General features: G+C 47.0%; 53 protein-coding genes and 2 tRNA genes (1 of these 55 running past the window's edge). 39 read left to right on the forward strand and 16 right to left on the reverse strand.

The features are described from left to right. Window positions 1-779 precede the first annotated feature (779 nt). From K5Q92_RS12400 to K5Q92_RS12480, 17 genes are all read left to right on the forward strand, one after another. Window positions 780-2810 carry a cytochrome c3 family protein gene (locus K5Q92_RS12400; RefSeq protein ID WP_220769364.1) on the forward strand — a complete coding sequence of 677 codons (2031 nt, stop codon included), beginning with the start codon at window positions 780-782 and terminating at the stop codon, window positions 2808-2810. A gap of 72 nt (window positions 2811-2882) precedes the next feature. Then, window positions 2883-3311, forward strand: coding sequence for a rhodanese-like domain-containing protein (locus K5Q92_RS12405; RefSeq protein WP_220769314.1), 429 nt, complete (start codon window positions 2883-2885; stop codon window positions 3309-3311). Window positions 3312-3371: 60 nt separating this feature from the next. Continuing rightward, window positions 3372-4157 (forward strand): FKBP-type peptidyl-prolyl cis-trans isomerase, encoded by a 786-nt coding sequence (locus K5Q92_RS12410; RefSeq protein WP_220769315.1) that lies wholly within the window; start codon window positions 3372-3374, stop codon window positions 4155-4157. Window positions 4158-4214: 57 nt separating this feature from the next. Then, the gene (locus tag K5Q92_RS12415; protein WP_220769316.1) at window positions 4215-4928 is read left to right on the forward strand and encodes a nitrite reductase; all 714 of its coding nucleotides are present in this window, start codon (window positions 4215-4217) and stop codon (window positions 4926-4928) included. A gap of 62 nt (window positions 4929-4990) precedes the next feature. Continuing rightward, a complete protein-coding gene (locus K5Q92_RS12420; protein WP_220769317.1) occupies window positions 4991-5701 on the forward strand; it encodes a 4Fe-4S dicluster domain-containing protein in 711 nt (236 codons plus the stop codon). Window positions 5702-5703: 2 nt separating this feature from the next. Continuing rightward, a complete protein-coding gene (gene nrfD, locus K5Q92_RS12425; RefSeq protein WP_220769318.1) occupies window positions 5704-6651 on the forward strand; it encodes an NrfD/PsrC family molybdoenzyme membrane anchor subunit in 948 nt (315 codons plus the stop codon). Between the two features lie 172 nt (window positions 6652-6823). Beyond that, a complete protein-coding gene (locus K5Q92_RS12430; RefSeq protein ID WP_220769319.1) occupies window positions 6824-7312 on the forward strand; it encodes a nitrous oxide reductase accessory protein NosL in 489 nt (162 codons plus the stop codon). Window positions 7313-7374: 62 nt separating this feature from the next. Further along, window positions 7375-8715 carry a nitrous oxide reductase family maturation protein NosD gene (gene nosD, locus K5Q92_RS12435; RefSeq protein ID WP_220769320.1) on the forward strand — a complete coding sequence of 447 codons (1341 nt, stop codon included), beginning with the start codon at window positions 7375-7377 and terminating at the stop codon, window positions 8713-8715. A gap of 67 nt (window positions 8716-8782) precedes the next feature. Beyond that, on the forward strand, window positions 8783-9691 hold the full coding sequence (locus K5Q92_RS12440; protein WP_220769321.1) for an ABC transporter ATP-binding protein: 909 nt from the start codon (window positions 8783-8785) through the stop codon (window positions 9689-9691). 1 nt (window position 9692) lies between these two features. Beyond that, window positions 9693-10520, forward strand: a complete 828-nt coding sequence (locus K5Q92_RS12445; protein WP_220769322.1) for an ABC transporter permease — start codon at window positions 9693-9695, stop codon at window positions 10518-10520. 275 nt (window positions 10521-10795) lie between these two features. Further along, window positions 10796-12079 (forward strand): winged helix-turn-helix domain-containing protein, encoded by a 1284-nt coding sequence (locus tag K5Q92_RS12450; protein ID WP_220769323.1) that lies wholly within the window; start codon window positions 10796-10798, stop codon window positions 12077-12079. A gap of 805 nt (window positions 12080-12884) precedes the next feature. Beyond that, entirely contained in the window at window positions 12885-13304 is a 420-nt protein-coding gene (gene rbsD / locus K5Q92_RS12455; RefSeq protein WP_220769324.1) for a D-ribose pyranase, read from the forward strand. A gap of 17 nt (window positions 13305-13321) precedes the next feature. Then, window positions 13322-14827: a ribose ABC transporter ATP-binding protein RbsA gene (gene rbsA / locus K5Q92_RS12460; RefSeq protein WP_220769325.1), complete on the forward strand. Its 1506-nt coding sequence runs from the start codon at window positions 13322-13324 to the stop codon at window positions 14825-14827. Then, window positions 14824-15798, forward strand: a complete 975-nt coding sequence (gene rbsC, locus K5Q92_RS12465) for a ribose ABC transporter permease (protein WP_220769326.1) — start codon at window positions 14824-14826, stop codon at window positions 15796-15798. Before rbsA ends, rbsC begins: the two co-directional genes overlap by 4 nt. Before the next feature lie 130 nt (window positions 15799-15928). Further along, the gene (rbsB, locus tag K5Q92_RS12470; protein ID WP_374758451.1) at window positions 15929-16798 is read left to right on the forward strand and encodes a ribose ABC transporter substrate-binding protein RbsB; all 870 of its coding nucleotides are present in this window, start codon (window positions 15929-15931) and stop codon (window positions 16796-16798) included. 149 nt (window positions 16799-16947) lie between these two features. Then, window positions 16948-17865 (forward strand): ribokinase, encoded by a 918-nt coding sequence (gene rbsK, locus K5Q92_RS12475; protein ID WP_220769328.1) that lies wholly within the window; start codon window positions 16948-16950, stop codon window positions 17863-17865. Between the two features lie 43 nt (window positions 17866-17908). Then, window positions 17909-18913: a substrate-binding domain-containing protein gene (locus K5Q92_RS12480; RefSeq protein WP_220769329.1), complete on the forward strand. Its 1005-nt coding sequence runs from the start codon at window positions 17909-17911 to the stop codon at window positions 18911-18913. A 77-nt stretch (window positions 18914-18990) separates the two neighbouring features. Here K5Q92_RS12480 and fre read toward each other — a convergent pair whose 3' ends face one another. Next, window positions 18991-19701, reverse strand: coding sequence for an NAD(P)H-flavin reductase (gene fre, locus K5Q92_RS12485; protein ID WP_220769330.1), 711 nt, complete (start codon window positions 19699-19701; stop codon window positions 18991-18993). 105 nt (window positions 19702-19806) lie between these two features. Then, on the reverse strand, window positions 19807-21288 hold the full coding sequence (gene ubiD / locus K5Q92_RS12490) for a 4-hydroxy-3-polyprenylbenzoate decarboxylase (protein WP_220769331.1): 1482 nt from the start codon (window positions 21286-21288) through the stop codon (window positions 19807-19809). A 222-nt stretch (window positions 21289-21510) separates the two neighbouring features. On the opposite strand from ubiD, the gene K5Q92_RS12495 reads away from it, so the two are divergent. Both K5Q92_RS12495 and K5Q92_RS12500 read left to right on the forward strand, forming a co-directional pair. Beyond that, window positions 21511-22050 carry a hypothetical protein gene (locus tag K5Q92_RS12495; protein WP_220769332.1) on the forward strand — a complete coding sequence of 180 codons (540 nt, stop codon included), beginning with the start codon at window positions 21511-21513 and terminating at the stop codon, window positions 22048-22050. A gap of 86 nt (window positions 22051-22136) precedes the next feature. Further along, on the forward strand, window positions 22137-22727 hold the full coding sequence (locus K5Q92_RS12500) for a hypothetical protein (RefSeq protein ID WP_220769333.1): 591 nt from the start codon (window positions 22137-22139) through the stop codon (window positions 22725-22727). 64 nt (window positions 22728-22791) lie between these two features. Here the strand turns inward: K5Q92_RS12500 and K5Q92_RS12505 are convergent, their stop codons facing one another. Together K5Q92_RS12505 and K5Q92_RS12510 are read right to left on the reverse strand one after the other, a co-directional pair. Then, window positions 22792-23316, reverse strand: coding sequence for a GNAT family N-acetyltransferase (locus K5Q92_RS12505; protein ID WP_220769334.1), 525 nt, complete (start codon window positions 23314-23316; stop codon window positions 22792-22794). 10 nt (window positions 23317-23326) lie between these two features. Beyond that, window positions 23327-23863 carry a TlpA disulfide reductase family protein gene (locus tag K5Q92_RS12510; RefSeq protein ID WP_220769335.1) on the reverse strand — a complete coding sequence of 179 codons (537 nt, stop codon included), beginning with the start codon at window positions 23861-23863 and terminating at the stop codon, window positions 23327-23329. 430 nt (window positions 23864-24293) lie between these two features. On the opposite strand from K5Q92_RS12510, the gene tyrP reads away from it, so the two are divergent. From tyrP to K5Q92_RS12535, 5 genes are all read left to right on the forward strand, one after another. Further along, a complete protein-coding gene (tyrP, locus tag K5Q92_RS12515) occupies window positions 24294-25496 on the forward strand; it encodes a tyrosine transporter TyrP (protein WP_220769336.1) in 1203 nt (400 codons plus the stop codon). Window positions 25497-25672: 176 nt separating this feature from the next. After that, window positions 25673-25763: transfer RNA gene (locus tag K5Q92_RS12520), tRNA-Ser, on the forward strand. 383 nt (window positions 25764-26146) lie between these two features. Beyond that, window positions 26147-26237: transfer RNA gene (locus K5Q92_RS12525), tRNA-Ser, on the forward strand. 674 nt (window positions 26238-26911) lie between these two features. Then, window positions 26912-28255: an NADP-specific glutamate dehydrogenase gene (gene gdhA / locus K5Q92_RS12530; RefSeq protein WP_220769337.1), complete on the forward strand. Its 1344-nt coding sequence runs from the start codon at window positions 26912-26914 to the stop codon at window positions 28253-28255. A 277-nt stretch (window positions 28256-28532) separates the two neighbouring features. Next, on the forward strand, window positions 28533-29624 hold the full coding sequence (locus K5Q92_RS12535; RefSeq protein ID WP_220769338.1) for a linear amide C-N hydrolase: 1092 nt from the start codon (window positions 28533-28535) through the stop codon (window positions 29622-29624). Between the two features lie 122 nt (window positions 29625-29746). Here the strand turns inward: K5Q92_RS12535 and K5Q92_RS12540 are convergent, their stop codons facing one another. Then, entirely contained in the window at window positions 29747-30181 is a 435-nt protein-coding gene (locus K5Q92_RS12540) for a DUF3859 domain-containing protein (RefSeq protein ID WP_220769339.1), read from the reverse strand. Between the two features lie 265 nt (window positions 30182-30446). Here K5Q92_RS12540 and K5Q92_RS12545 point away from each other — a divergent pair, with 265 nt between their 5' ends. After that, window positions 30447-31073 carry a DsbA family protein gene (locus tag K5Q92_RS12545; RefSeq protein ID WP_220769340.1) on the forward strand — a complete coding sequence of 209 codons (627 nt, stop codon included), beginning with the start codon at window positions 30447-30449 and terminating at the stop codon, window positions 31071-31073. 7 nt (window positions 31074-31080) lie between these two features. Here K5Q92_RS12545 and K5Q92_RS12550 read toward each other — a convergent pair whose 3' ends face one another. The 5 genes from K5Q92_RS12550 to arfB form a co-directional block, all read right to left on the reverse strand. Further along, window positions 31081-31434 carry a hypothetical protein gene (locus K5Q92_RS12550; RefSeq protein WP_220769341.1) on the reverse strand — a complete coding sequence of 118 codons (354 nt, stop codon included), beginning with the start codon at window positions 31432-31434 and terminating at the stop codon, window positions 31081-31083. Between the two features lie 170 nt (window positions 31435-31604). Then, complete coding sequence (locus K5Q92_RS12555) at window positions 31605-32267, reverse strand: SDR family NAD(P)-dependent oxidoreductase (protein WP_220769342.1); 663 nt, start codon at window positions 32265-32267, stop codon at window positions 31605-31607. Between the two features lie 56 nt (window positions 32268-32323). Beyond that, window positions 32324-32785 (reverse strand): acetyl-CoA carboxylase biotin carboxyl carrier protein, encoded by a 462-nt coding sequence (accB, locus tag K5Q92_RS12560; RefSeq protein ID WP_220769343.1) that lies wholly within the window; start codon window positions 32783-32785, stop codon window positions 32324-32326. Between the two features lie 9 nt (window positions 32786-32794). After that, complete coding sequence (aroQ, locus tag K5Q92_RS12565; RefSeq protein WP_220769344.1) at window positions 32795-33250, reverse strand: type II 3-dehydroquinate dehydratase; 456 nt, start codon at window positions 33248-33250, stop codon at window positions 32795-32797. Window positions 33251-33400: 150 nt separating this feature from the next. Continuing rightward, window positions 33401-33823, reverse strand: coding sequence for an alternative ribosome rescue aminoacyl-tRNA hydrolase ArfB (gene arfB / locus K5Q92_RS12570; RefSeq protein ID WP_220769345.1), 423 nt, complete (start codon window positions 33821-33823; stop codon window positions 33401-33403). Window positions 33824-34017: 194 nt separating this feature from the next. Between arfB and K5Q92_RS12575 the strand changes: the two genes are divergently transcribed. The 7 genes from K5Q92_RS12575 (at window position 34018) to mepA (ending at window position 42744) form a co-directional block, all read left to right on the forward strand. Next, window positions 34018-34389 (forward strand): STAS/SEC14 domain-containing protein, encoded by a 372-nt coding sequence (locus K5Q92_RS12575; RefSeq protein WP_220769346.1) that lies wholly within the window; start codon window positions 34018-34020, stop codon window positions 34387-34389. Window positions 34390-34462: 73 nt separating this feature from the next. Further along, window positions 34463-34639, forward strand: a complete 177-nt coding sequence (locus K5Q92_RS12580; RefSeq protein ID WP_012275728.1) for a DUF3012 domain-containing protein — start codon at window positions 34463-34465, stop codon at window positions 34637-34639. Between the two features lie 184 nt (window positions 34640-34823). Further along, on the forward strand, window positions 34824-35228 hold the full coding sequence (locus K5Q92_RS12585; protein WP_220769365.1) for a hypothetical protein: 405 nt from the start codon (window positions 34824-34826) through the stop codon (window positions 35226-35228). A 281-nt stretch (window positions 35229-35509) separates the two neighbouring features. Further along, complete coding sequence (locus K5Q92_RS12590; RefSeq protein WP_220769347.1) at window positions 35510-36832, forward strand: TolC family protein; 1323 nt, start codon at window positions 35510-35512, stop codon at window positions 36830-36832. A 10-nt stretch (window positions 36833-36842) separates the two neighbouring features. Continuing rightward, window positions 36843-38219 carry an efflux RND transporter periplasmic adaptor subunit gene (locus tag K5Q92_RS12595; protein WP_220769348.1) on the forward strand — a complete coding sequence of 459 codons (1377 nt, stop codon included), beginning with the start codon at window positions 36843-36845 and terminating at the stop codon, window positions 38217-38219. Window positions 38220-38231: 12 nt separating this feature from the next. After that, window positions 38232-41456 carry an efflux RND transporter permease subunit gene (locus tag K5Q92_RS12600; RefSeq protein WP_220769349.1) on the forward strand — a complete coding sequence of 1075 codons (3225 nt, stop codon included), beginning with the start codon at window positions 38232-38234 and terminating at the stop codon, window positions 41454-41456. Window positions 41457-41868: 412 nt separating this feature from the next. Beyond that, window positions 41869-42744: a penicillin-insensitive murein endopeptidase gene (gene mepA / locus K5Q92_RS12605; RefSeq protein WP_220769350.1), complete on the forward strand. Its 876-nt coding sequence runs from the start codon at window positions 41869-41871 to the stop codon at window positions 42742-42744. 62 nt (window positions 42745-42806) lie between these two features. Here mepA and K5Q92_RS12610 read toward each other — a convergent pair whose 3' ends face one another. From K5Q92_RS12610 to K5Q92_RS12620, 3 genes are all read right to left on the reverse strand, one after another. Then, entirely contained in the window at window positions 42807-45092 is a 2286-nt protein-coding gene (locus K5Q92_RS12610; protein ID WP_220769351.1) for an aminotransferase class V-fold PLP-dependent enzyme, read from the reverse strand. Window positions 45093-45465: 373 nt separating this feature from the next. Next, window positions 45466-46002 (reverse strand): protein tyrosine phosphatase family protein, encoded by a 537-nt coding sequence (locus K5Q92_RS12615; RefSeq protein ID WP_220769352.1) that lies wholly within the window; start codon window positions 46000-46002, stop codon window positions 45466-45468. Between the two features lie 107 nt (window positions 46003-46109). Then, the gene (locus K5Q92_RS12620) at window positions 46110-46571 is read right to left on the reverse strand and encodes a YhcH/YjgK/YiaL family protein (RefSeq protein ID WP_220769353.1); all 462 of its coding nucleotides are present in this window, start codon (window positions 46569-46571) and stop codon (window positions 46110-46112) included. A 275-nt stretch (window positions 46572-46846) separates the two neighbouring features. Here K5Q92_RS12620 and K5Q92_RS12625 point away from each other — a divergent pair, with 275 nt between their 5' ends. The 3 genes from K5Q92_RS12625 to K5Q92_RS12635 all read left to right on the forward strand — a co-directional run bounded on the left by K5Q92_RS12625 (window position 46847) and on the right by K5Q92_RS12635 (window position 49656). After that, window positions 46847-47902, forward strand: a complete 1056-nt coding sequence (locus K5Q92_RS12625) for an alpha/beta hydrolase (RefSeq protein ID WP_220769354.1) — start codon at window positions 46847-46849, stop codon at window positions 47900-47902. Between the two features lie 163 nt (window positions 47903-48065). Beyond that, window positions 48066-48659, forward strand: a complete 594-nt coding sequence (locus K5Q92_RS12630) for an LON peptidase substrate-binding domain-containing protein (RefSeq protein WP_220769355.1) — start codon at window positions 48066-48068, stop codon at window positions 48657-48659. 58 nt (window positions 48660-48717) lie between these two features. Beyond that, entirely contained in the window at window positions 48718-49656 is a 939-nt protein-coding gene (locus K5Q92_RS12635) for a pseudouridine synthase (protein WP_220769356.1), read from the forward strand. A 141-nt stretch (window positions 49657-49797) separates the two neighbouring features. On the opposite strand, the gene K5Q92_RS12640 is transcribed toward K5Q92_RS12635, so the two are convergent. Continuing rightward, window positions 49798-51684 (reverse strand): alkaline phosphatase family protein, encoded by a 1887-nt coding sequence (locus tag K5Q92_RS12640; RefSeq protein WP_220769357.1) that lies wholly within the window; start codon window positions 51682-51684, stop codon window positions 49798-49800. A gap of 111 nt (window positions 51685-51795) precedes the next feature. On the opposite strand from K5Q92_RS12640, the gene K5Q92_RS12645 reads away from it, so the two are divergent. From K5Q92_RS12645 to K5Q92_RS12660, 4 genes are all read left to right on the forward strand, one after another. Beyond that, entirely contained in the window at window positions 51796-52722 is a 927-nt protein-coding gene (locus K5Q92_RS12645) for an SDR family oxidoreductase (protein ID WP_220769358.1), read from the forward strand. Window positions 52723-52749: 27 nt separating this feature from the next. Next, window positions 52750-54054: an ATP-binding protein gene (locus K5Q92_RS12650; protein ID WP_220769359.1), complete on the forward strand. Its 1305-nt coding sequence runs from the start codon at window positions 52750-52752 to the stop codon at window positions 54052-54054. Then, window positions 54047-54586, forward strand: coding sequence for a response regulator transcription factor (locus K5Q92_RS12655; RefSeq protein ID WP_220769360.1), 540 nt, complete (start codon window positions 54047-54049; stop codon window positions 54584-54586). Before K5Q92_RS12650 ends, K5Q92_RS12655 begins: the two co-directional genes overlap by 8 nt. Before the next feature lie 144 nt (window positions 54587-54730). After that, the gene (locus K5Q92_RS12660; RefSeq protein ID WP_220769361.1) at window positions 54731-55708 is read left to right on the forward strand and encodes a sensor domain-containing diguanylate cyclase; all 978 of its coding nucleotides are present in this window, start codon (window positions 54731-54733) and stop codon (window positions 55706-55708) included. A gap of 245 nt (window positions 55709-55953) precedes the next feature. On the opposite strand, the gene K5Q92_RS12665 is transcribed toward K5Q92_RS12660, so the two are convergent. Both K5Q92_RS12665 and K5Q92_RS12670 read right to left on the reverse strand, forming a co-directional pair. After that, complete coding sequence (locus tag K5Q92_RS12665) at window positions 55954-57102, reverse strand: putative sulfate/molybdate transporter (protein WP_220769362.1); 1149 nt, start codon at window positions 57100-57102, stop codon at window positions 55954-55956. A gap of 265 nt (window positions 57103-57367) precedes the next feature. Then, a protein-coding gene (locus tag K5Q92_RS12670; protein ID WP_259649566.1) for a VCBS domain-containing protein crosses the window boundary here: on the reverse strand, window positions 57368-57671 show its 3' end. 8186 nt of this gene lie beyond the right edge of the window; 304 of the gene's 8490 nt are visible here — the last part of the coding sequence; the start codon falls outside the window, past its right edge; it ends in the stop codon at window positions 57368-57370.

Raw genomic sequence — 57671 nt, forward strand, 5'->3', positions numbered from 1 at the left:
TCTCTATTTAATACACTACTTATTAGTTTGTATTACAGATTAATACAGCGGATTGATCGCTAGCGATGAAAATTGTTTCACTCTTCCTCTTATATGGGCGGCAAACTCACCGTCGTTTGATTATTAGCTGCAGCAGTTGATTTACTTAACTCGCGTCTTTTGCAACGTTAATAACAGTTGCTATGCGGATGCACAAATGAGTGGAGGGAAGGGGAATGTAGAGGATACTTGCTGCGTAATAACACTTCATCTTGTGTATTTTTTAGGGGAGCTTAATACCGAATCAGAGGATTAAGCTAACCGAAATTGGGCCATTTAAAGTCATGTTTTATCTTTGACTTTAGGTCTCTAATTAGCCCTAAGTTGAAATTGATTGAATTATATTGTCAACCAATTACCCCTTTCTGGTTATTTGTCACAAAGCCTTATCTGCTCTTGGGTTGGGCGATGCCTACCTAAAATGTCGTTTGTTTTTTGCTCTTCACTTTGTAAGTTTTTTCACTTAAAAATTCGTAAAACAGTGATTTTTATATCTAAAAATATCTCTCGATAATTATTTAACCTGCTGTTTTTGCTTGCAAATATTTGTTTTATATCTAATCGGTTCTGATGGTTTTTTTAGTGTGCTGTAGCGCAGATTTTTACTGTTTTTTATATGGAGAATAGGCGTTGCTCAGTTGTTTAGCTCAATCGGTGAACGGTTAGTTTTTAAAAAAAGCGGGTTTAAAAAAACACGCAAAACAGTGAAAAAACAAAATAATGATAAGTAGGAGTGAATGATGAGACGGTGGAAACACAAGGTAGCATTAAGCGTGCTGTTTTGTTTTGGTGCCATTGCCAATGCGAACGCTGCTGGAAAATATGACAGCATCCCTCAAATGGGTAAAACCGCTAAAGAGGTTATTGCTAATTATGACGGTATGCAACAAGTCAACGGCGTGAAAACGCTGCAGGACTATATTGTTCAAGAAGAAGAATTATTCAATTATCTTTTTGAAAACCACCCGGTATTCAAATACCACGAAGCGGGCAACTTGATTGGTGATTACCATATTAGTGACCGTGGTGAAGAGTATTTAGATACCGGCCACAGCCCTAACTATAGTGAGCGCGTAGGTACACCTCGCGCAGTTCAGTACCGCTTAGGTGCTAAGTCTATTCTAGATTATCCAAACAACTTTGTTGGCCCTGAGAAGTGTGCCGAATGTCATGCTACTCAATATGAGAAGTGGCAACGTTCGCGTCACGCTAAAACAATTCGTTTCCCTGGTGAACACCCAGAAGTGGACAACGATATTGAAAAGACCATGTACAACACCAAAGACACGTCTATTTTGCCAGACGGTATTACGCCAGACATGATCTATGCAACTGTTGGTACACCACGTACTAAATACGGTTTCATCGATGCGTGGCTAGTACGTGGTACTTACCACATCAGAGACGGTCTATTACGTGACGGCACCGGTAAGATGGTTGCGGGTGCTAACCAGTTCTCTCGTGGTTGGGCTGAATGGTTAACGCCAGAGATGTCTAAGAAAATTAACGATGTTATTCCAGAATTCCCAACAACCCTAGCAGGTTTCGGTGGTTCAGGTTCGCACCAGCAAGGTATGAGTTCATACGGTGCTAAGTACGAAAAAGAGATGTTGTTCCAACCAGCAAGTTCTTACTGTGAAGTTTGTCATACGTTCAAGTTTGACTTCCAAAACAAGCAAGAGTTCTTCGATGCGTTAGGCGATCCTAAGAAGCTACAAGAGCACACTATTTCTCGTGGTATTGCTTGTGAAGAGTGTCATGGCGCGGGCGGTCACTTAGATGGTGGTACTGGCGGTATGCAGTCTAACTGTGAACGTTGTCACCAGCGTTTCCAGTATGATCCAACACTTGCTGACACGCCTCAAGCACAAGAGAAGCGTGAATACGCTTTCGGTGTGAAGATGAAGTCACTATGTCCATCATGTGGTACCGAAGGCTCTCAGATGTATAACTCTGAGCACTACGAGAAGGGCATGCGTTGTACTACATGTCACGATCCACACGAAGTGACTGATGGCGATTGGCAGTCAGGTTTCACTACTCCAAAGCTTAAGAAAGACTGTAAAGACTGTCACGAAGCACAGACTTTGATTGCTGAAAACTCAGATACACACAACCAGCAAACTTGTCAAAGCTGTCACATGCCTAACATGGGTAGCTGTGAAAACTTCAAGGCACTGCAGTTCCCTGACCAAGCTGGTTTCGACGCAGTACGTAAGTCACACATGTGGAAGATCCAGGTTGATCCAACACTGAAGACCCTAAACCCACCAGAAGGTGAGCCACGTACTCAAGGTCCTAAGGCTGGTAAAGGTTGGACTGTTGCTAAGAACGAAGAAGGTCGCAACTACTTAGACTTAATGTGGTCTTGTGCACGTACCTCTATCTCTGACCATGACGTGGTTGAGAACAAGGGTTGTCACAGCCAGTTCCAGTCTGAACTTGAAAAAGGCCTACATTACGAAGACCAGTTAGAGATCTACGGTGAAGTAATGAAGATGCAAACACCTGTTAAAGAAGTTTTCTCGAAAGTTGAGCAAGCTCTTGTACGCATCGACCAGCTATTAGAAGTCACTAAGCTGTCTACTGAAGACAAGACTCAAGTGCTAATGCTAGCTGAGAAGGCACAAGAAACTGTTGACCTAATCAAGAAAGATGGTTCTTGGGGTGTGCATGGCTTCCGTTATAGCCAGAAGCGTCTAGATGCTGCACTGACTTATGTAACACAAGCGCAAAACATTCTAGATGGAACAGGTTACGCTGCTAAATAAGCCGCCTAACTAGTTAACCGCCTCGGCATGCATTGCACTGCAATAATTGCCGAGGCAATAGAGAGAAAGATTATGAAAAAAGCACTGGGTCAAATTCTGTTAAGCCTTACGTTAATTGCAAGTTCAGCCAGCTGTCTAGCAGGTGGTGGTTCTGAGATGGCACCCGCTCATCGTTATGAGCACCAGCTTACGACCATCAGCATGATGGAAGCTGAGTCCTTAGTTGGCAAAGAGGGCGTCTACTTCTTTGATGTGAATACGCTGGAGCTTTGGGCAGAAGGTTTCATTCCAGGTGCGATTTACTTCAACGTTAAAGATTGGAAAAAGTTACTGCCAGCTAAGAAAGATGCAGTAATGGTGTTCTATTGCGCTAACCGCCTATGTAATGCCAGCGAAATTGCTGCTCACGAGGCGATGAAGATGGGTTACACCAACGTTTTGCAAATGCCTGATGGAATATACGGATGGCGCTTGTCGAATCGAGTAACTGAAAAACCATAACAGCAGGATGTTAGGTCATAAACCTAGTTCGTACCGAATTGATTTAAAGAGATAATTATTATGAAAACATTTACAAAAACTACCCTAGCTGTTGTGACAGGTTTCACCCTGTTTATGTCTGCCAATTCAATGGCTGCTACCGAGCTGACATCTGATGTTCAAAAAGAGTCTTACAGTATCGGCGCCTCATTAGGTAAGTACATCTCTGGCCAAATCTACAGTCAAACAGAGCTGGGTGCTGAAGTGGATGTCGATCTAGTGATTGAAGGTGTGGTGGATGCACTAAAAAACAACCCACAGTTTTCAGATGATGAAATTCTCACTTTCCTTAACCAGCGTGCTGAGCAGCTAAACGCTGCCCGTGAAGCGGCTGAAGCCAAGATTGCCTTGGCAAACGTTACAGCTGGCAATGAGTTTCTAGCTGAAAACAAAAAGAAAGATGGCGTAAAAGAGACTGAGTCAGGTCTGCAATACGAAGTAATTAGCGAAGGTGAAGGCCGTAAGCCTAACCCACAAGATGTGGTTACCGTGCATTACAAAGGTTTCTTAATCGACGGTACAGAGTTTGATGACTCTTATAAGCGTAATGAACCAAACCGTTTTGCCTTGATGAGTGTGATTGAAGGCTGGCAAGAAGGTATTCCACTAATGAGTGAAGGCTCAACTTACAAGTTTGCTATTCCAGCTGCACTTGCCTATGGCGACAAGCAGGTAGGGATTATTCCACCAAGCTCAACCTTAGTGTTTGAGGTGGAGTTGGTAAAAGTGGAAGCGCCTGGTGAAAATGCTCACGGCATGGGCCTAAGCGGTATGGGCATGGGCGGCATGATGGGCGGCGGCCACTAGTTAGTAGTGCGTACTAAGTGTTAATTCGATTATAGAGTTCGATTGTAGAGAGTCACTATGAACAGTTTAGCTATCGGTATTGCTGTCACCCTATGTGCAGTTACCACTTTAATTTTGCGTCATCATCACTCTAGTCAAAAGCTTAGTGTAATGCCGATAGCTAATTCCTTCAGCAATGACCAAGGCATTGAACAGGCCGATTTTAAAATTGCCGTTGGACTGTCCATAGTGCTCTGTACAACAACCTTATTAATCTATGCACAGCTTGGCCATTTCAATGGCTGGAACAAGGGAGTGGTAGACGAAAATATTGATTATCTGATCACCGCAGAGATCAATAAAAACGCAAAGAAAGTAAATGAGCAACCTAGCAATGAAATTGCATTATTAAATTTGGCTCAATCCTATGTTGATGGCGGCCTATATAGCGAGTCGGTGCAAACCCTCGATGACCTACTCACACTCTCAGGCGACAGTGCCACAGTGCTAGGCATGAAAGCCAATGCCATGTACTACCGCGATAAAAGAGAGATGAGTTTGGACATTGATTTGGTTATCGCCAGAGCCTTAGCGCTCGACGAATATGAGCCTCAATCTCGCCTGTTACTGGCCACCCACGCTTATCTCAATGGTGAGTATGAAAAAGCTATCGAGCAATGGCTGACCCTACTCAAAAGCGATAAGCAGAACTTTAACCGAGCCTCAATTAATAATGCAATTTATAGAGCAGAGCAAAAATTAGCTAATCGTTCAGTGGCTGCATCTGAGTAAAAGTCACGTAAACCTAATAAGTATAAATATATCAGTGTGATAACTGGTAGCTGGAGGATGCTGTGAGTGAAAATATAGAGAGACGGAGGTTCCTTAAGTGCTTAGGAGCCAGCTCTTTGATAATAGCGCCCTTAGGGTGTAGCTCTGTCAAAGAGGGGGAGTCAGATCCAAACAAGCCCCATTATGCGATGGTGTTTGACCAAAACAAGTGTACTGGCTGCGGCGAGTGTAAAGAGGCCTGTAACTTAGCTAATAACTTACCTGAAGGTAAGTCTAGACTGCTACTGGAACAGCATTCAGGCGGGATTGAGGGACAGCCTTGTCCACACTGCGGCAAGACAGTTGAATGTGGCTGTGAGCGCAAGTTTGTGCGTGTATCGTGCCAGCAATGTAAGAACGCTCCTTGTGTCACCGTATGCCCAACGGGTGCGGCGCACCGAGATGAGAAGACCGGCATTGTGACCATGGATGCAGCTAAGTGTGCAGGTTGTAAGTACTGTATTGCAGCATGCCCATACGATGCACGTTTTATCAATAAAGAGACCGATGTCGCCGACAACTGTGATTTCTGCTTGAACAGCAAACTTGCCATTGGCGAGTTACCAGCTTGTGTGCAGAAGTGCCGTTATGATGCGCTGATCTTTGGTGATATTAACGATCCGACATCCTATATCAGTAAGCTATTACGGGTAAAAGATTCTGTGCGTATTAAGCCAGGATTTGGTACCGAGCCGAGCTTACGTTACATACCTATTGTTAAGCTAGGAGTATAGATATGGACGGCAATATTGAATTTACAATGGGTCTGTCTGAGGGGCTTGCTTGGCCTTGGCCAATTGCTGTGTACTTGTTCTTTGCAGGGATCTCCGGTGGTGCGCTAGCCACTGCATTATTCCTGCGATTCTACAAGCAGCAAACCACTAACACGCCATTTTATAAAGCCGCTGCATTGATCGCATTTGTGACCATCAGCTTAGGCATGTTGTGTTTGGTTCTAGATTTGACCAACCCGCTGTTCTTCTGGCGAATTTTGGTTTACTACAACCTAAATTCAGTGATGTCTATCGGTGTTATCGCACTATCTGTGTATATCCCGTTAGTGGCACTCATCTGTCTATATGCCTTTGAAGAAGAGATCCGCTCGGTTCCTGCATTGAAAGTGTTAGTGCCAGTGGTTGAAAAGCTACAAAGTATTCGTCGTCCATGTGAAATCGCTGTATTGGTACTGGCTTTAGCAGTCTGTGCTTACACAGGTTTCCTTATCTCGGCGTTGATTCGTTTTCCTATCATCAATACCTCTGTATTGCCTGCGCTATTTATTGCATCAGGTATGTCAGCGGGGGCTGCAGCCGCCAAAATGCTTGCAGTATCGATGTTTAAAGAAGACTTACATAGCCAAGATATGAAACTACTGCACGGTGCCGAGTGGCCAATCATGTTCGCTGAAATGCTATTTATCTTCATGATTGTGACCTCGCTAATGACAGGTAATGCTGGGGCGCAAAGTGCATTCGAAGCCTTCCATACTGGTCAGTGGGCAGCGGTGTTCTGGTTTGGTGTGGTGGGCCTAGGTTTTGCTGGTCCATTATTGCTTAACTTTGCCACGGGTAAGACATTTAGCCACTCGGCTAAAGCCTTTTACCTGTCGGGAGTTTGCGCCGTGACCGGAATGATGTGTCTGCGTATGTTTATCCTATATGCAGGTCAAATATTTGCTATCTAGTCTAGAGGCAAAATAGCAAAGTAAGTGAGTTGTTCGCTCCTAATACGCCGTCCCTGCAAGGTGAGTATTAGGAGTCGAACTCCGCGCTGAACAACTAAGCTCACGCCTTGCTACGTTAACTTAGCAAGGCAGTGAGTGCCTCACTAATCGTATTCTTCCAATTGGGTTCGTTATGAAAAAATTATTACTCACCTTGTTATTAATTCCGTTTTTATACGCTTGTAGTCAAGGCGATGCCGCTTCGCAGCCGACCCATGCAGAGGCGATTCATGAGCATGACCGTTGCCACCTGTGCGGCATGATGATCACTAAGTACCCTGGGCCTAAGGGACAGCTGAGATTGAAGAATGAAACCATAGTGCCTAAGTTCTGCTCGACGAGGGATATGTTCAATTTTGCCCTACAGCCTGAGAATCAGCGTCAGATCACTCAGCTGAAAGTACATGATATGGCGGTGACAGACTGGGAGCACCCTGAGGATAGTGCCTTTATCGATGCGAAATCAGCTTGGTATGTGTACGGCACCAGTAAAAAAGCGGTGATGGGACCTGCCGTTGCTTCGTTTGCTACTAAAGAGGCTGCAACAAAGTTTGCCAGTGAGTTTGGCGGCGCCGTGCTCACTTATGATCAGATCACCATCGGGCTGTTAGCGGGTGAGTAAAATTGTTGAACTAGCATGGAGCGCTTTTTCCCATTAGCGACCAAATGAGGTGGTATTAAACGATGAAGATATCACTGTTAAACCCCACAAGGCAGACTCTAAGTTCGGCCATTCTACCTCTGCTTATACTCGCGGTTACCCTCGGCTGTGGCTTTAACAGTTACGCCGAGAGTCTCTCTGTCTCGAATAACCAAGAGCTTAAGTTAGCACTGACTAACGCCCAAGATGGTGACAGAATTATCCTCGATTCGGGGCGTTATCAAGGGCCGGTGCACATTCATCAATCTATTACTTTAACTAGCCTTGGTGACAGCATCATAGATGCCAATGGCGTTGGCAGTGCCATTACCGTGTTTGCCGCTAATGTCGAGCTCTCGGGACTTAGAATTGAGAATTGGGGCAATGATCATTATGAGTGTGATGCCGGGATCTTGCTTGAGCCGGGTAGTCATGGCGTTAAGATCCACAACAATCATTTACGCGGAGACGGCTTTGGTATTCGCGCCGATGAGCTTAATAATATTCAGATAAACGATAACGTGATTGTGGGTAATAACCGTTTATATATCTTAGATAGAGGCGACGGTATTCATCTACAGCATGTAACAGGTTCAGTTATTGCGGGCAATACTATTTCGCAAGTTCGAGATGGTGTGTATTTAGAGTCCAGTAGTAAAAGTAAGGTCTTCGATAACCAGCTATTCGATCAGCAATACGGTATTCATTATATGTATACCACGGATGACGAAGCCTTCAATAACCAGAGCTATCAGGTCGATGGCGGTTATGCCTTGATGAACTCAAAGCGAATTCACCTGCACCGCAACCAAGTTTGGGATGCGATCGATTTTGGGATCTTGCTTAATATGACCGAGCAGGCTCTGGTGGATCACAATCGAGTTGAACGCATTGTTAATCGCAAAGAAGATCAGGTGTTGGGGCAAGAAGGCAAAGGCATTTTTGTCTATGGCGCCCGTGACAATACCATTATCAATAACCATTTCGCCCACAGCGATATCGGCTTTTATATGGCGATGGGCGGGGAGAGTAACCAAGTTTACCAAAACCAGTTTATCGATAACTTTTCCCAGGTGAAATATGTGGGTGATAGCTTGCTAGAGTGGAGCCATGCTGGGCGTGGCAACTACTGGAGTGGATACCTAGGTTGGGATCACAATTTAGATGGCGTGGGCAATACGGCTTATCGACCTAATGATAATATTGATAAGTTATTTTGGCTCTATCCTGAGGCTAACTTCTTGATGGATAGCGCTATAGTGGTGGTGCTTCGGTGGGTGCAGCGCCAATTTGAAATCGGTGAGCCAAGTGGGATTATCGATAGTTTTCCCCTGTTAACACCTAATCCCGCATTCAACTATCAATCGGCAGCGGCTAACAGGTAGTGACTATCAGCCAACAGGCGACTTTTTAGCCCTTGCAGCCTGCTCATTGGACGTGTTCGGAGAATCAATGAATCCTTGTTTAGCAGTATCGGTGCGCAATATTTCGCATCAGTTTGCCGGTTTTAGTGCACTGAATGATGTCAGCTTTGAGGTGGAGCGCGGGCAGACCATGGCGCTGTTAGGTCATAATGGCGCGGGTAAATCCACCCTGATAAAAATTCTACTGGGTTTGCTCAAACCCTGTGCGGGCGAGGCGATTGTACTTGGGAAAAGCCATAGTGAGCTTAAGCAGCGCGCGGATCTCAGAATTGGCTATCTACCTGAGAATGTAAGCTTCTATGACAAGCTGACGGGCAAGGAGATTTTAAGTTACTTTGCCGCGCTTAAAAGGGTCACTAAACCACGAGTTAGCCAGCTTATCGAAGAGTTTGAACTAGGTTACGCCCAAGACAGGGCGCTAAAGACCTATTCGAAAGGGATGAAGCAGCGGCTAGGCTTTGCTCAGGCGATCTTGTGTCAGCCAGAGCTGCTACTACTTGATGAGCCAACGGTGGGGCTCGATCCTATGGCTTCACAGTTTCTATATGGCAAAATCGATGAGCTTAAGCGACAGGGCTGCGGCGTTATCGTCTGCACCCATGAGTTATCGCTGATTGAGAATAACATCGATATCGCGCTGATTTTAGCTAAGGGTAAGAGCCTAGCACAGGGAAGTCTAGCCGAGCTTAGGCAAAACAGCGCCCTTAAAACTCGGCTAACATCGCCTAACTTGGCGGGCTGGGTTGCCCAAGAACCAAGTCTTGCGCCCTTTTATGCCGATGATGCGCTGTTGCTGGATCTTGAGTCTAAGGCTAAGGTGTTGCAGCTATTAATGTCTGAGTGCCAAGCCTATGATTTTAATCTTAAAGAGCCGACTCTGGCCGATATTTATCACTTTTATATGGGTCAGAATAAGCAAAGCGAAGTGGTGAATTAATATGATGCAATCTGTGGTGATGGTTATTGCTCAAAAAGAGATAAAAGATAGTTTACGTAATCGCTGGGTTATTTTTATCGCGTTGATATTTTTGATTTTGTCTCTTAGCGTTACCTTCGCAGGAAGCGCTGTCGCCGGGCATCTTTCTCTGCCGGAACTTGATACCTTGATGTCGAGCCTATCGACGGTTTCAGTATTTATAATCCCCTTAGCGGCGATGCTAGTGAGCTACGATGCCTTTGTCGGTGAAGATGAGTCTGGAACCCTACTGTTGTTAATGTCCTACCCTATTAGCCGATTGCAGATTTTAATGGGTAAGCTACTGGGTCACGGTCTGATCATGAGTGCGACTAGCTGTTTTGCATTTGGATTAACAGCAGTGTTGCTACTGCTCTTCGGTGAGGCCTATGAAGCGCAAGTGGTGCTAAGTCGGTTTGCTCAGTTTATTGTCAGCAGTATCTTACTCGCCATCACCTTTATTTTGCTGGGCTATATAGTCAGCCTTAAATCGACAGAGAAGGCTAAGGCGGTGGGCAGTATTTTATTTTTATGGTTTGTGTTTGTGTTGATTTACGATTTGATCTTGCTGGCGATATTAGTGGCGGATCTGTCTTTTATGAATCAGTACCTGATTAATGCCTTAATTGCACTTAACCCAACGGATCTGTATCGAGCGGTAAACTTAATTGGTTCAGATACGGGGAGCGGCAGTCTCGCGTTGCTCTCCTCGTCGACCATGGGAAAGCTGGGCTTTTACAGTGCCATGTTACTGTGGAGCTTGGCATTGTTGGCTATCGCTCATCGGGTATTTCAGCGCCGGACCCTGTGAGCCTAACTGTTTAGGTGAGTCTATGTGGTATTTCTGTGCTGCGAGTAATGATTCCTGATTTTAATCGGTTAATAGGCGGGAAGTGGGAATATTTGTATTGAATGTTGGATGCATAGTTCCATTAAAATGTGATATATGTGAGCGTAAACAAGCAGATCGTGATTGCTTGATTTAATATTCGGCGGAAGTCACATTTTTAATAATCTATTTTAGTAAACTAACATTAAGATTCATTAATAACTTAGTCGTAGTCAATTGATTTAAAGAGGTTTAAGGTGCATAAAGTTACTCCTTATCTGGAGTTGGATGAAGAGGCCAAACAGTTAATTGATCATGCGAACAGTAAAACCATTACCTTAACGGTATCGGAGTCTGCGGTTTTACATCAATTGATCCTCTCCATGAGTTCTGTATGCACTAAAGAAGAGTTATTGGCTGCAGGCTGGCCCGATCGCGTTGTTGCAGCGACCTCACTAACCCAGTGTGTCAGTACCCTTAGAAAGAAACTAGAGCCCTATCCTGAGGTGGTACTTAGAACCATTGCGGGTCGCGGTTATCAGCTCAATGTCTCTACTCGCTCCCATATCAAGATGCTCGCGGTTAACGATCCTGAGTCTATGCGTGCGGCTATCGTAGATGTCTCTTTACTGGTGAAAATTAGCGGTATCGTTATTGCGATACTTATCTGTCTCTCTATCTGGTATTTCAGTGATTATCACGGTGTGATCAAGGCTAAGAATAGTTGGAGTTCGGATAAGAATATCGAGTTAAACATTGGTGGTATCAAACAGGATGTGCAGCTTATCCATAAAGATAATGTTAGCCACCTGCATGCCTCTATGTGGCAAAAGCATCTGGCGCCTGAGTCAAATCACTTAGAGGATATTAGCCAATTTAAGGGCTTTGCTGTCACTGACGGTAATTACTACTCTATGGCTGTGTGTCCTGAGGCCAGTGCTTATGGTTGCTCCGGCAAGGGCTTAATCAATATCACTGCAATCGATTTGACGCCAGCCGGCTTAAACATGAAGACCTTTACCGAGCTGACCCATAAGATGGAGCAACGCATTCGCTACAACCGAGTGATAATTCCCCATGATGAGCCTGGTACCAGCGGTTTTATCGAACATCATTATCATGCCGATGTATATTTCCCTGTGAAGGATAATATGTTGGTACGCTCTGACATCAGCCTATCGTTGATTTATGAGGGAGAGAATACTGGTAAATTTTACTCAGCAGCCTGCGTTACCGATGAAGAGTGTAAGACCACCCCAATCAAGTATAAGATTAAGGGCAACTTTACTCAGTATCAGGAGAAAATAGACAATCTGGACGTGGATGTATTCCACGTTAAAGTGGCGCAAAAAGAGCTGCTAAAACCGGATCAGGTCAGTTCATCTGCCATGCATTTTTATCGTGAGATCCGCAAGCATGAGATCATCGATAGTGACCTGTATTTCTACCGCATATACAAAGATCCCGACACGGCAGTTTGGATTGTGCCTATCTTAGGTAACCTCGTTGCTTGGTATGAGTATGACAAGGTAAAGCTTTAATAAAAGAAGGTACAAGGTTTAAAAGCAGGTACTAGGTTCTAGGAAAAGCAGGGCCTAGGGCAAGCTAAGACGGTACAAGCTAAGACGGGGCAAGCTAAGACGGTAGAAGCTAAGACGGTAGAAGCTAAGACGGTAGAAGCTAAGACGGTAGAAGCTAAGACGGAAAAGCCAAGATAACTGCGTGCCTTCTTTTGATTGTATAGAAGGACGCAGTCCGCTCTAGCCGCGAAGCGTTCTAGATTCTAGGGTCTAGGGCAAGCTAAGACGGTAGAAGCTAAGACGGAAAAGCCAAGATAACTGCGAGCCTTCTTTTGATTGTATAGAAGGACGCAGTCCGCTCTCGCAGCGAAGCGTTCTAGATTCTAGGATCTAGGGCAAGCTAAGACGGATAAAGCCGGTAAAGCAAAAGCTAGCAAGCGGCAAAGGTGGTGCTGTTGGCTTTTGCTGTTCCTAGCAGGGCGTAGCCCGCTCTCGCAGCGAAGCGCCCTAGGATCTAGGTCCTTCTTTTAAAGCAAAGACGTAAACCCTATTGTAGGTCGGCATTTATGCCGTCATGCCAATTAAATATAAGCCAAGAACACAGATTTACTAACCATATCTTCACATGGTTTCCTCCCTTTACTCACTTCTTTCCGCTATTGATCCCAGAGATTTTGTTAGATCCTTCACAGATCTTATTCTTGAATCATGCAATATCGAAACGTTTCGATTAATCTCGCGCTATCTTATCGAAACGTTTCGATCGAATGGCTTGGCGGTGAAGAACATCTGCCGTGATGCATAGCAAAATACTTTAGGTTGATAGATGAACAAACACGCTCTACTCAATGCAGATATGAACTACCTAGCGGCAACATTGGGGCATACCGATGAAGTCACGATTTGTGATGCGGGATTACCGATTCCTGCACAGGTGCAACGTATTGATCTGGCGTTGACCCATGGGGTGCCAGGCTTTATTGCAACCGTTAAGGTTTGGCTAGCAAGTTCGCAAATTGAGGGCGTGGTGATGGCAGAGGAGTTTGCCGATGTCAGCCCTGAGTGTCATCAACAATTGCTGGCTGAAATTGAAGCAGAGCAGCAAGCGACAGGCCGAAAATTGACTGTTGAGTACATTAGCCACGAGGCATTTAAACAGCGTACAAGGCATAGCCGCGCGGTGATCCGTACGGGCGAGTGTACGCCTTACGCCAACGTGATTTTTAAAACCGGTGTTGTATTTTAAGCTTAGCGGAGTCACCTATGACCCAAGCCATATTGCAGTTACAAGCCATTGAAAAGTCTTTCCCTGGGGTTAAAGCCCTAGACAAAGCCTGTTTAAATGTTTATCCAGGCCAAGTGATGGCATTGATGGGCGAAAATGGCGCAGGCAAGTCCACCTTAATGAAAGTGCTCACTGGGATCTATGCATTAGATGCCGGTCGCATTATCTATCAAGGTGAAACGCGCACTTTCAACGGCCCCCGAGATTCACAAGCCGCCGGTATTAGCATTATCCATCAGGAGCTAAACCTATTACCTGAGCTCACCATCGCCGAAAATATCTTTCTTGGTCGTGAAATTACATCCGCCTTTGGCCGCATCCTTTGGGATGAGATGAATGCACAGGCCGCGGCGCTGTTAGCACGCTTAGCCATTACCCATGCGCCGCAAACACGGGTGGGTGACTTGAGCTTAGGCGAGCAGCAGATGGTCGAGATAGCCAAGGCTATCTCCTTTGACTCTAAAGTCATCATCATGGATGAACCGACCGATGCGCTTACCGACGTAGAGACTCAATCGCTATTTAAGGTGATTAATGAGCTGCGCGATCAGGGCTGTGGCATCGTTTATATCTCCCACCGCATGCAAGAGATCTTTACTATTTGTGATGCGGTTACCGTATTGCGTGACGGCAGCTTCATCCACGAATGTGCCATCGCCGATATTGATGAAGACCGTCTAATCGAGCGTATGGTTGGCCGTAAATTGGCGGACCAATATCCGCGTATCGCTAATACACACCAAGGCTGCAGACTCGCGGTTAGCGAGCTATCGGGCGTAGGGGTTAATAACGTCAGCTTTAGCCTTAACAAGGGCGAGATCTTAGGTTTCTCAGGCTTGATGGGCGCAGGGCGTACCGAGTTGATGAAAATCATCTTTGGCGCGAGCGCTAAAACTCAGGGGGAGATTAACCTAAACGGCAATCCCATCAAGGTGAACAGTCCTCAGCAAGCGCTTGATGCGGGCATCGCCTATATTTCTGAAGATCGCAAGGGAGACGGCTTACTGCTGGACCTGTCGGTTAAAGAAAACATGTCTATTTGTGCACTCTCAAAGCTCAGCAGTGGACTACAACTGCGTCATCAAGATGAGGTCTCTGAAGTCGATCATTTCATTGGTGCGTTTAATATCAAGACGCCGACTCGAGATGCACGCATAGGTAATCTGTCGGGCGGAAATCAACAGAAAGTCGCCATTGCCAAGGGCTTAATGACACAACCTCAGGTGCTGATCTTAGATGAGCCAACTCGTGGTGTGGATGTTGGGGCGAAAAAAGAGATCTACGATCTGATTAACCGCTTCAAAGCCGATGGCATGAGCATCATTTTAGTGTCATCGGATATGCCGGAGTTAATGGGCATGTCGGATCGTATTTTAGTGATGCATCAAGGCCAGATCACCGGTGAATTCGATGCCGCCCAAGCAGAACAGGAAACCATTCTTGCTTGCGCAGTCGGTAAAACATTAAACAAGGATATTGCATGAGCCAGTCAATAACAGCGCAACCATTTTACAAGCGCATTAATAAAGCTTGGTTGATTGAGAATAAGTCTCTCATCGCCTTAATGTGTCTGATTTTCGTGGTGTCACTGCTGAGCCCAAATTTTTTAACCGTCGATAACTTACTCAATATTTTCCGTCAAACCTCAATTAACGCGATTATTGCGGTTGGCATGACTATCGTTATTCTCACCGCTGGTATCGACTTGAGTGTCGGCTCGGTTTTGGCCTTAAGCGGCGCGATTGTGGCAACTCTAATCGGCATGGATGTGCCTGTTATGGTGGCCTTGCCTGTGGCGCTGATTGCTGGCGCGGCATTAGGGGCGATTAGCGGCATTATTGTCGCTAAGGGCAAGGTGCAGGCTTTTATCGCCACGCTGGTGACCATGACATTGCTGCGCGGTGTGACCATGGTTTATACCGATGGCCGCCCAGTACCGACAGGCTTTAGCGAGACTGCCGACAGCTTTACTTGGTTAGGCACAGGTTATCTGCTGGGCATTCCTGTGCCTGTGTGGTTGATGGCGATGGTGTTTGCTGCTGCTTGGTATCTGCTAAATCATACTCGTTTTGGTCGTTATATTTACGCCGTGGGTGGCAATGAGTCGGCGGCCCGTTTATCGGGGATCGCGGTCGATAAAGTTAAGATTGCAGCTTACGCTATCTGTGGCTCGATGGCGGCTTTGGCGGGGATTATCGTCACCGCGCGTCTGTCCTCTGCGCAGCCAACGGCAGGTATGGGCTATGAGCTCGATGCGATTGCAGCCGTGGTACTCGGTGGCACCAGCTTAATGGGCGGTAAGGGCCGCATCATGGGAACCTTAATTGGCGCGCTGATCATCGGTTTCTTAAATAACGCATTAAACCTGCTGGATGTCTCCTCTTATTACCAGATGATTGCTAAAGCCAGCGTTATCTTGTTAGCGGTACTTATCGACACTAAGCAAAAAGCGTAATTTCGGTTCGGCAGGGGCGTTTATCGTCCCTGCTTTTGTTCTGAAAGTTCTTATCATTCTAGAGTCTACTATCATAAAGGCTGGGTATTGAAAGGCGATTATGAAGCAACGTATTAATAAGAAAGCATCAATGATGTTAGCGGTAGCGTTACTGCCGAGTGCGATATCTTTTGGCGCCAGCGCCCAAGACGCCATCGCTATCGTGTTGTCGACGATGAATAACCCCTTCTTCGTTACCATGAAAGATGGCGCCGAAGCCAAGGCCAAAGAGCTTGGCTACAAGCTGATTGCACTGGACTCGCAAAACGATCCAAGCAAGGAGCTGGCAAACGTAGAAGATCTCACTATGCGTGGTGTTAAGGCTATCTTGATTAACCCGACCGATGCACTAGCTGTGACCAATGCGATCCGCACCGCTAACCGCGCCAATATTCCGGTTCTGACATTAGATAGAACCGCTGAACGTGGCGACATCGTCAGCCATATTGCCTCAGATAATATCGCTGGTGGTGAGCTCGCGGGGCAGTTTATTGCCGAGCAACTGGGGGCGAATGCCAAGGTTATCCAGCTTGAAGGTATTGCTGGTACTTCTGCCGCCCGTGAGCGCGGTGAAGGTTTTGATAATGCGGTTAAAGCGTATGACTTAAACATGCTCTCGAGTCAGCCTGCAGACTTTGACCGTTCAAAAGGCTTAAACGTGATGGAAAATATGCTTGCCGCCAATGGCGATGTGCAGGCGGTGTTCGCCCAGAACGATGAGATGGCCTTAGGTGCCCTACGCGCCATTGAAGCCGCAGGTAAGCAGGTGATGGTCATTGGCTTTGACGGTACAGATGAAGGGATTGCCGCCGTTAGGCGCAAACAGTTATCGGCAACGGTTGCCCAGCAGCCAGAGCTGCTCGGTGCAACTGCGATAGCCACAGCTGATAGGCTATTAAAAGGCCAAGTCGTTGAAAAATCTATTCCTGTAGCGTTAAAAATCATTACTCAAACACAGTAATCTTACTAATAATTTGTCACACTAGCCTACATATATATGTGCACTCTAAAGTGCGTGCCTATTGAGCTAGTATCATTGGTGTATTTTCCCTCTGAGCCCAACATCATTGCGAGCTGGGTATTTGCTACAGAGGTCATCGAGGAAAGTTAATGTCTCAGTTAATCGTTTTAGGCAGTGTGAATGCCGACCATGTTCTTCAAGTGCCTTCTTTTCCACGCCCAGGGGAAACCTTACATGGCCATAACTATCAGGTCATTCCCGGTGGTAAAGGGGCTAATCAGGCGGTAGCTGCTGCACGCCTTGGTGCCGATATCGGTTTTATCGCCTGTGTGGGTGACGACAGTTTTGGTCAAAATATTCGTCAGGCTTTTGCTCAGGACGGTATGGATATTTCTGCTGTACACATGATTGACAATACGCCGACGGGTATTGCGATGATCCAAGTGAGCGAGAGTGGCGAAAACAGTATCTGTATTGCCGCAGCCGCGAACGATGGGTTAACCTCCGAGATCGTTGAGCAGCACGGCGAGAAGATTGAGCAAGCCAAATACCTGTTGATGCAGTTAGAAACCCCGCTTGCGGGCATCGAGCTTGCTGCCAGCATTGCTAAAGCCCAAGGGACTCAGGTGGTATTAAATCCAGCACCTGCACGTAGCCTACCGGATGCACTTCTCGCTATGGTGGATATCATTACCCCAAATGAGACCGAAGCCGAACTGTTAACAGGTGTGGCCGTGACGGATGCAGGCAGCGCTGCAAAAGCGGCACAAGTGCTACATGACAAAGGCATCGCTACCGTGATGATCACCCTAGGTTCGAAAGGTGTTTACTTGAGTGAGCAGGGGACGGGCAAAATCATTCCTGGCTTTAAGGTACAGGCAACCGATACTACGGCCGCTGGCGACACCTTTAACGGCGCACTTGTGACTGCGTTATTGGAAGGGCAAACAATGGATAATGCGATTGTCTTTGCCCATGGTGCAGCGGCGATTTCGGTGACGCGCTTTGGCGCACAAACTTCAATTCCATCACGGGATGAAGTTGAGCAGTTTATCGCAACGAACTAATCTGCGATTGAATTTTAATAGTAATTAAGGAAGTTATCTCCCAATGGCCACCATGAAAGATGTTGCCAAACTTGCCAACGTATCCACATCCACGGTGAGCCATGTGATGAATGCTACTCGCTTTGTCAGTGAAGACATTGCAAAGCGAGTGCAAGCGGCTGCGCAGCAACTGAATTATCACGGCCCTTCTGCGGTGGCCCGCAGCCTTAAACAGAACCGCACCAAAACCATCGGCATGTTGGTGACCACCTCGACTAACCCATTCTATGCTGAGGTGGTTCGCAGCGTGGAGCAGGCGTGTTACCAGCAGGGCTATAACCTTATTCTGTGCAATACCGAGGGCGATGCCCAGCGTCTTAAGCGCTCGTTAACCACACTGATTGAACGCCGCGTCGATGGTTTAATCATGATGTGCGCCATGTTAGAAGGCGAAGATGCGCTGATCTATCGCCGCTTAGATGCCTTACCCGTAGTGGTGATGGACTGGGGGCAAGTTGATTTTCCTTGTGACAAAATTCAAGGGCATTCACGTCAGGGCGGTGTGCTCGCTACCCAATACCTGATTGATAATGGCCATACCCAAATCGGCTGCATTACTGGGCCGCGTAATCGCCAGCAGGCAGACTTGCGCTACGAAGGTTTTGTGGATGCTATGCAGGCGGCTAATCTGCCGATTAACCCAGATTGGGTGGTGGAAGGTAACTTTGAGACCGAAGGTGGCAAGGCGGCGTTCGCTAAGTTGCAAGGGAGCGGTGAATTACCGAGCGCCCTGTTTGTGTGCAATGACATGATGGCTATCGGCGTATTGCATGAAGCGCAGCGCACCGGGTTGCAGATCCCTGAGCAGTTGTCAGTGATCGGTTACGACAACATTCAGCTAGCGAAATACATGACACCGGCCTTAACCAGTATTCATCAGTCGAAGGCGCGTTTAGGCGCGGCGGCGGTCAATGCGCTTATCGCTAGGCTGCAAGATCCAAGTCTGCCACAACAATTTATGGATATTGAGCCAAGAGTGACCGAGCGAGCCAGCGTCAGTAGAAAATAAAACCAATGAAAAAGGCGAATGAATTATGGATCCATTCGCCTTTTCTCAATGAGCGGTTTAAACCTGATTTACATGGCTTACTTAATAAATGCGAATGCATCCCCGTAGAGGTGCTCTTCCTCTACGCCCATGGTGCGGAACAGCTCACGTGCTGCGCCGACCATATCGAAACGTCCCGCGATATAGATATCATAGCCAACTAGGCTATCGAAATCGTGCTGGATCTGCTCCAGTAGATTAGCCTGCTTGCCTTTCCAGTCATCGGTCGCTTCTTCGATAACAGGCACAAAGTTCAGCCATGGATGGGCGTCGTGCCACTCGCGAGCGATGGTCTCATAGTACATGGCATCTTGATTGCGGCAACCCCAGTACAGGGTGGTTTCAATCTCTTGGCCTAGGGCTATCTTCTGCTCGACAATACTCTTGATATAAGAGAAGCCTGTACCGCCAGCAATCAGTAGGCGGGGGCGTACACTGTCTGCACGTAGGTGTGCATCGCCACCGGGTACATCGATTTCGATAGTGCTACCTACCGCTAGACACTCTTTTAAGCGCTCAACAACCTGCATCGGGTAGCTTTCACTCACCGCCGCGCCGATATGCAGTTCGATATGCTCGGCATCGGGGGCCGAAGCGATAGAGAATGGGCGCTTGTCTTTCTCACCCATCACGATACAAAGGTATTGGCCCGCCTTAAAATCAAAAGCGGTGTTAGGCTTTAAAATCACCTGATAGACGGCGTCATTAAACGGCGCAACTTTTTCGATAGTACAGCTTATTGTGTTCATCTTTAGTCCTTGATGCGCTTCTCTTTGGAAGCTTATTCACTATTAATCTTTTAGCCTGCTAAGCAGGCTATATCGAGCTTAGCTAATTGGTTAGCCCTGTATTCCCTATAGGGTCGGGGCGTCATCTATGCCTAGCTCGCCCCAGATGGCATCGACTTTCTGTTTAACCGCTTCGTCCATCACTATAGGCGTACCCCATTCGCGGTCGGTTTCACCTTCCCACTTATTAGTGGCATCCATTCCCATCTTAGAGCCGAGACCGGCGATCGGTGAGGCAAAGTCGAGGTAATCGATAGGGGTGTTATCTATCATCACTGTATCGCGTTTGGGATCCATGCGGGTAGTAATCGCCCAGATCACATCGTTCCAGTCTCGGCAGTTCACATCTTCATCCACTATCACGATGAACTTAGTGTACATAAACTGACGTAGGAACGACCATGCGCCCATCATTACCCGTTTAGCATGGCCCGGGTACTGCTTACGGATCGAAATCACCGCCATACGGTAAGAGCAGCCCTCAGGCGGCAGGTAGAAATCGACTATCTCTGGATACTGCTTACGCAGAATCGGCACAAACACTTCGTTTAGTGCCACACCGAGCATCGCGGGCTCATCTGGTGGACGGCCGGTGTAGGTGCTATGGTAAATCGCATCTTTTCTGTGGGTGATATGGGTCACCGTAAATACAGGGAAAGAGTCGGTTTCGTTGTAATAACCTGTGTGGTCACCGTAGGGACCCTCTTCGGCCATCTCTTCAGGATCGATATATCCTTCTAAGATGATCTCGCTGGTGGCGGGCACCTCTAAATCACAACTGATGGCTTTACAGACTTCGGTGCGTTCACCACGTAAAAGCCCTGCGAAAGCATATTCGCTCATGGCATCGGGAACCGGTGTTACCGCACCTAGAATGGTGACTGGATCTGCGCCTAAGGCAACGACTACTGGGTAGCGCTCACCTGGATGCTTCTCTTTGAAATCTTTAAAGTCTAATGCGCCGCCACGATGATCAAGCCAGCGCATAATTAACTTGTCTTTGCCGAGCAATTGCTGGCGATAAATGCCTAAGTTCTGGCGCTTTTGCCTTGGCCCTTTAGTGATAGTTAAGCCCCAAGTGACTAGCGGTGCAACATCGCCCGGCCAACAGTGCTGAATTGGTAGCTTAGTTAAATCAACATCGTCACCGGTTTTTACCACTTCTTGGCAAGCTGGGTTACGAACAGTTTTTGGCGGCATGTTCAAGGCTTGCTTAAACATTGGGATCTTAGCGATGGCATCTTTAAAGCCGCTAGGCGGCTCGGGTTCTTTTAGGAAAGCCAGTAGCTCGCCAACATCGCGCAGCGCGATAGGATCTTCTTTACCTAATGCCATTGCAACCCGTTTTGGGGTACCAAAAAGGTTAGCCAGCACCGGCATGTCGTTGCCGACAGGATTTTCGAATAACAGAGCTGGGCCCTTGGCACGCAATACACGATCGGCAATCTCTGTCATTTCCAAATGAGGATCGACGGGATGACTAATACGCTTAAGCTCACCATTGCTTTCTAAGTGGGCTATAAAGCTACGCAAATCCTTAAAACTCATAGGGGAATTCTCATCGCTATAAACTGTGATATGGCGCGCACTATAGCACTATTCCAACGTGCGTTAAACGCTTGTTCATCAAAGCGTGGCATCGAAATTATTCAGTGAATACTGAACTGCTGCCTGTTATGGGGGGAGGCGGGGGGCCTAACATTGGCGAATCGGGTGATTAAGCGTAAGATTAACTAGTCGGTTATGGCGAACTTATCGAGGAGGACGGCTATGAATACAGTCAAATGGAGCCTGAGTTTCCTTTTGGTCATAGGTGCATCGAGTGCGGCTGCTGTCGCGCAACCGAGTCAGCTTGCCCAGCAACAGCACAGATACCTCTTTGCCAATTCATCGATGATCAATAACGTAAGTGTTGGTGTCGGTTGGAGTAATCATGATTACCGTGATCCTTGGCGCTGGAGCGTTGGCGTGTCTAATGGTTGGTACGGTTATCCTTATGGTAGTCGTTATTACCGTCCGGGCTGGCGTCCTGGTTACAACTGGCGCTGGGGCTACCCTTATCGCTATAACAGCCGCTATGTGTATCCCTATCGTTATGATAGAAGTGAATATAAGCCGCGCAAACCTAAAGTGGTGGCGACGCCCGAGCGGGTGACCACTAGTGTCAGCTATTCAACCGGACTGACTCGTTTGCCTGATAATGCGCGTGTGATCCAAAGAGATGGCCGTACACTTTATGAGTGGCAGGGCATTGAGTATGTGTATGACTGGGATTCTAAGACCTACCAACAGGTACCTAGCAAAAGGTAAAATAACTGCTAGAGCGCCATTTTATTCTGGCGGTGAAACTTGGTACCCTGAACGCAGAAAACAGCTAATACATGGAAAGATACTGAATGAGTTGGATGGAGTTCACCATAGAACTGCTGGATAAGCTTGTCTGGCCCGGAGTGCTAGTGTTTGCCGTTATCACCTTAAGGCGGCCTATCTCTAAGTTGATCCCCTTGGCTAAAAAGCTGAAATTTAGAGAACTGGAAGTGGAGTTTGGTGAGGGACTTAAGGCAGTAACTGAGCAGGCTCAGGGGGTCTTTCCTGAACTGAAAACCGATAAAAAGTCCATGCTTATCGCCTCTGCTAACCACTTGCCCAATTCCGCCATCATAGAGGCTTGGGAGCAGGTTGATTTAGCGGCCGAACGCTTGATCAAGTCTCACTGCGATAACATCACCTTAGATAAAAATACCCGATATAAACACATTGAGAATATCTTGATCAGTGAAGCCTTGATTGATACCAAACAGGGAAAGCTATTCAGTGAACTGCGCCAATTGCGTAATCGGGTTGCTCATGCGGTGGGCTATGAAGTGGGCGGGGCAGAAGCGATTCAATATATTGAACTGTGTTTTAAGTTGATAGAGCACCTAAACAATATTAGCCCTTCAACGGCCCAGCTCTGTGACACTCAAATTAAAGAGCTCGCCAGCTAATAGGCTCCATTAGTACTAGGAGCCTATTAGCTGGCTTAGATTAGGAGCTGTGGAGTATGAAGCGTTAACTCTTTGCCTTTAGATACATATCGTAGCGGATAATTTTAAATCCTGAGTCATCGAATCGTTTATTGAACTTCATGCCTAGCTTTAATAGTACATTGATTGAAGCTTGGTTTTGCTCGACCACATCACCGACAATATAGTCGAGATCCATCTTGGCTTTGGCGTACTCAATGCAGGCTTGGTTGGCCTCTGTGGCATAACCCTTGCCCCAATGTTCGGGAGCTAAGCGATAACCGATATCGGTTTCATTGATGCGATAATCATTTTTAAAGCCACAAAAACCAATCACTTGATTACTCTCTTTTAAGACGATGGCCCAGCGGGCATAACCAAATTGTAAATACTCTGTCAGCCAAATATCACGAATGATACGTTCGGCATCCGCCATCGACTGAATGACGCCAGCATCCCCGGTATAGAGGTTAACTCGTTCGTCGGCATTAAAATCATAGACGGCTTGGGTATCATCGAGATTAAACTCTCTAATGATTAATCTCTGTGTCTGGGTTATGAATTTGCTCATTGGTTTTCCTTTACCATACAAGGTCTGTGATTGCGTTTTCAGTCTCACCGATAATGGTTTTAACTACTTTGTTATCGGCATCTAGCAAAATCAGCCTTGGAATGCCTGCATTGGCAAATTGACCGTAGATCTGTCTATCGGTATCGGCCACTAAAGCGAAGTTAAGCTCATATTCGGCGGCAAATTTATTTAAGACGTCACTTGTCTCTTCGCGACCGATACCTATGATATCCACGTTAGGGCTTAGGTGTAGATCAGAGTTAACTAGGTGCTTCAAGGTGCGTTGTGAGTCGGGGCACCAAGTGGCAAATAAGATCAGTAGTTTATTGTTTTTAGACTCATTGAGATCCTGCACATTGCCTTGAGTGTCAACGAATCGAGTAACAGGCGCGCTGTCACCGGGCTGAACATAGGTGAGGTATTCAACTGGAGTTGGTGCACTGGTGCAGCCTGAAATGGTGAACAGCAATAGGCTGGCAAAAGACAGTTTTAGTGCTTTTTCCCAGCTAATGGTTTTTTTTGTGCTAAGGGCTTTCACGTTTGGCATCCATTCTCTTTAATAGGTCTTTAAAATAACAGAGCTTTAACGGAATGTATAAGCCTAGCTTGCAACAGCGTGTAACTTGGTTACGCTTCTGGCACTGAAAGGTACTCGTCGCCAGCACGCGTGGTATCGGCTTTTAACAATAAATATAACAGGGTTGTTGACAGTTGAGCGAGGACAACATATCGTGGTGGTTCATATATCATTATGTTCGTTAAGTTATTGATTAACAGAATCTATCAAGGAAAATTACGTGTTATTAACACCCATAGAAGCCTATTACTATCTATAGCCACAATGGCGTAGATAGAGGTTATTTCATCCCCCCCTCATGCTTTAAATCACTCCATTGTGGCAATTCCATTTTCTTTCGGAAGTTGGCCACCATCAAAGCCTGTTCCGAACTCTTTATCTTTAATTTGGAACACCATAAATGAACAAAAGTAAAATCTTCGGCAGTATGCTAATTATCGCTGGTACGACAATCGGTGCGGGTATGTTGGCATTACCTCTCGCTGCATCGGGTCTAGGCTTTGGTATGGCCAGCGTAATCATGTTGTTAATTTGGTCTTTGATGACCTATACCGCACTGCTTATGATTGAAGTGCATCAACATGCGCCTATCGATGCCACGCTGCACACCTTGGCCCATAAGCTACTGGGTCGTAAAGGTCAGGTCATTGCTAGCTTTTCGATGATGTTTCTATTTTACGCTCTCTGCGCGGCTTATATCGCCGGTGGAGGAGAGCAGATGCACAGTAAGTTAACGAGCTGGTTTGGGCTCGACCTGCCGATGCAAGCGGGAGCGATCATTTTTACCTTGTTGATCGGCGCAGTGGTTGCCATTGGTACACGCTCGGTGGATTTGATTAATCGCAGTCTATTCTCACTTAAGCTAATTGCGCTGGTGGTGATGTTGTTTCTGTTGCTCCCCCATGTCTCGGTGGAAAACTTGGTTGAGTTGCCAGTGCATCAAGGTTTAGTGCTTGCGTCTCTACCTGTTATCTTCACCTCTTTCGGCTTTCATGGCTCCATTCCGTCGGTGGTACGCTACTTAGGTAAAGATACCAAGGCACTGCGCTGGATCATCGTTGTTGGTTCCTCATTGCCTTTAATGGTTTATGTGTTGTGGATGTTAGCGAGTCAGGGCGTACTGCCACAGCAGGAGTTAATGGCTAGCCAAAGCCTGAATGGTTTTATTGGTTCTCTGAGCCGTATACTCGAAAATCCTATGATTGCTAGTGCGGTATCGATCTTTGCCGATCTCGCCTTAGCGACATCATTTCTTGGGGTGAGTTTAGGTCTGTTTGACTTTATTTCTGATCTGCTTAAACGCAGTGCTAAGCCTAGCCACAGACTACAAGTCGGTCTAGTGACGTTCTTGCCACCACTGGGGTTTGCCTTGTTTTACCCTCAAGGATTTATCACTGCGCTAGGTTATGCTGCCTTTGCCTTAGTGATTTTAGCGGTATTCTTACCTGTCGCCATGGTTGCTGCACAGCGTAAGCAACAGGGGCTAGAGGGATATAGGGTAAAAGGCGGTAACTTAGGTTTAGCTGCGGCGGCATTAGCCGGTGTGTTGATCATTAGCGTACAGTTGATGCAGATGTTTAACCTACTACCTTCGGTTGGCTGATCTCCACTAAAAGCGATAGAGTGGCTTATTCTCCGATTTATTAGCGGAGTAATTGATTGAAAAGTAGCTGATTAAGTATTAATTTACGAGATTGGCTGGTTTTTTAGTCATTCGAGCGATTAGAATAAAATTAGGCTTTACATTGCAGCCGATGACACCTATTATCTGCGGCGTTCGGAGAGATGGCAGAGTGGTCGAATGCACCGGTCTTGAAAACCGGCATGGGTTTGTAGCCCATCTAGGGTTCAAATCCCTATCTCTCCGCCATACATAGAAAAGCCCGTTACCGCAAGGTAACGGGCTTTTTGCTATCTGCGATTTATAAAGAAGAACCCTAGGGTTCCTGTAGTTTAAAATAAGCTATCCCTCCGCCATATTTAGAGAAAGGGCTTCCAGTAATGGAAGCCCTTTTTCGTATGTTTAAATAAAAGTTGAACCCTAGGGTCCTGTTGTTTAGAGCCGCTATCTCTGAATTACTTTTGTTCCTCTCCGCTAGAGGCTAGCGCTGGTTATTTGTACGAGTGCAGTAAGGTTTTGAGAATAAATGCAGCTCAATCCCCTAAAAGTGAGTAGAACTTTTCATTTTTTGACCATTCAGTTCAAATTGGGCTTTACATTGAAGTCGAGTATCCTTATTATCTGCGGCGTTCGGAGAGATGGCAGAGTGGTCGAATGCACCGGTCTTGAAAACCGGCATGGGTTTGTAGCCCATCTAGGGTTCAAATCCCTATCTCTCCGCCATATTTAGATGAGGCCCCAGCAGAAATGCTGGGGCCTTTTCGCATTTAGGAAGTCCGACTTTGAACCCTAGGGTTCCTGTAGTTTAAAATAAGCTATCCCTCCGCCATATTTAGAAAAAGGGCTTCCAGTAATGGAAGCCCTTTTTCGTATGTTTAAATAAAAGTTGAACCCTAGGGTTCCTATTGTTTAGAGCCGCTATCTCTGCGCCATATTCAAGATGAAGGGCTAGTCGAAAGACTAGCTCTTTTTCGTTGTAGCGTTAGTAAAATTGAACCTAGGGTTCCTATTACTCAAGGTCAGCTACCTCTGCGTTATCTATAGATACTGATAGGCTGTCTTTTGTGAACAGTTTTGTGTAACAGGGGGCTGCCTCTTAGGCTTTGTTGCTTTAATCGGCGATTGATAACCTTATTGAAGTCAACCTTGTAGCTTGATCGTTGATATGGCATACAAAATTAGTGATTTCTCATTTTTATGGCTAATTTATTGCTGAATAATTCTTGTCTAGGGAGAATGTTTAATTTTCTTGAGGAAACACACAGGTTCAGTAAAGTATTGTATTCATTAACCATCAATTACTGATATAAACCATTTCACAAAATAAAACTGCATGTAAGCACAGCGCATTCCAAGCAGTAGTAATCTCAATTCTTTGTATACCCTGGAGCACCAAAATGAGCTGCGATCTGACTCTCGATAGTTTTCTTTCTACCGTTGCTGTCCGTAACCCTGACCAACCTGAATTCTTGCAGGCTGTAAAAGAAGTGCTTACTTCTATCTGGCCTTTTGTTGCTGCGCACCCTGAATATTTAGATGCGGGTATTTTAGAGCGTCTTGTTGAGCCTGAGCGCTTGATCCAGTTCCGTGTTTCTTGGGTCGATGATCAAGGAAAGGTGCAGGTTAACCGTGCTTTCCGTATTCAGCACAACTCGGCGATCGGTCCATTCAAGGGCGGTATGCGTTTCCATCCTTCTGTTAATCAGTCGGTTCTTAAGTTCTTGGCTTTTGAGCAGACCTTTAAAAACGCATTAACTACATTGCCGATGGGCGGTGGTAAAGGTGGTAGTGACTTCGATCCTAAGGGCAAGAGTGACGGTGAAGTGATGCGCTTCTGTCAGGCCTTAATGTTTGAACTACACCGTCACCTAGGTGCAGATACCGATGTGCCAGCTGGTGATATCGGTGTGGGTGCACGTGAAGTTGGCTACATGACAGGCATGATGAAGAAGCTGACTAATAGCGCAGAGTGTGTGTTTACCGGTAAAGGCTTATCTTTCGGTGGCAGCTTAATTCGTCCAGAAGCGACTGGCTACGGCCTGCTGTACTTTGTGGAAGCCATGCTAAAAGCTAAGGGTGAAACCTTAGAAGGCAAAACCGTTACCGTATCGGGATCGGGTAACGTGGCGCAATATGCTATCGAAAAAGCGATGGAGATGGGCGGTAAAGTCATTACTGCATCAGATTCAAGCGGTGTGGTGTTTGACCCTGAAGGCTTTACCCCAGAGAAGCTTGCTAAGTTGATGGAAGTTAAAAACGAACGTCGTGGACGTGTTGCCGATTACGCCTATGAGAATGGTCTAGAGTACGTGACTGGCGGTACGCCTTGGCAGTTTGCGGCTGACGTTGCGCTACCTTGTGCAACTCAAAACGAGCTGGATGGCGAACATGCCAAAATGCTGATTGCCAATGGCGTGCAGATGGTTGCAGAGGGGGCAAACATGCCAAGCACGGCTGAAGCTATTGCGTTAATGCATGAAGCAAAAGTACTGTTCGCACCGGGTAAGGCGGCTAATGCGGGTGGGGTTGCCACCTCTGGTCTAGAGATGAGCCAAAACGCGCTGCGTTTAAGCTGGAGCCGTGACGAAGTCGATATGCGTCTGCGCGATATCATGTACTCTATTCATGCCACCTGTGAGCAATATGGCCGTGAAGGTACGCACATCAACTATGAATTAGGTGCTAACGTAGCAGGCTTTGTGAAAGTGGCCGATGCGATGAAGGCGCAGGGCGTCTACTAAGCGAATTTGATTGATGAAAAGGGCCGTCTGGCCCTTTTTTGTTTTCTACTGTGGCATATTTAATTCGCAGGGAAACTTACGGTTAAATGGTGATGGTGTAGCTTTTTGTTCTCAACACTATCAGGTTGTTTGGGTAATATGCTGTGAAACCTTTTGTTATTTCAACTTTTCGGGTGTACTTTTAGCTTGTTGGGTAGCAATCGAACGGCCCTAAATCGGACTGGTTATCGCTATCTCCTTTCGCATAAATTGATACTAACTGTATAAGATTGAAATCATGAAAAAATCACTACTCGCTTTAGTTTTTGCCTCGGTTTTCAGTTATAACGCGAGTGCCTGTACCGGCATCACCCTATCAACTACGGCCAACGATCAGATCCAAGCGCGCACTATCGAATGGGGGCATAGCGACCTCAATAGTAAGCTGGTTGTCTCGCCTCGTAATTACCAATATACCTCGACTATGCCGGATCAGCAGCAAGGCCTCACCTGGAAAAGCAAATATGGCTTTGCTGGGATCTCGGTGAGTGACGATCGCTTTATTGCCGAGGGGATTAACGAGAAAGGACTGACCGCCGGACTATTCTATTTCCGTAATTATGGCTCTTTGGCCAAGTACGATCCTAAGCAGACTGCAAATAATATCACCGATATGGACTTTGTACGTTGGATGCTCAGTCAGTTTGAAACAGTTGCCGAGGTTGAAGCAGCATTAGATAAAATCAAGATTGTCACCGTTTATTTCGATCAGCAAGGTAACCCCTCGCCAACGGCGCACTGGCGTGTGTCTGATAAACAGGGCAACAGCATAGTGATTGAAATCATGGATCACGGCAAGATCAATATCCATAAGAACACGGCTAAGGTGCTAACCAACTCTCCGGATTACAATTGGCAGGTAACCAACCTCAACAACTACATCAACTTACACCCAGGTATCAGTCCACCACAGAAGATTAACGGTGTCGAGGCGCAATCTTTTGGTGTCGGCTCTAACTTTGTCGGCTTACCGGGGGATATCTCACCACCATCGCGATTCGTGCGGGCGGCGTTTTACGTTAATACCGCTCCTACTTTAAACAGTGCGGAGCAAGCCGTTTCACAGGCGTTCCATATCTTAAATAACTTCGATATTCCTATCGGCAGTGAGTTTAATGATAAGTCTCATATACCAGCCTTGCCCAGTGCAACCCAATGGACCTCGGTTATCGATCAGAGTAATGGGCTGCTGTTTTATAAGACCATGCATGACAGCACGATTAAGCGAGTAGACTTGAATCAGTTGGATTTTACCGCCAAGCAGGAGCGTAAACAGAAGTTAGATAACGGCAAGTTTAGCTATCGAGAGGTGACGGTTCACACTCAGTAAAGTGGATAAATGATAGCTCAAGGCTCACTTGAGCTATCAAAGACGCGTACTTAGAAAGTGAGTGAGGTTTGTTGTACAGCGCCGAACTCGTTGTCACTACGAGCTTTGCCGTAGGAGACCCATTAAAATCCTCTGTGCTTCCAAAAAGCTGCTATCTTGTCTTCTTCCTCATTCAAGTGCACTTTAAAGGTCTTCTCGGCAATGACTTTGCCTTTAAGCTCTAGGGTCATGCGCCAGTTGCCGACTTTATTATGCTCGGGAGCCCAGATGGTGTCGCCTAGATAAAATTTCCAGTCGTTGGACTTTACAAACACTTCGCCGTCGAATGGTGGACGAACCTGACCATTATCATCGGGGATATTTGGATGATAGATGCAGTATTTTAGTTTTTGATTCTTAGCTTTCTTGATTTGGGCGATAAAACCAAACTCGATATCTATCTCGGCTGGTATATGCATGGTTGATTTTAATAGGCGGGGTAGGTTACTGCTCTCCTCATCCCACTGGGTGAAGATACCGCTACGAACAATAGTGACATCGGGCTTGAGTTTAGACACTTATTGGGCTGTAACTGATGAGTGGTATGTATATGATACTTAAAAGGTTGGGGCTTTTCACGTTTTGAAGTGCTTTTATAAGATCGTTTCCTAAGCCTCTAAGGTAACTTTTAAGTTCAGCTCCTGATTAGGCCTAATCACCGTAAAAGTACTATTTTTCGCCATAATATATCGATATATGTGAACACAGTGGGTTGAATTACTAGACATATTTATCTAGCTAGGTAGTCTAGGAGTTCTAAAATGAACAGGGAAATATCATTTAATGAACTTAGCGATTCTGTATTACGTTTACGATCCTATGTGTAGCTGGTGTTGGGGGTATAGGCCGACTTGGTCTGCGCTGCAATCTAAGCTGCAAATGACTTACCCTGAGCTCAGTATCGAATATAAGTTAGGTGGCTTAGCTCCAGATAGTGACGAGCCTATGCCCGACGATATGCAGCAATTTTTGCAGCAAACATGGAACAAGATCGCCGAGCAATTAGGTACTAAGTTCAACTTTGCTTTTTGGCGCGATTGCCAGCCTCGCCGTTCAACCTATCCCGCCTGTCGTGCCGCTCTGTTAGCGAGAGAGATTGGCCTTGAACAAGAGATGATTCTTGCTATACAAAGGGCCTACTATTTAGAGGCTAAGAACACCTCAGATAATGCGATATTAATTAAACTCGCGGCTGAGTTGGGCTTAGATGCCGAGCTATTTGCACAAGCTCTGGATAGTGAGGCGACTAGGAGAAAACTTGAGGAGGAGGTCAGTCGTACCCGGCACCTGCCTATACAAGGATTTCCCTCAATTGTGCTGCTGGTGAATGGCGAGTTTTATCTTATCGAGCTTGATTATAAAAACTGGCAAACCAGTTTTCAGCAGATAGCGTCTTTACTGAGCGAATAGCTTCTAACTATTCAATACAGCTCACTTGATCATCGTTATTGATAGTCAGCTTCAGCACTTTCATATATTGATCATGGGTGACATAGCCACAACGACCATTAATGTAAGCCCCCGAGGATAAGCGGATCCGATAAGCATAATCACCATCGGCTTGCTCGGTGCTATGGTGAATTCGCATGGTTTGTTTCGGAGCGATATTATCAAAGACCAGATTATTGCTAGGCAGGCTGACTTCGACTCGAGTGAGTAGCTGCCCAGACTGATTAATCACTTTTACGCTGGGCATAATAAACAGGTAGGCGTGATAGCCGATAAAAAGGCATAAAACTGAAAAAGCCAGCATGAGTAGGCAAGTTCGCATTCAATCTCCTTGATTAGGAACACTGCCGATCTTTAAACGGCATCTGAAACGCTAAGCTGTAATTAAGTATAGAAAACGCGGCAGTGATTTCATTTTATTTAGCGTCTCTATCCGCTCTATATTACTTTCTTAATCTTGCTCTCTTAATCTTGCTCTCTTAATCTTACTCATTAGCCACGCGCGATAGTGAGGTCGCTAATGTAGCCGTGTTCGCTGCTCTGTAATGCCTGTTTTAGCATACCAGCAGCTTCATCAGCGCTCATAAAGCTATCGGTATTAGCGTTTTTGCCACTGGTTGGCCAAAAGCTGGTGGCCATGCCGCCAGGATAGACAGCAATTAGCTTCATCGGACTGTTTTTTAACTCTAAGCGTACCGATTCAATTAGTGCCTTTACCGCCCATTTTGCAGCACAGTAAGTGGACTCTTCGGCTTTAGGGACCAGTGCCGCGGTGGACATCACCATTACCACGGTCACGCTTTGATCTTTATAACGTTTGACCGCCTCGCGCAGTAAAAAAATCGCCGAGGTGACATTGTTATTGAGGAGATCTTTTATCGCCTCAGGAGATTGAGTTTCGATGGGGCCAAAATAGCCACTGCCGGCGCTATGGATTATCAACGATGGCACCGTGGCTAGGTTATCGAATAGCGCCGCTACGTCATCGGCATCGCTTAGGTCGGTAACTTGAGTCTGGCAAGCTTGGCCGATGTCTGTGGCGACTTCCTGTAAACGCTCACTATTGCGACCACTGATGCAAATTGGACTTTCTTTGCCATATTGCTTAGCGAGTGCTGCGCCTAACCCGCTACTAGCTCCGGTTATAAGTATCATAGTGGTCCTTACTCTTTGTTCAATGGTTTGTTGATGTTATCTCTGTTTCAGTAAGCTTATTCGATCTCGAGAATAGCTTGTCCAAAGTCTATCTGCTGCCCATTCTCAACCAAAATAGCGCTGATCACGCCGGTTTTGTCGGCTGTAATTCGATTGCTCATGGTCATGGCTTCGATAATACAGACCACCTCTCCGGCAGTGACTCTCTGCCCTAAGGTGCACAGTGGCTGCTGACTCTGTTTTTCCATTAGGTAAATGGTGCCGACCATAGGTGAAATTAGCTGGTGGGCCTCATCGTCTGCAATGTCATCATAGTTATCACTGCTAGCTGTATATGGGCGAGGCGTTGCTGGGGCTACAGCGCTGGCTGGTGCTAAGAAGGTCTGTGTGTTGGCCTGCATCGGTACAGGGCTGTGGCGACAGATCCGTACCGACTCTTCACCCTCTTTTATCTCTAGTTCAGCGATATCAGATTCTTGTACTAGCTCTATCAGTTTCTTGATCTTACGAATATCCATAGCTTGTTACTAACCTTGTTTATCAGCTGCATTAATTCGTGCAATCGCGGCTTGCAGTGCGAACTGATAACCCTGGGCACCTAAGCCGCAGATCACGCCAATGGCTTTGTCTGAAAAGTAGGAGTGATGACGGAACGGCTCGCGGCTGTGCACATTAGAAAGGTGCACCTCAATAAAGGGAATGGCGACGCCAAGCAGAGCATCTCTAAGAGCGACACTTGTGTGGGTAAAGGCGGCTGGGTTGATGATCACCATATCGGCATCACTGTTGTGAATGGCCTCAATAAGTAGATGCTCGGCGTTGGATTGAATGTGCTCTAACTCGACTCCGGCCGCTGCCGCGCTTTGCTTAAGATCTTCGACAATCTGCTCCAGAGTATGGTGACCATAATGACCGGGCTCACGACGTCCGAGTAAGTTTAAATTGGGACCATTGACTAATAGGATCTTGGCTTGACTGCTCATGAGTATTCCCTTGCTATACACCTTGAATGCGTGCTGAGTGAGTGGGCGCTTATAGCGTTGATTTCAACAAAAAAACTGCTGCTTGTCGAACATTGTAGAGTGAATGGCAAAATAAGTGAGTATTTCTCAACAGCAGCGCAAGTATCGGCACTAAAAGCTGGGCTTATTTTGCCTTAGGGCCTTAGTGGCTCCCTTTTGCTTTTTGGCATCGACACGGCGGCGCTGACTGCCCTTAGTCGGTTTAGTAGCTATGCGCTTTTTCTGCACCGCATTTACACTCGCTATCAGGGCGATAAACTGCTCCAGTGCTGTTTGGCGGTTAAAATCTTGGCTACGGCTCTGTTGGCACTTAATGATGATTTTGCCGCTCTTGGTGATGCGATGATCGGCTTTGGCGAGCAAGCGCTGCTGATAATATTCTGGTAGCGAGGATTGCTTGATATCAAAAATCAGCTGCGCCGCCGTTGACACCTTATTGAGATGTTGCCCACCTGCGCCGCTAGAGCGGATAAATTGCCACTCCAGTTCATTGTCTTGAATCGATACTGAGTTAGATATCTTTATTGCTGCCAAAAAGTCACATCCATTATTTTTAGTGCGTGTTGGAATTCTGTTCACGCTCGGTCTTAGATTGCCTTAGGTCAATATTAACAGACTTTTAGCGCAAATAAGGGCCGAGTCCACTTTTCCTTCACTCTGGGTTTGCTATTATCAAGCAATATTGAAGTACCTATTGCTTCAGCTATTTTGTGTTATGGAGCCAATCTATGCTGTGTAAGATCCCTGATATTGCCAAGGGCGTGATCAGTTTATTCGCTAGTGGGCGCTTGTCGACCGAAGATTATGGTCAGATCATGCAGCCGCTAATCGAAAGTTATCGTGATACCACGGGCAAGACCTGCATCTATGTTGAAGCCGATGTGCTGTTAGAAGGCTGGCAGCATGAGTCGCTAGCGGGCAGTGGTGAGGTGCAGTTGCCTAACTTTGACGCCCTAGTGCTAGTGGGTGGGCCCGATTGGTTTGGTAATGCAGTGAGGCTGATGGGGCCATTTATGCAAGGTGAGGTAGCTTGGTATCCCCTAGAGCAAAAAGCGCTAGCCGTGCAATGGGTTGCTGCGCGTACCGAGCAGTGTGAATAATTTTGATTTAATTTTGGTATCATTAGCCAAGATTGCTTTTTAATGTCGCGTATAAATATAGAAGGATTTACGAATGTCTTTATCTAAACTGTCAGGATTATCATTGGTTTGTGCACTGGTTTTTGGTTTAAGCGCGTGCGCTCCAGAGGTTGGCAGCGAAGCTTGGTGTAAGCAGATGAAAGAAAAACCATCGGGCGATTGGACAGCGAATGAAGCTGCTGATTATGCAAAGCATTGTGTATTCAAATAATTATTAATGTTCGGCTCGCATTGAAAATGAGAGCGAGTTCACTAAGAGTTAGATAATAACTTGTTCGGTGTGAACTTTCGTTTATGATGCGAGTCATATTGAATAGAGTGTGCTAACACTAAGATTTTTAAACCGAATTTATAGGTGCAGTTTGCGTTTATTTACTCCTCAATCTCTATATAAAATGGCAGCGTTGCTGATTGCCGTTGTCCTCCTGCAGTTTGCAGGCGGCAGCATCGGCGCGCACCAGCTGCATTTAGGAGATCACGAGGAGGAAAGTGCCCAACACCCGCATTTACAGTTTACTGCCGATGTGACCACATTCACTGAATGTGTAGACTGTACCTGCTCATTGGATCCGCAAGCGAGTGTGAGTGTCGAAGAACCTGCACATAGCCATACCGTGAGCAAAACTGAATCTAAGAACTTCGATCTTTGCTTAGACTGTCCTTGTCATGGTGGTCATGTAACGACCATGTCATTTGTTACTATGGTGCCATCAGTACCGGTGAGCGACGAGCTAAACAGTATCGATGTCCAATATTTACCTCCAGAACAACTTCCTGATTATCGCCCTCCAATTGTTTAACCCTATCGGGGTTGAAGTTCGGTTTGGTGGTTGACCATCTATGGCCCAGTGGCCAAATAGCCTGACTTCCTCTTCGCTAAATCTTTATCAAAATACTGTGTGAATTTTGCCGTGACCGGCCGACGTAATGCTATTGCGCTAGCTGCAGGGTGATATTCATGCCGACCTAATATCGATTTACACCCGAGCAAGAGTCATTCAGCACCAAATTGAATCTGATGTGATATCTAGATTCAAGGATTGCTGTCTCAACTGATCTTGCAGGGTTGATAGGATCCGCGATGAAAAAAACAATAATCGCTAGTTTGTTGTTAGGGCTTTTTGCTGGCTCAGCAACAGCAGTTCAAGCTGTTGCTGGTGAGGCTAACCATAGCCAGGCTAATGTGAGCCAAGCTCAGGCTCAGGTTAGCGCAAGCAAAGTTGGCCAATTTAATGATTGGCTTCCCCAAGTGATGCAACGCTTTAACGGCTTGCCTGAAGTGCAAGCTCAAGCAGCACGCCGTCAGCAGGCACAGATGAGCATTGAGGCGGCAGACAAAGCCGTCTATAACCCAGAGCTAGGATTGGGTTATCAAAATGCCAGTGAAGACACCTATAGCTTGGATATCAGCCAGACAATCGACTGGGGTGATAAGCGTGGGGTGGCAACCCGTATTGCTCAGTTAGAGAGTGAAATCTTGCTATCTAATATTGTGCTTGAGCGAAACCAGATGTTGGCCGAGAGGCTGCAAGCATTAACTAACCAAAGCCAGGCGCGTAAGGCGCTTGAGTTTCAGCGCCAACAGTTTGAAATTGCTAAGGCTCAGTTAGATATTGCCCGCCAGCGTACCGAGGTGGGTGATATGTCTCAGGTTGAGCTACAACTGATGCAGCTCGATGTCGCGAGCAATGCAGCCGATTACGCGCTAGCGGAACAAGCCTCTATCGCTGCTGACGGTGCGGTTTTAGCTCTGTTTGGTGATGTTGATTTACCCTTTGAGGACTTCGTTAACGCACTGACGTTGCAGGCAAATCACATTCAAGTCTCCCCTGAGTTACCTGCACTTAAGAGTGCTTACCAGCAAGTCTTGCTGGCTAAGGTGAGCACAGAGCAAGCCAAAGCTGACAGCAGTGCCGATCCCAGTATTAGCCTTAGCGCCGAGCGTGAAGGTGAGGAGAATAAGTTTGGTGTTGGAGTGTCGATCCCGCTGCAGATCCGCAACAACTATAGCGAGGCGATTGCCGTCGCTAATCAAGGCATAGTGATTGCTGAGCAAACGTACCTCGCGGCAGAGCGCGCATTACTGCAACAGCAGAAACAATTTTCGTTAAGCCTTCCAAGATTAACCCAGCGCTACCAAGACTGGAGCGAGCTAGTACTGACCTCAGGTTCAAAGGCGGCCAGCTCATTGTCGCAACAGTGGCAGGCGGGTGATATCAGCACAAGTGACTATCTACAAAGCCAGAGGCAGATGAGCGGCAGCTATTTAGCAGGCTTAGCGCTCGAGTCAGCTCTTTATGAGAACTGGTTGAGCTGGATGGGGACAAGTGGACAGTTGGAAGGCTATCTCAATAGTCAGCTATCGACTCAGGGCGCTGCAACAGCCTCTGCTCAAGTGAATTAAGGCTTTGATTATGAAAACGAACAATAAAGAAATGGTACAAACAATGATGCTAACTAACGGCACAGAAAAATCTCGTTCATTCGATCTTAATGCGATCACTCGCGCTATGAGTTTTGGCTTCTTAATGAGTTTAACTACGGCATTTGTGTTACCGACACTGGCCACAGCAGGTGATGGTCATGATCACGGTGCGAAAGAGGTCGTTCTTGTTAAGGCGCAAGACGATAGTCATGACCATGCTGCAGAAGAGACGGTTCATGATGATAGTCACGACCACAATGCCGAAGAAGCCAATGCCCATGAAGATAGCCATGATCACGACGCCGAAGAAGTGAAGCCAAAAGATGATGGTCACGGCCATGGCGAGGAGGAAGCGGAAGAAGAGGCTCACGGCATCGAGCTGACAGCCGCACAGTTAGCTCTTGCAAAGATTGAGGTGGCTCAGCTTAGTGAGCAAACTTTCAGCTTAGAAGACGTAGCGACAGCAACCATAGTGGTCGATAGAGACAGAACCGTTACCATTGCCCCTCAGGTTGATGTACGAGTATTGAAAAGAAACGTAGTACCGGGTCAAGAGGTGAAGAAGGGCGACGTACTACTCACCCTTGGTGGCGTAGCAGTTGCTCAGGCACAAGCCGACTTTATCAATGCTGCGGCAGAGTGGAGCCGAGTAAAACGCATGAGCGCCAGTGCTGTTAGCGCAAGCCGCCGTTTACAGGCGCAAGTAGATGCTGAGCTTAAGCGCGCGACGCTTGAAGCGATGAAGATGACGCCTGCGCAGATCAAGGCACTGGCTAATGCACCGGAAACTATCGGTAGCTATCAGCTAATCGCACCGATTAGCGGTCGTGTTCAGCAAGATATCGCGTTATTAGGTCAAATCGTGCCTGCGGGTACGGCGTTGATGCAACTAACCGATGAGTCACACCTATGGGTTGAAGCCGAGTTGACACCGGCTCAAGCCGAGAAGGTGAGCATTGGTAGCAAAACCGTGGTTAAGGTGGGCGACAAGAGCATGGAAGGCACCATTATTGGGCGTTCGCATGAGCTTGATAGCGTGACCCGTACCGAGCAGATCTTAGTGGCGTTTGAAAACGCTGGTCATGTACTACACGCGGGCCAATTTGCAGAACTGTACCTACCGGATGCATCGAAAGGCGGAGTGATCTTACCGGATTCGGCACTGACTCGTAGCAGTGATGGTCATTGGCAGGTGTTTATCGAGGGTGCTGAGGGATTCGAAGCATTAGAGGTTGAAGTGGTTGAACGTCAGCGCGGCATGAACCTAGTTCGTGGCTTGGCGAAAGATACCAAGGTCGTTATTTCGGGGGCGTTTTTCCTTGCCTCTGAACAAGCTAAATCTGGTTTCGATATCCACAATCACTAAGAGGCTGCAGCAATGTTACAGAAACTCATAGACGTTGCCGTTCGCAACCGTCTTTTGGTGGTGCTTGCGCTGGCCGGCTTGATTATTGCCAGCGTAGCCATGCTACCAAAACTAAATTTAGATGCCTTTCCTGATGTGACCAATGTTCAGGTAACGGTTAACACCGCCGCCGAAGGCTTAGCGGCAGAAGAAGTAGAGAAACTGATCAGCTACCCGGTCGAGTCGGCGATGTACGCCCTACCTGCGGTGACAGAGGTGCGCTCACTTTCTCGTACTGGTTTGTCTATTGTGACCGTGGTATTTGCGGAAGGCACGGATATCTATTTCGCGCGCCAGCAGGTATTTGAACAGCTACAGGCTGCGCGTGAGATGATCCCTGACGGGGTCGGTGTGCCTGAAATTGGTCCGAATACCTCGGGTCTGGGGCAGATCTATCAATATATCTTACGTGCCTCACCTGAGTCGGGTGTTAATGCATCAGAACTGCGTAGCATCAACGACTACATGGTCAAACTATTGATGATGCCTGTAGGCGGCGTGACCGAGGTATTATCTTTCGGTGGTGAAGTTCGTCAGTATCAGGTGCAAATAGAGCCTAATAAACTATTGAGTTACGGCCTATCTATGGCGCAGGTGACCAGCGCGTTGGAGAGCAATAACCGCAACGCTGGTGGTTGGTTTATGGACCAAGGTCAAGAGCAGCTGGTGGTACGTGGCTATGGTATGTTGCCATCGGGTGATGCAGGCCTAAAGGCTATCGCACAAATTCCATTGACTGAAGTCGCTGGTACGCCCGTGCGTGTGGGTGATATCGCCAAAGTGGATTACGGCAGCGAAATTCGTGTCGGTGCTGTGACTATGACTCGCCGCGACGAGGCGGGTAATGCTCAAGACCTAGGTGAAGTGGTTGCTGGCGTGGTGCTTAAGCGCATGGGTGCTAACACCAAAGAAACCATCGATGACATCAGCGCTCGTACGGCAATGATTGAACAGGCGCTACCGGATGGTGTGTCGTTTGAAGTCTTCTATGACCAATCAGATCTCGTGAACCAAGCGGTGACGACGGTACGTGATGCCCTGTTGATGGCATTCGTGTTTATCGTGGTTATTTTGGCGCTGTTCCTCGTTAACATCCGTGCGACCATGTTGGTGTTGCTGTCAATTCCTGTGTCTATCGGGCTTGCGCTGTTGGTGATGTCTTACTTTGGCATGTCGGCTAACTTGATGTCTTTAGGTGGCTTAGCCGTAGCAATCGGTATGCTGGTAGACGGCTCGGTTGTGATGGTGGAAAACATCTTCAAGCATCTGACTCAGCCTGATAGACGTCATCTTGCCAATGCTATGAAGCGTGGGTCTGGCGAAGACGATCCATACCACGCCGATGAAGATGGCACCCAAACCACGGCTCATGATGAGTCCAGTACGGGTATCGCCATGCGCGTCATGCTAGCGGCGAAAGAGGTGTGTAGCCCAATCTTCTTCGCGACTGCGATCATCATAGTTGTCTTTGCGCCGCTGTTTGCCTTAGAAGGCGTTGAAGGTAAGTTATTCCAGCCGATGGCAGTGAGTATTATCCTAGCGATGATCTCGGCCTTGTTAGTGGCTTTGATTGCCGTGCCAGCGCTAGCGGTGTACCTGTTTAAGCGTGGTGTGGTATTGCGCGAGAGTGCGGTACTTAAGCCGATTGAATCGGTTTATCGTAAGCTATTAAGTTCAACCATGGCGCACCCTAAAGTGGTGGTGATCACTGCGGTTGTGATGTTTGCAATGAGCATGATGCTTCTGCCAAGGCTTGGTACCGAGTTCGTGCCCGAGCTAGAGGAGGGCACCATTAACTTACGTGTGACTCTCGCGCCAACGGCTAGTCTTGCGACCTCTTTAGATGTGGCGCCAAAACTTGAGGCGCTGCTGCTTGAGTTCCCTGAAGTAGACTATGCCCTTAGCCGCATCGGCGCCGCCGAGCTAGGTGGCGACCCTGAGCCAGTGAACAACATCGAGATCTATATTGGTCTTAAGCCTGTTGAAGATTGGGTTAGTGCGACCAACCGCTTCGAGCTTCAGCGTAAGATGGAGGAGAAACTTAACGTCTATCCTGGTCTGTTGTTTACCTTTTCTCAGCCAATTGCGACTCGCGTCGATGAGTTGCTGTCTGGGGTAAAGGCGCAGCTTGCGATTAAGATCTTTGGCCCAGACTTAGATGTGTTGTCTGAGCGCGGCCAAGTGCTAACAGAGTTGGTGGCACAGATCCCAGGCGCAGTGGATGTGTCATTGGAGCAGGTCAGTGGTGAGGCGCAGTTAGTGGTTCGCCCTAAGCGTGATCAGTTAGCGCGTTATGGTATCAGTGTCGATGAGGTCATGGCATTAGTTAGCCAAGGCGTAGGTGGTGCGAGCGCGGGGCAGGTGATCGACGGTAACGCTCGATACGACATCTATGTGCGTTTAGCTGAGCAGTATCGTAGCTCGCCAGATATCCTAGAAGATCTGCTACTCACCGGTGTGAGCGGTGCAACCGTGCGTCTAGGTGAAGTGGCCGATGTGGTCATTGAGATGGCGCCGCCAAACATTCGTCGCGACGACGTTCAGCGCCGTGTGGTGGTACAGGCTAACGTGTCAGATCGTGACATGGGCTCAGTGGTAAACGACATTTACGCGATTGTGCCACAGGCTGAACTGCCGCCGGGCTATACCGTAGTTGTTGGTGGCCAGTATGAGAACCAGCAGCGCGCCCAGCAAAAGCTGATGCTAGTGGTGCCAATCTCTATCGCCTTGATTGCCTTGCTACTCTACTTCTCATTTGGTTCGGTGAAGCAGGTGGGCTTAATCATGGCTAACGTACCTCTAGCGTTGATTGGTGGTGTGGTCGCGTTATTTGCTAGTAGCACTTATCTTTCTGTACCAAGCTCTATCGGCTTTATCACACTATTCGGTGTGGCAGTGCTCAACGGAGTGGTGTTGGTGGACTCGATTAACCAGCGTCGAGCCAGCGTTAAAGAGGAGACTGATGAGTCACTCTATGATGCGGTTTACGAAGGTACGGTTGGGCGTCTGCGTCCGGTATTGATGACGGCGTTGACATCGGCCCTAGGCTTGATCCCGATTCTGCTTTCTTCGGGAGTGGGTAGTGAGATCCAGCAGCCACTGGCAGTGGTGATTATCGGCGGTCTGTTTAGTTCGACAGCGCTTACCTTACTGGTGTTGCCAACGCTTTATCGTTGGATCTACCAAGATCGTAAGTAATGCTTATCTGTTCACGCCTCTCTTGAGGCGTGGTTAATTCATTCTTTACCAAGGAAGGTAAAGAGAGCTTGATAATGGCGGTGATGCATTAGTCTGCCATCATCGCTGCATCTTGTTTTTTCGATACGGTTCGCGAGTCGCTAATTGGTACTCTGTTTATTAAGGCGCGAGCTGAAACTCAGTTTGCGGTTATGCCTAACCATCTTATATGAATATCCTACCTAACGTGGCTGGCTTATTTAGTACGCGGAGCAGGAGTGCTCCGCATTTTTAATGTATCCATTTCACTTTAACTTCTCCCGCCCTTTTTTCTCCCTGTAGCTTTTCAGCTAACCCCAGCTACTTGGTTACTCATCATCGCAAATCTCAGCTATCTTTATGGATAATCTTAAAAGCAAATTTTGAGGTGATTATGTTGGCGAGTAAGTTGTGGATGAGCTTACTGGGGACGCTGGTATTTGTGGGTTTAAGCTTAATGGCTTCCTCGGTAGCGATAGCTAATCTATGGGAGGCAGCCGATACTCCCTATGCCAGTCAAGCCAGCGCTATCGGCAGTTATGCTAATGGTTGCCTAAAAGGGGCTCAGGCTTTGCCGCTCGATGGTGAAGGCTATCAAGTTATCCGCCCTCAGCGACACAGATACTACGGGCATCCGGCGCTTATCGAATTCATTCGGCAGTTTGCCGCTAGCCTCAATCGGCAGGGTAGTGATGATATTTTAATTGGTGATATGTCTATGCCACGAGGAGGCAACTTCACTCAAGGCCACAGTAGCCATCAGACAGGCTTAGATGTGGATGTTTGGTTCAAACAAGCGAGTAAGCCACTCACTACGGCGGAGTTAGCCCGCCCTACAGCACTAGAGCTTGTTGATAAGAAGCTGTTTAAACTCGACACTCAGTTGTGGTCGAGTGCGCAGACGCAGATGATAAAACAAGCTGCACTGGATGAGCGAGTCGCACGGATTTTTGTGAGCCCGGTGATAAAACAGCACTTGTGTGATTTAGGCCTAGAGAATGATGTCTGGCTCAATAAGGTACGCCCTTGGTGGGGTCATACTTATCATATGCATGTCAGGCTCAGTTGCCCAAGAGGCAATCCCCTCTGTCGGGAGCAGGCTAGCATACCCGTTGGCAATGGTTGCCATGAACTTGGTTGGTGGAAGCGTCAGTTGACGCAAACTCAGCCTACTCAAATAGCCAAGGCTAATAAGTCTGCCAGTAAGCCCAAAATGAAAAAAGCTAAGGTAAAACCTGAGCAGTGTTCCTTGATGCTTGCTGCTAAATAAAGGAGCTAAAAACAGAAGCCGCTATTATTAGCAGCTTCTGTTTTTCGATATTGATTAATTGGCTAATGGCTTAACGCGTAGCCGCCTTTAAGGTGAGAAATGTGTGAAAAGCCTAATCGGTGCATAGCTTGGGCGGCGACCATCGAGCGACTGCCACTGCGACAAACCAGTACCCATGGCTTATCTTTTTGGTGTTGGTGCTCATGGATAAATTGCACGAGTCGAGTTAAAGGCACGTTTTGACTCGACTCCTGTGGGTGGCTAAGCGCGTATTCATGGGGCTCACGAATGTCGATTATCCGTAGCTCATCTTTACTGTTTATCGCGGCGGCTAGGCTCTTAGCATCATATTCATTGATTACTGACTTATCGCAACTCCCTACGTAGGCACCACACATGATCTCTGTGCCCACTTCATCATTGAGATGACTGTCTAAATGCGCCTTACGAACAGTGAAGTCGTCCAGTGACACCTGTTCCTTGAGCACGGCATTAAGCAAGGTGTTGCGTGACATTTCAGCTGGCAGAGTCGTGGTGAATTCATGGTTGTAATCATGGCTGGCACAGATGAGAGTCTCAGGGCTTATAGTGTGATTAAGTAACTTAAGACTATGAAATAGAGCCTCGCTTGAGCTTGAGTCAAAGTTGGTTCGACCTAGGCTGCCCATCAAAATGGTGTCGCCACAAAAAGCGAATTTGGCTTGTTGCTGCAGAGTCTTATCGCCTAAATTCATTGGGCACAGGATCAGGCTAATGCTATCGGCAGTGTGTCCCGGAGTGGGCAACTTGACCAGTTGCAGTTCGCCAATCGCAATCGACTCATATTGAGTGCCTAAATGCTCAACAGTTTGAGTCTGATAAGGCCAGCCTAGAATATCGCTATCTTGATTGGCCAAGTAGCGGTTCGCTAACACCTCACGCCCCGAGACATGGTCTGCGTGCCCGTGGGTGTCAATAATCGCTTTTACCTCAAGCTGCTGGCATTGCAGTAGTGTATCGAGTCTATGCTGTAATTCAGGAAGCGGGTCGATAATTACCGCCTGCTGGCTGTTTCTATCAACATAGACCCAAGTGCAGCTAGCGCCAGCGCCTAGTTGTAGTAAGCCGTCTAACGGCGTTTTATCGTCGATATCACGGGAGTAATCTAACACCATACAGCTTTGAGTTAAGGCTTGTGATGCGATTTTTATACGTTCACAAGCAAGAGTCACATCGGCTTGGGTCATGGCAGGGCCAAATGACATCCTGATGGCCGACTCACTTTGCCAAGCTGGCAGGCCCATGGCATCGAGCACAAAACTGCGGGTCACTTTAGAGCTGCAAGCTGAGCCTGAGCTGACACGAATATTGGCGGCATCGAAGAGATCCATGATCTCTTTGCTGCTAAAGCTAGGTACGGCAAAATTAATCGTCGTAGGCACGCTGTGCTCGAAGCTGTTATTAAAGACGATGCGGGGAAAGCACTTGGTTAATGTGTCGGCAATTTGTTGGCGATAACCTTGCAAGGTTTGGCGGTCGTGAAAAGCAGAGTCTTGGGGGCACAGCAACATCTTAAATATGACATTGAGCGCCGCCATACCTGGCAGGTTTTCTGTGCCTGAGCGTAGGCCACTCTCCTGACCGCCACCAGCTATAAAGGGAGTGAAGGGCGCGCCGTCGCGAATATAAACAAAGCCGATCCCCTTAGGCGCATAAAGTTTGTGGCCACTAAAAGGAGCGTAATCTATGCTGGTTTGCGCAAGATTTAGTGCCGTTTTACCCAGTGCTTGTACGCAGTCGACCATCCAAAAGGTATTGGGGTTTGCGTCACGAATGGTTTTCTCTAGCTGTTGAAGATCTTGAAAGACGCCGGTTTCATTGTTCACGGCCATGGTGCAGATCATTAACGCATTGGCTGCGTGTTGACGAATAAACTCTTTATCTAGAATCCCAAATTCATCGACAGGAATCGCCATGATCTGCGCCGGTATATCTAATACGGTTAGCCAATGTTTTAGCGATTCAGGCACGGCTTTGTGTTCGGTAGCACCATAGAGCACACTATAGCTTTGCCCTGCTTGGATCTGGTTTTTAGCTGCAAGTAGCGCCGATAGAATGGCTGTCTGGATCCCTTCGGTTGCGCCACTGGTAAAAATGAGTTTTCCCTTTCCCGTTCCGAGCAAAGTTTGTGCTCTTTGGCGAGTCTGTTCCATGAGATCTTTAGCCTTCAAACCAGTGATATGGCTACTGCTTGGATTACCAAATAGGGTTTCCATGGCTGAGAGTGCGGCGGCAGCGGCTTCTGGCAGCACAGGAGTGGTTGCATTAGCATCTAGGTAGACTTGGGCTAACTCATTGTTACTATTCATGATTAAAGGCTCTTTGTCGTTATTTTTGCTGTTATTTTTATTATGTAACGCTCTATATTCTTTTTTGGAATATCTAATTCTGCGGGGGTATATTAGCAGCTTGAGAATAATGATCAAGATCACATTTTTGTGTTGGCGAGGTTTTTATGCGGTTTTTATTTGAGTGTTAGAGCGCGCTAAGTTGCTCTAGGGAGAACAGCATCATAACCGCAAAAGCTCACTATTTTAGGGCGTTTTTGGCTGACTACTTTTGCGTTGAGCAGCATCACATGGGAACAACCATTCTTTTAGCTATTCGCCTTGAATTAGTTTGCCAAAAAGCGCCTAGATAGGCGCTTTTCAGAAGAGGGCGTTCAGTTTGGTAAAGCAAGTACTATTGGGCTATGTCAGACTTTACCTGATCAATAAGAACCTGCCATTGAGGGTATTCTATTAAGCTTTTTGAAAGCTCTCCCCATGGTGCCATGACTTGTTGTTGGTAAGCTTCAGAGTCGCTTTGGCCGCGTTTTAACTGGTACAAATAATAAAAGGCAGACGCTCGATAATTGGCCGCGCAGTGCACTAAAATATCTTTGTCTTGGTTAGCGTCCATTATGGCAAAAAACTGTTGAACATTCGCAACAGTAGGCTGTTTCCAGTCCACATCAATTTGCGCGTAATCCATGCCAGCTTGTTTAACTAGCTCTGCTTCATTGGCATAACCAGTAGGATTATCTTTGGGGATTAAGTTAATCACTAGTTCTACACCAGACTCTTTAAGTACTTTGAATTGAGGTTGCGTTGGCAAGCCTGCCGTTATTACCTTGTTACTATTAAACTGCACAGCTTTTACCTGCTGTAAAGCATCTGGCGTAATGGCTGCAAACGCCATAGGGCTAAGCAAGCTAGTGAGTAATAAAATAAAGCGCATCTTGGTTTCCTTTTGTGTACTCAATATTAACTTGTATAAGAGTTAGCCTTAATGCATAAGTTCAATAATCAGAACAGATAGTTAGCCTTAATACTTAGACGTAATATTTAGACTTTGACCTTAATCACCACTTTACGCACTTGGCTAGCGTTAGCCCCAGTGCCTGGCATATGGATATCACCGGGGAAGAACAGCGCAAACATGCCTGCTTTTAGTGGAATAAACGCGGCATCATCTTTATTGGACTCATAATCAAAGTTGGCGTAGTCATGTTCGCTGTTGTAGGCCTTCGATGGTGTCTGGTTAGCCAAAGGAAGATAACCGAACTCCTCTTCACCACTCACCACATACTGCACATCAATATACTGCTGGTGAACTTCGAATGGCTCAAGCTCTTTAGGCTTAGTCTGGTAATCGTTAACGATGACGAACAGATCTTTGCCTTCTAGCTCATACTTGCCTACTTCCAGCTGACTAAAATCGGTCGTAGCGAGATGTTCGAGGGCTTTAGCAATGCGTGGATTGATCCCAGTGTAGATTTGGCGGTTCGCTAAAGTATCAACAATCATGATGTTTGCTCACAATAGGTCAAAGTTGACCATTAAAATTAGTTAAGTCAAAGGCTCGTCAATTGACGCGCCGTTTTATAGGGCGAAGTGTAGCGTTAACTTGATTTAGGCGATACAAGAGTTGACCTGAAATTCGATCTATTTCTACACCTGACCTTCCTTAAGGCTTTTTCACTGATCTCCATCGTGCTTCTCTATTGCGTCCATTTAGTATCAAGTTTAGGGTAGGGATTTGAACTGCTTGAAAGTAAAACAACTCAACATTAGGGATGAATGTGTCTTCGTTACGATTGATTGCAGGGCCTAAGGCCTATCAAACGCTCAGTGAGCATGGCTTTAAACCTGAGCTGTTTTCACAGTTACTTGCCGCCTCAGGTGGGCCTAAGTGGATAGGCATCGCAGGGCTTGACCGTTACCTGTTTACCGAGTTTTTTAAAGACTTAAAGCAACCGCTGCATACCCTTGGTGCTTCATCTGGGGCATGGCGACTCGCGTGCCTCGCTCAGGAAAATCCGCGCAGTGCTTATGATCGTTTAGAGGAGCTCTATATCGGTCAGCGCTACGATACCAAGCCTACAGCGATAGAAGTCTCACAGCAGGTGACCGAGATTATCGAAGGCTTGCTGGGCAGCTGTGGCGCAGATGAGATAGTCAGTCATTCCAAGATCAATAGCCACTATATTGCCTGTCAGGCTCGACATATTAATCGCCTAGGTGGACAAGCGCCGCTGGCCCTTGGATTAGCGACGGCGGCGATGACAAACTTAGTCAGCCGTAAGAGTCTCTCTTGGCATTTTAAGCGTTGTATCTTTGGTGTTGAACAAGACTCCTCTCCCTTTGCAGGGCTTAGGGATCTACCGAGTCAGTTCTATTCGCTTTCTCAGAGTAATATTCACCAAGTGTTATTGGCTACGGGCTCTATCCCTTGGGTGCTAGCGCCGGTAAAGAGGATCCATGGTGCGCCTAAGGGGCATTATTACGATGGCGGGATCACAGATTACCATTTCGATCTGCCACTCAACCATAGCCAAGGCTTGACCTTGTATCCGCATTTTTACCCCAAGATGTCGCCGGGCTGGTTCGATAAATCGCTCTCTTGGCGACTGGCTAGAGATAATTACGATAATGCACTGATTCTGGCACCAACCGATAGCTACTTACAGAGCCTGCCCTATGGCAAGCTACCCGACCGAGAAGACTTTAAGCGCTTAGACAGCGACTCAAGAATTAAATACTGGCGTAAAGCGGCGGCGATGAGTCAGGTCTTAGCCGATGATTTAGCTGAAATTATCGATAAAAAAGTGTTCCATGAGCGCCTAGAAAGGCTATAGCTCTATGGTATGAAGGGGGTAATAAAACTGTCTGTTTCCCTGTCTATTTAGTAGGTGTCGCGAGATGAGGTGTGCTGGCTGAAATTTGTTCAGCTGCTACACTTTAAGCATTATTCGCGACTTTAAAAATGATGTGACCTACCTATTCGAGGGGGAGGTTATTATGCAGACTAAAGAGATGGCATTACTAGCGCACGACGCTCTATTGTTACCTGGAGGGCGGGTCGAGATCCGCGTGATAGCTCCTCGCTGTATGAAGATGATTGCCGAGTCCCTCAAGGGGCACTATCCGTTGGTATTTGGCATGAGTAAGCCCAATAGTACCCCGCCCTGCTATGATACTGCGACTCAATGTGAGGTGATTGATTTTAATCAACTCGATGATGATTCATTAGGGATCATACTCGAAGGTAAGCAAAGGGTTAAGATCCTTTCTGCGGCCGAGCGTAAAGATGGCACTTGGATCTGCCGAGTGTTGCCTTGTAGCAACTGGCAGCAGGAGCCCATCTATGGGGAGTTTGAGCTTATCAGTGCCGCACTGCAGCAGTTTTATGAGGTTAACCCCGAGTTGTTCGGCCTCTATGAGAACGATGTACACCTTGAAGATGCCACTTGGGTGAGTCAGCGCTGGTTAGAGGTGTTACCCCTGTATAATCAAGATAAGTTACGTTTGCTTAATCAGCCCAATTGCCATAAAACCATGAACTTCGTACTCGAGTTGATTAAGTCCCACGCGAGAGATAATCAACACTCTTAAGCTGAGTTTTGGTAAAGTAGCGCCACCTTGTTTTGCACACTTTTACTGTTTGAGTCTTATGAGTTCCTCTGTTCGTGCTACCCAAGCTTCCTATGTGGTGTTACCGGATACGGTAACCGATAAACCGACTGTGTTTAGCTTTCTTGTGAGTAGGTTTCCTGCGATAGCGGAAAGCGTGTGGCAAACCCGTATCCTTGATGGCAAAGTGCATTGGCGAGATGGCACGTCTATTACTCTAGAGACTGCCTTTATCCCCCGTGAGCGGGTCTACTATTACCGTGAAGTCGAGCAGGAGTCGATAATTCCCTTTGAGGAGCAGATCTTGCGGCAGACTAGTGAGTTTATGTTGGTATTCAAGCCTCACTTTCTGGCAGTGAATCCGAGCGGTAACTTCGTCAATGAGTGCTTGGTCAACAGGCTGCGGATTAAAACGGGTAATCAAGAGATTGTTGCGGCGCACCGCTTGGACAGAGCCACTGCGGGCGTGATGTTGCTTAGCCTAAGTAGCGCCACTCGTCATGATTATCATGAGCTGTTTAAGAGTGGTCAGATCCGTAAGACCTATCAAGCGATAGCGCCATTAAGTAGTGAAATTAAAGCGATGATCGCCAAAGGCACATTGACGCTTCCTATGGTGTGGACGGTTAAGAATCGTTTGCAGAAAACTGTTCCCAGTTTCTTGATGTGTATAAGTGATGGCGAAGCCAATAGCCACTCTAAGATCCGCTTAATAGAGGTGTATAACGGTTATGGGCTGTTTGAGTTAGAGCCGGTGACCGGAAGAACCCATCAATTAAGGGTGCATATGATGAGCCTAGGCATGCCGCTTTTAAATGACAGACTCTACCCTGAGTTACTTGATAAAGCGCCAGATGATTTTGCAAAACCACTGAAGCTGATGGCGCAGCGTTTATGTTTCACCGACCCAATCACTCAAGAGGTTGTAGATGTGAGTTGTAACGGATTTAACCTACGGGATGAAGTCGGATTGCTATAGTGCGATCTCAGGCGGCATTCAGTTTTTATCTTTTAGCTTTTGCTTTTCCGTCTTTGCTTTCTCGGCTTCTTTCCGGCTCTTACCGTCTTAGCCGTTATCGGCTGTTACATCTTAGCTTTTACCTAGCACCTAGCTTCTAAATCAATGCCTTGGCGGTAAAAACTCGGTTTCGCTCATGTCTGAATGCAGCACACCAATCTTGGTTGGCGCACCATCGGCTGCTATCTCCACTATGCCGATTCCACTTTGATTGACTAAGCGCTTGCTACGCTCGCCATTGGGGCGGCGGCCACGGATTGACATACGCTTACGCTTAGTGAAAAAGTTCAGTGGAGAGAAGTGACCATAGAGCCAGCCGTTAAACTTATCGAAAATTGGCAGTAGCTTTTCCGGAAATTGATTTTTGAAGCCGCTACAGGTGATCTGATAGATCTGTGGTCCGCCGTGACGAAAGCGAATCCCCACATCATAGCTAAAGGAGTAGTGCACATCTCCAGATAGGATGATGAACTGTTCCGGCGTCTTTCTGTGCTGGAAGATGCTGAGTAAGGTGTTAGCCGTGCCGGGGTGGGCCATCCAGTTTTCGGCATCGACCAGTAAAGAGCCACCACACATCGTTGCCATACGTTGCACGGTTTCTATCAGCTTTACCCCGTAGATAGGCGCGGGAGAGACAATGATCACATTGGGCTGGTTAACGAGTTCGGCCTGAAATTCCATTAGGGCCTCCCAGTCCATTAGCCCTGAAGGTTTAGCGAGGTTTGACTCACTGCGCCAGCGCCGAGTTCGGGTGTCTAGCACCAAGAGCTTAGGCGAGGTGTTCAGGCTGTAATGCCAATGCTCGAAGCTAAGTAGTATGTCGATGAGTGCATCTTGGTCGCTGGTGGTCGGGCTTTTAAGAAAGGCATCGAGCTTAGGAGTGATTTCGGCATCGAAGCGACTTGGTGCGTTCCCTAACCCTTGGAAGATGGTGTAAGCGATGAGTGCATTACCTATGATACGTTTTGAGAAGGCGTGTCCGTAGGCCGCTTGCTCCCATCTTGCGGTGAGATTCCAGTCGTCGGTAATATCGTGATCATCGAATATCATGTAGGTGGGGATATGTGCCATCAATCGACGCACCTGCTTTAGGCCGCTCTTAAATGCCAGTAGCTCTGTCCACTCCTTTTGCCACCTCTGAGTGAGAGTTTTGTTAAGCCCCATAACCTCTTTAGGGATATCAATCCGATCCCATAACTCGGGTGACCAGTAAAGTAGATAAAGTGCCACCATCTCATTGAGGCTGATGAGGTGGTTCTCAGCGAGTGATGAAGTAAAGATAGGGTGGTTGATATACCAAGCCGTGATAGCTGTCTTCGCCTTATATTGAGTCTTAGGCAGCAGATGTACGTGACGTCGATACATGGCGGCAGGCTGGTAGCTGATATGAGTGCTGTCGGCTAACGGGGCATCGATGAATTGCTCCTGATGTAGCCCTAAAAGCTGGATGACTTGGCCAATGGCGTACAGCATGGGCCCCGCGATGTCATCAACATAGACCTGATCGCCACTCATCATCAGCAGTGCTGGACGCTCCGTAATATCGCTGCTCTGCATCAATTGGGTATCGGCGGCGACTAAGGCATCGCTGCTGTGATGATGGGCGTTACGACACGAGCCATGCATCAGTTTATCGATTTGGGGCTTGATGATAAATCTGCAGGCCTGTTCGTCTGGGTAATGTAATTCATCGATTTGATGAAAGAGCTCACCTTGCTCGCTATCAAATAGTCGATAGGCGAGCGCGACATCTTTGGGTAATAACTGAGCTTGGCTGACACGGATCAGATACTGAAATGCATGCTCACCCAGTGGGATACAGTGAACCTCATCTCGGTTTAGCTCTCGGTCAAAATCGGCGCCAACTAATGTTAAGCGTAAAGTCGACAGAGGTTGCTTACAGACAAACCATAGGGTGAAGTGCTGCTGATCACAGTGACGTAGGCTTGGGCCGGCAATAATTAGCGGAATGGAGCTTGCAGATGGCATCGATATAGTCTTTCAATAAAAAGTTATCTTTAGCAAGAGTAAACCAGTGCTAACAGGATGAAAACCCCTTAAGATGGATGGCCAGATCTCAGGGTTCAATGGATGAAGAAGATGGCGAAGATTATGGTCACAGGCGCTACTGGTCTGTTAGGGCGGGCGCTGATAAAACAGTTGGCTCAACACATAGAGCATCAAATCATCGCCTGTGGATACAGTCGAACGAGCCCAAGTATAGAGAGACTAGACTTAACTCAAGCAGCGCAGGTGAGTGCTTTTGTTGCTAAGCATAAGCCCGATATTATCTTGCACTGCGCGGCCGAACGTAGGCCAGATGTGTCGGAACAAGATCCCCAAGGCGCATTGGCGCTTAATAGCGATGCCACACAGTTTCTAACTCGGGCAGCCAGTCAATATGGCGCATGGCTGTTATATATCTCGACCGATTATGTGTTCGATGGCTGTCAGCCACCTTATCGAGAAGATGCCGAGCCCAATCCAGTTAATTTCTACGGTCAATCTAAGCTGCTAGGGGAGCAGGTCGTTAGCGACGCACAGCAAGGTTTTGCTATTTTGCGCCTGCCGATCCTCTATGGGGAAGTGGAGTCGTTAAATGAGTCAGCAGTCATGGTGCTGCTAGAGCTGTTAGCCGATACGGCGGAACAGCCAGTCGATAACTGGGCAATTAGAAGCCCAACTTCTACCGCCGATGTGGCTACGGCCATCGCGAAAATGGTGACTCTTAAACTAGCTGGTGAGACCTTAGAGGGCCATTATCACTTCAGTGCAAAAGAGACCATGAGCAAGTATCAGATGTTGCTGGCGATGGCTGAGGTACAGGGGCTCACCACCGGGCACCTTATTCCTGTGACTTCTCCCACAGATAGCGCAAAACGTCCAAAAGACAGTAGCTTAAGCTGTGAGCGACTTGTCAGTTTAGGGATTGAAAGCAAGGTACCTTTCAAGATTGGATTTAAAAGAGCGCTGCAGGACTCTCCCTGTGCGGCTGCTTACTTAAAAGTTGATAATGTAAGGCGTTAATTTCACAAGCGGCAAAGACCAAAAAAGATGATAAACCTTGGCTTTAAAAATTTACCCATACGCAATCTAGGGGCGACCGATCAGCTAGCCTTACTCCGGTTTGGCGCACTGTTGCTTAAGATTGGATTAACCTTTTTCGCCGCCGATACGTTTGGCTTATCGCTTACCAGTCCAGTGCTTTATTGGGGCATGAGCTTAGAGGCACTTTATTTAGGTTTTACCTTTTGGCACCGTAGTTCAATTGCTCGCTTGGAGAATGGCTTTTTCATTGTCCTGCTTATCGATACCCTGTTTTGGATCTCCTGGCTCTACTTTACTGGTGGGGCAACCAATGCTTTTATCTCACTGCTATTATTGCCGATTGCGATTGCCGCAGTTGTCCTGCCTCAGTGGGCACCTTGGGCGTTAGCGCTATTGTCGACCTTTGCCTATAGCGTGATGATCTTTTCGGTACCCGAGAGTCAGATGAAGCACCATGGTATGGATATGAGCTCCCACTATTTGGGGATGTGGTTTAACTTCCTGATCTCGGCGTTAGTACTGACTACCAGTGTGGCCTATATTGCCCAGCGAATGCGTAAACAAGAGGTTGAACTCAGTTATATGCGTGAGGCGCAGTTGCGCCAAGAAAGGCTACTGGCGCTGGGTACGGCGTCGGCGCAGATGGCGCATCAGATGGCAACGCCTTTAGCTAGTTTGCGCTTGCTGGTGGATGAGGCGGTCGAAGATAGCGTCAGTGATAGCGAGATCTTGTTAGAGATGAATACTGCGCTGGTGCGTTGCGAACAGACCTTGAACGCTTTGCGCATGGCCACCGAATCGATTCGAGAGCAGAAGCAAAGCCTACTAACCGCCGATGAGCTGCTGGAAACCCTTAAGCAACAAGTCTTACTCTTGATGCCTGAGATTAACTTAGTACTCATACATGTTGAAAATAATCAGCAAGAAGCTGCACTGCCGCGTACCATCAAGACTGATGCCAGTTTGCTTCCAGCTCTCTTGGCTTTAGTTGAAAATGCGGGGAGTGCGAGCCTAGCTAATATCGGTGAGGCTAAGGTGGTTGTATCGGTTGTGGCTGCAACACAGAGCGATCGTCTGTGTATCTCGGTGAGAGATTTTGGTGTTGGGATCCCTAAAAAGATGCTACTACAGCTAGGACATAAACTTGTCGAGAGTGAGCGTGGTATGGGGATGGCGCTGCTGCTCAGTAATGCCAGCGTCGAACGTCTAGGCGGACGGTTACTTTTGAGGGTTGCAAAAGAGGGCGGTACGGTTGCTGAAGTGTGTTTCCCTGTTTGCCATAACGACGCCAATGGAGAGTGTCATGACTAAAAAACTACTCATTATTGAGGATGATACCGCTTTAGCGAGTGTGCTTGTTAGGCGCATGACTAAGCAAGGATTTGAGTGTCAGCAGTGTCACGATGCAACCCAAGGTTTATTGTTAGCAAGACAGTTTCGCCCAACTCACGTGCTATTAGACATGAAGTTAGCCCAAGAAAATGGCCTAAAACTCATCTCACCGCTCAGACAGCTGCTTCCAGATGTCGTGATGGTATTGCTTACGGGCTATGCAAGCATTGCCACCGCTGTAGAAGCCATTCGCCTCGGTGCAGATAACTATTTGGCCAAGCCTGTCGATACGCAAACTTTGCTCAATGCGTTATCAACAACTGCGGTCGATAATGAGATGGAGCCATTGACAGAGGAGCCATTGTCGCCGAAACGTTTGGAGTGGGAACATATTCAGCAGGTGCTTAATGCCAACAGTGGCAACGTATCTGCGACCGCCCGTCAGCTAGGGATGCATCGGCGTACTCTGCAACGTAAATTATTAAAGAAGCCAACGGCGGATCATCGATAGATATAACAGGGGCAGTATTTTATATGGTGAATTCACTGTTTTCAGTTTGATAGTCGGTGGTTTTGTGCTTTTTTGGATGTAATATATTGCTGTAGAGTTGTATTGTACTGAGAACGGTACGACTACAGGGAGTCACATCTGTCTATGAAAAATTCCCCCGTTTATACGACCGATATATTTTTACTCGATAATCCAAATGATTTGATCTCTTTAGACAAGTGGCAGAAAACAGTGAACTTGCTTGCAAAGCTGTTCGATGCTCCTGCTGGATTTTTAGTGCAATACACTAAAGAGGGCTTTCAAGTCACGATCGCAAGTGAGCAGAGATCTAACCCCTATGCTTCGGGCGTGGTAATTGAACCTGAAGTGAATATATTTTGTCGTAAAATTGTCGAGACTGGTCAGTCGCTATACGTTAACAATGCTGTGTTAGATCCTTGTTGGGATACTAACCCTGAAGTCCATAATGATGGGTTTCGCTCTTACCTCGGAGTTCCGGTTTTTTGGCCTTGTGGTACCGCATTTGGTACTTTCTGTGTGATGGATTATAAAGCCACTGACTATCAAAAAACCTATATTGAGTTGATCACTCAGCTTAAAGAGCTACTAGAGTCCGATCTCGCTTTAATTGGCTGCTATGCGCAAATGCAGCAGTTAGCTATTACCGATCCCTTATGCGATGTTAATAATCGACGTGGTTTTAACGTATTGGCGGAGCAACGTATTAAGCTTGCTAAGCGTAATGATGGCTTGCTGGGCTTGTTATATCTCGACATCGATCGATTTAAGGATATTAATGATCTGCACAGCCACGGGGTCGGGGATTTAGTTCTAAAAGCTGTAGCCCGAATTTTAAGTCAAAGTGTGTGTGAATCCGATGTGGTGGGCCGCCTAGGGGGGGATGAATTTGTGGCCCTAGTTGCGGTAAAAGATATTATCGAGTTAGACAGGCTTAAACAACGGATTATGGATGCTTTTGAGCTTTGTTATTGCTCTGAAGGGCTACCGAGATTTACCGTTTCTATTGGCTATAGCTTGGTAAGTGAGACAATAGATATTTGTCAGCTTTTAGATTCGGCAGATCAAGATATGCTTCAACATAAACAGCGCGTTGCTGGATAAAATAAACCCTGAGCGTAGGAGTTAACTCAGGGTCGGGGAATGCAGTGGCATTTGCATTTGATGTTCCCAAAAATGTCACCGATACCTAAGCGTATACGCGATAAGCAGTAAGTTCAGTGTCAAGCTATGGTGTCAGTATTAGCTGAGGTAAGCAAAGCTTGATGGCAAAACTGCGACAGCATGTCGCAGTTTCTGTAAAGCGGGCTTAGCTTGATGGTCTTTTTAATTGCTTTCGCGCTCAATTATCAGTGTTTAAGATCTGAATAGATATGCCACTGACGTCGCCCCATTTCGAGTATAAATCCTGTGGCTAATCCCGCCGCCGTGTTAATTAGCAGACAGATGGCTGCGGTGGACAGGATTACAAAAATACAGAATGGTTTACCGTCGATGAATCGTTGTGACCAAGCTAACTGAGTCCCGGCTATCGCCAGTAGGCTGCCCAGAACTGCCAGTGGAATTAGCGATAAAATAGTGGCAATACCTTGACCCCAGAAGGCTGCGATTAACAGACAACTGCTACCAAAAATCGTTGGAGCTAACCAGGTTCTCGCACCAAAATGATGTTGCACCGCAAGGCCGCCTGCACCGTGACACATGGCCGTTGCGCCAAACGGAGCTAAGAGTAAGTTCGCCCAGCCTGAGCTGGTGGCAAATCGCTGAGGGGCAAAGTTTTCTTTGTTGTCTTCAGGAAACTTCTCTTTAGCCATCGCAGAGGTGGCGATAACCGCATTGGTCAGAGTTAATGCCAGTTGAGGTAATACTAATAAACCAACGGCCGAACTCCATTCATCTATGCTTGGCCAACTTAACTGCCATGGCGTATAGACCGAGAGGTCAAAGCTGGGGGCTGTTCCACTATTAAGTTGCCATAAAATACCTAGGGCTAAGACTAGTGGCATCGCCAAATAGCGCAGGGGAAAGAACTTGCTGGCAAATAAAGCGATGAAAGCAACGAGGCCGATAAGCCAAGTCTGACTCATCATCTGTCCACCCATCCATATTAGCTGAAGACCAATGGCCAATTGAATACCGATGCTAATGGCGGGGGATAGCTGCTTGGCCATCCATTTGATAGCACCACTATAGGCGAGCACTAAGAGAATAACCCCCATCAATATACCGCTGGCTTGTAACATGCCAGGCGTGAGTCCTTGGGCGATCACTAGCGCGGCAATCACCTTCATCGGCTGTACCGGAATAGGGCGACGATAATAAAAAGCGGTGAACAGGGCAAAGAGGCCAAATCCCATGAAGATCCCCTGAGGGGAAAAGTGGTTCAGGGCAATAAGGCCGAGCACTAAGGGCAGAAAGGTACCTAAATCGGCGAAGGCGCCGCTAAACTCTCCTGAATATTGGTTAACACTATCGAATCGGTTGGTCTTACATTTCATATAACTTGCCGTAGGAAAAGAACCTTAAAGCTATCGCAAGAATGGTGCCAGAATTATCGTGGAAAATTGGGAGCAAAACGCCCCTAAGGAAGCGATAATCCATTTAGTTTGAGACAAGTTGGCCTGATTGAAAATTGAAAGTGGTCAATTGGTCTAACATTCGCAATAGCTTAACTTGAGGGAGTGTTTTGAGCGTACTCACTGTAAAGCATAAAGTGAGCAAACTTTATACTTTACAATAAGCTAGCTAATGTTTAATGCATTTTTACACTTGATTGTGCATATCGTTTAACGCTTGATGTAATAAATCATCATCGTTGACTGGATCATGGGCTGTTGGCTCTGTGGAGTCATCAAGTGAAGCTAAGTCTAATTGCTGCTGATGTTTTTCATCATCGAGCAGGGGATTGTCAAAGCTATCACTTTGCTCTACATCTAACATATCGGTGTTAATATCATCATTGCTTAGCACCTGTATTTGGGGAAGCTCTGCTACTGTACTGTCACTCGGCGGGACGATATCTTGATGTGTCATTCCCACCATATTGAGATAGTGATCAATTGGAGCA

The organism is Shewanella sp. MBTL60-007 (assembly GCF_019654915.1).
Classification (GTDB): domain Bacteria; phylum Pseudomonadota; class Gammaproteobacteria; order Enterobacterales; family Shewanellaceae; genus Shewanella.

Excerpts from the sequence above, each read along its gene's own strand:
- K5Q92_RS12575 (WP_220769346.1), top strand. The coding sequence starts at position 34,018 with ATGCTGTGTAAGATCCCTGATATTGCCAAGGGCGTGATCAGTTTATTC.
- nosD (WP_220769320.1), top strand. The coding sequence starts at position 7,375 with ATGAAGATATCACTGTTAAACCCCACAAGGCAGACTCTAAGTTCGGCC.
- K5Q92_RS12615 (WP_220769352.1), bottom strand. The coding sequence starts at position 46,002 with ATGCGCTTTATTTTATTACTCACTAGCTTGCTTAGCCCTATGGCGTTT.
- K5Q92_RS12430 (WP_220769319.1), top strand. The coding sequence starts at position 6,824 with ATGAAAAAATTATTACTCACCTTGTTATTAATTCCGTTTTTATACGCT.
- K5Q92_RS12645 (WP_220769358.1), top strand. The coding sequence starts at position 51,796 with ATGGCGAAGATTATGGTCACAGGCGCTACTGGTCTGTTAGGGCGGGCG.
- K5Q92_RS12655 (WP_220769360.1), top strand. The coding sequence starts at position 54,047 with ATGACTAAAAAACTACTCATTATTGAGGATGATACCGCTTTAGCGAGT.
- K5Q92_RS12505 (WP_220769334.1), bottom strand. The coding sequence starts at position 23,316 with ATGAGCAAATTCATAACCCAGACACAGAGATTAATCATTAGAGAGTTT.
- K5Q92_RS12595 (WP_220769348.1), top strand. The coding sequence starts at position 36,843 with ATGAAAACGAACAATAAAGAAATGGTACAAACAATGATGCTAACTAAC.
- K5Q92_RS12665 (WP_220769362.1), bottom strand. The coding sequence starts at position 57,102 with ATGAAATGTAAGACCAACCGATTCGATAGTGTTAACCAATATTCAGGA.
- rbsK (WP_220769328.1), top strand. The coding sequence starts at position 16,948 with ATGTCTCAGTTAATCGTTTTAGGCAGTGTGAATGCCGACCATGTTCTT.
- K5Q92_RS12660 (WP_220769361.1), top strand. The coding sequence starts at position 54,731 with ATGAAAAATTCCCCCGTTTATACGACCGATATATTTTTACTCGATAAT.
- K5Q92_RS12610 (WP_220769351.1), bottom strand. The coding sequence starts at position 45,092 with ATGAATAGTAACAATGAGTTAGCCCAAGTCTACCTAGATGCTAATGCA.
- ubiD (WP_220769331.1), bottom strand. The coding sequence starts at position 21,288 with ATGAGTTTTAAGGATTTGCGTAGCTTTATAGCCCACTTAGAAAGCAAT.
- mepA (WP_220769350.1), top strand. The coding sequence starts at position 41,869 with ATGTTGGCGAGTAAGTTGTGGATGAGCTTACTGGGGACGCTGGTATTT.
- K5Q92_RS12550 (WP_220769341.1), bottom strand. The coding sequence starts at position 31,434 with ATGCGAACTTGCCTACTCATGCTGGCTTTTTCAGTTTTATGCCTTTTT.
- K5Q92_RS12510 (WP_220769335.1), bottom strand. The coding sequence starts at position 23,863 with ATGCCAAACGTGAAAGCCCTTAGCACAAAAAAAACCATTAGCTGGGAA.
- K5Q92_RS12650 (WP_220769359.1), top strand. The coding sequence starts at position 52,750 with ATGATAAACCTTGGCTTTAAAAATTTACCCATACGCAATCTAGGGGCG.
- K5Q92_RS12590 (WP_220769347.1), top strand. The coding sequence starts at position 35,510 with ATGAAAAAAACAATAATCGCTAGTTTGTTGTTAGGGCTTTTTGCTGGC.
- K5Q92_RS12635 (WP_220769356.1), top strand. The coding sequence starts at position 48,718 with ATGAGTTCCTCTGTTCGTGCTACCCAAGCTTCCTATGTGGTGTTACCG.
- K5Q92_RS12400 (WP_220769364.1), top strand. The coding sequence starts at position 780 with ATGAGACGGTGGAAACACAAGGTAGCATTAAGCGTGCTGTTTTGTTTT.
- K5Q92_RS12600 (WP_220769349.1), top strand. The coding sequence starts at position 38,232 with ATGTTACAGAAACTCATAGACGTTGCCGTTCGCAACCGTCTTTTGGTG.
- K5Q92_RS12640 (WP_220769357.1), bottom strand. The coding sequence starts at position 51,684 with ATGCCATCTGCAAGCTCCATTCCGCTAATTATTGCCGGCCCAAGCCTA.
- K5Q92_RS12585 (WP_220769365.1), top strand. The coding sequence starts at position 34,824 with ATGGCAGCGTTGCTGATTGCCGTTGTCCTCCTGCAGTTTGCAGGCGGC.
- accB (WP_220769343.1), bottom strand. The coding sequence starts at position 32,785 with ATGGATATTCGTAAGATCAAGAAACTGATAGAGCTAGTACAAGAATCT.
- rbsD (WP_220769324.1), top strand. The coding sequence starts at position 12,885 with ATGAACAAACACGCTCTACTCAATGCAGATATGAACTACCTAGCGGCA.
- gdhA (WP_220769337.1), top strand. The coding sequence starts at position 26,912 with ATGAGCTGCGATCTGACTCTCGATAGTTTTCTTTCTACCGTTGCTGTC.
- K5Q92_RS12445 (WP_220769322.1), top strand. The coding sequence starts at position 9,693 with ATGATGCAATCTGTGGTGATGGTTATTGCTCAAAAAGAGATAAAAGAT.
- K5Q92_RS12545 (WP_220769340.1), top strand. The coding sequence starts at position 30,447 with ATGAACTTAGCGATTCTGTATTACGTTTACGATCCTATGTGTAGCTGG.
- rbsB (WP_374758451.1), top strand. The coding sequence starts at position 15,929 with ATGATGTTAGCGGTAGCGTTACTGCCGAGTGCGATATCTTTTGGCGCC.
- rbsA (WP_220769325.1), top strand. The coding sequence starts at position 13,322 with ATGACCCAAGCCATATTGCAGTTACAAGCCATTGAAAAGTCTTTCCCT.
- K5Q92_RS12415 (WP_220769316.1), top strand. The coding sequence starts at position 4,215 with ATGAACAGTTTAGCTATCGGTATTGCTGTCACCCTATGTGCAGTTACC.
- K5Q92_RS12620 (WP_220769353.1), bottom strand. The coding sequence starts at position 46,571 with ATGATTGTTGATACTTTAGCGAACCGCCAAATCTACACTGGGATCAAT.
- K5Q92_RS12440 (WP_220769321.1), top strand. The coding sequence starts at position 8,783 with ATGAATCCTTGTTTAGCAGTATCGGTGCGCAATATTTCGCATCAGTTT.
- fre (WP_220769330.1), bottom strand. The coding sequence starts at position 19,701 with ATGAACACAATAAGCTGTACTATCGAAAAAGTTGCGCCGTTTAATGAC.
- K5Q92_RS12580 (WP_012275728.1), top strand. The coding sequence starts at position 34,463 with ATGTCTTTATCTAAACTGTCAGGATTATCATTGGTTTGTGCACTGGTT.
- rbsC (WP_220769326.1), top strand. The coding sequence starts at position 14,824 with ATGAGCCAGTCAATAACAGCGCAACCATTTTACAAGCGCATTAATAAA.
- K5Q92_RS12405 (WP_220769314.1), top strand. The coding sequence starts at position 2,883 with ATGAAAAAAGCACTGGGTCAAATTCTGTTAAGCCTTACGTTAATTGCA.
- K5Q92_RS12555 (WP_220769342.1), bottom strand. The coding sequence starts at position 32,267 with ATGATACTTATAACCGGAGCTAGTAGCGGGTTAGGCGCAGCACTCGCT.
- tyrP (WP_220769336.1), top strand. The coding sequence starts at position 24,294 with ATGAACAAAAGTAAAATCTTCGGCAGTATGCTAATTATCGCTGGTACG.
- K5Q92_RS12630 (WP_220769355.1), top strand. The coding sequence starts at position 48,066 with ATGCAGACTAAAGAGATGGCATTACTAGCGCACGACGCTCTATTGTTA.
- aroQ (WP_220769344.1), bottom strand. The coding sequence starts at position 33,250 with ATGAGCAGTCAAGCCAAGATCCTATTAGTCAATGGTCCCAATTTAAAC.
- K5Q92_RS12495 (WP_220769332.1), top strand. The coding sequence starts at position 21,511 with ATGAATACAGTCAAATGGAGCCTGAGTTTCCTTTTGGTCATAGGTGCA.
- K5Q92_RS12480 (WP_220769329.1), top strand. The coding sequence starts at position 17,909 with ATGGCCACCATGAAAGATGTTGCCAAACTTGCCAACGTATCCACATCC.
- nrfD (WP_220769318.1), top strand. The coding sequence starts at position 5,704 with ATGGACGGCAATATTGAATTTACAATGGGTCTGTCTGAGGGGCTTGCT.
- K5Q92_RS12535 (WP_220769338.1), top strand. The coding sequence starts at position 28,533 with ATGAAAAAATCACTACTCGCTTTAGTTTTTGCCTCGGTTTTCAGTTAT.
- K5Q92_RS12410 (WP_220769315.1), top strand. The coding sequence starts at position 3,372 with ATGAAAACATTTACAAAAACTACCCTAGCTGTTGTGACAGGTTTCACC.
- K5Q92_RS12500 (WP_220769333.1), top strand. The coding sequence starts at position 22,137 with ATGAGTTGGATGGAGTTCACCATAGAACTGCTGGATAAGCTTGTCTGG.